At 62.8% G+C, this 55,115-nt stretch carries 52 protein-coding genes, 1 tRNA gene and 5 pseudogenes (1 of these 58 running past the window's edge); 41 read left to right on the top strand and 17 right to left on the bottom strand.

From position 1 onward, the window contains the following. From ACFSOZ_RS16250 to ACFSOZ_RS16235, 4 genes are all read left to right on the top strand, one after another. Positions 1–151 carry the 3' portion of a hypothetical protein gene (locus ACFSOZ_RS16250; RefSeq protein ID WP_379099947.1) on the top strand. The gene continues 146 nt to the left of window position 1, outside the view, so only the last 151 of its 297 coding nucleotides appear in the window; the start codon falls outside the window, past its left edge; the stop codon is at positions 149–151. 222 nt (positions 152–373) lie between these two features. Continuing rightward, positions 374–1,132 carry a hypothetical protein gene (locus ACFSOZ_RS16245; protein WP_379099944.1) on the top strand — a complete coding sequence of 253 codons (759 nt, stop codon included), beginning with the start codon at positions 374–376 and terminating at the stop codon, positions 1,130–1,132. Between the two features lie 217 nt (positions 1,133–1,349). After that, a complete protein-coding gene (locus ACFSOZ_RS16240) occupies positions 1,350–1,976 on the top strand; it encodes an ATP-dependent DNA ligase (protein WP_379099942.1) in 627 nt (208 codons plus the stop codon). A 1,117-nt stretch (positions 1,977–3,093) separates the two neighbouring features. After that, complete coding sequence (locus ACFSOZ_RS16235) at positions 3,094–3,288, top strand: hypothetical protein (protein ID WP_379099939.1); 195 nt, start codon at positions 3,094–3,096, stop codon at positions 3,286–3,288. A 110-nt stretch (positions 3,289–3,398) separates the two neighbouring features. Here the strand turns inward: ACFSOZ_RS16235 and ACFSOZ_RS16230 are convergent, their stop codons facing one another. From ACFSOZ_RS16230 to ACFSOZ_RS16220, 3 genes are read right to left on the bottom strand one after another with little or no spacing between them, the layout of a single operon-like run. Further along, positions 3,399–3,656, bottom strand: a complete 258-nt coding sequence (locus tag ACFSOZ_RS16230) for a hypothetical protein (protein ID WP_379099936.1) — start codon at positions 3,654–3,656, stop codon at positions 3,399–3,401. Positions 3,657–3,680: 24 nt separating this feature from the next. Continuing rightward, positions 3,681–3,902, bottom strand: a complete 222-nt coding sequence (locus tag ACFSOZ_RS16225) for a DUF768 domain-containing protein (protein WP_379099933.1) — start codon at positions 3,900–3,902, stop codon at positions 3,681–3,683. Positions 3,903–3,926: 24 nt separating this feature from the next. Beyond that, positions 3,927–4,370, bottom strand: coding sequence for a hypothetical protein (locus ACFSOZ_RS16220; protein ID WP_379099930.1), 444 nt, complete (start codon positions 4,368–4,370; stop codon positions 3,927–3,929). A gap of 282 nt (positions 4,371–4,652) precedes the next feature. Between ACFSOZ_RS16220 and ACFSOZ_RS16215 the strand changes: the two genes are divergently transcribed. Further along, positions 4,653–4,952 carry a hypothetical protein gene (locus tag ACFSOZ_RS16215; RefSeq protein WP_379099927.1) on the top strand — a complete coding sequence of 100 codons (300 nt, stop codon included), beginning with the start codon at positions 4,653–4,655 and terminating at the stop codon, positions 4,950–4,952. Positions 4,953–5,141: 189 nt separating this feature from the next. Then, a complete protein-coding gene (locus ACFSOZ_RS16210) occupies positions 5,142–6,485 on the top strand; it encodes a chloride channel protein (protein ID WP_379099924.1) in 1,344 nt (447 codons plus the stop codon). A gap of 400 nt (positions 6,486–6,885) precedes the next feature. On the opposite strand, the gene ACFSOZ_RS16205 is transcribed toward ACFSOZ_RS16210, so the two are convergent. The 4 genes from ACFSOZ_RS16205 to ACFSOZ_RS16190 form a co-directional block, all read right to left on the bottom strand. Then, entirely contained in the window at positions 6,886–7,275 is a 390-nt protein-coding gene (locus ACFSOZ_RS16205; protein ID WP_379099921.1) for a hypothetical protein, read from the bottom strand. Positions 7,276–7,439: 164 nt separating this feature from the next. Then, a complete protein-coding gene (locus ACFSOZ_RS16200; RefSeq protein WP_379099919.1) occupies positions 7,440–8,090 on the bottom strand; it encodes a hypothetical protein in 651 nt (216 codons plus the stop codon). Further along, on the bottom strand, positions 8,087–8,404 hold the full coding sequence (locus ACFSOZ_RS16195) for a hypothetical protein (protein ID WP_379099916.1): 318 nt from the start codon (positions 8,402–8,404) through the stop codon (positions 8,087–8,089). Before ACFSOZ_RS16195 ends, ACFSOZ_RS16200 begins: the two co-directional genes overlap by 4 nt. Positions 8,405–8,507: 103 nt before the next feature. Beyond that, a tRNA-Ser gene (locus tag ACFSOZ_RS16190) sits at positions 8,508–8,597 on the bottom strand. Positions 8,598–9,000: 403 nt separating this feature from the next. Here ACFSOZ_RS16190 and ACFSOZ_RS16185 point away from each other — a divergent pair. The 3 genes from ACFSOZ_RS16185 (at position 9,001) to ACFSOZ_RS16175 (ending at position 10,743) form a co-directional block, all read left to right on the top strand. Continuing rightward, positions 9,001–9,669, top strand: coding sequence for a 50S ribosomal protein L21 (locus tag ACFSOZ_RS16185; protein WP_379099913.1), 669 nt, complete (start codon positions 9,001–9,003; stop codon positions 9,667–9,669). A gap of 97 nt (positions 9,670–9,766) precedes the next feature. Continuing rightward, entirely contained in the window at positions 9,767–10,036 is a 270-nt protein-coding gene (rpmA, locus tag ACFSOZ_RS16180; protein ID WP_015315190.1) for a 50S ribosomal protein L27, read from the top strand. A 119-nt stretch (positions 10,037–10,155) separates the two neighbouring features. Beyond that, a complete protein-coding gene (locus ACFSOZ_RS16175) occupies positions 10,156–10,743 on the top strand; it encodes a GNAT family N-acetyltransferase (RefSeq protein WP_111548382.1) in 588 nt (195 codons plus the stop codon). A gap of 189 nt (positions 10,744–10,932) precedes the next feature. Here ACFSOZ_RS16175 and ACFSOZ_RS16170 read toward each other — a convergent pair whose 3' ends face one another. Then, positions 10,933–11,802 carry an endonuclease/exonuclease/phosphatase family protein gene (locus ACFSOZ_RS16170; RefSeq protein WP_379099910.1) on the bottom strand — a complete coding sequence of 290 codons (870 nt, stop codon included), beginning with the start codon at positions 11,800–11,802 and terminating at the stop codon, positions 10,933–10,935. Positions 11,803–11,933: 131 nt separating this feature from the next. Between ACFSOZ_RS16170 and obgE the strand changes: the two genes are divergently transcribed. From obgE to ACFSOZ_RS16145, 5 genes are all read left to right on the top strand, one after another. Further along, a complete protein-coding gene (obgE, locus tag ACFSOZ_RS16165) occupies positions 11,934–12,965 on the top strand; it encodes a GTPase ObgE (protein WP_379099907.1) in 1,032 nt (343 codons plus the stop codon). A gap of 4 nt (positions 12,966–12,969) precedes the next feature. Continuing rightward, on the top strand, positions 12,970–14,181 hold the full coding sequence (proB, locus tag ACFSOZ_RS16160; protein WP_379099905.1) for a glutamate 5-kinase: 1,212 nt from the start codon (positions 12,970–12,972) through the stop codon (positions 14,179–14,181). A gap of 3 nt (positions 14,182–14,184) precedes the next feature. Beyond that, positions 14,185–15,471 (top strand): glutamate-5-semialdehyde dehydrogenase, encoded by a 1,287-nt coding sequence (locus ACFSOZ_RS16155; RefSeq protein WP_379099902.1) that lies wholly within the window; start codon positions 14,185–14,187, stop codon positions 15,469–15,471. Between the two features lie 163 nt (positions 15,472–15,634). Then, positions 15,635–16,222, top strand: coding sequence for a nicotinate-nucleotide adenylyltransferase (locus tag ACFSOZ_RS16150; RefSeq protein WP_379099899.1), 588 nt, complete (start codon positions 15,635–15,637; stop codon positions 16,220–16,222). A 68-nt stretch (positions 16,223–16,290) separates the two neighbouring features. Beyond that, positions 16,291–17,562, top strand: coding sequence for an MFS transporter (locus ACFSOZ_RS16145; protein ID WP_379099896.1), 1,272 nt, complete (start codon positions 16,291–16,293; stop codon positions 17,560–17,562). Positions 17,563–17,669: 107 nt separating this feature from the next. Here ACFSOZ_RS16145 and ACFSOZ_RS16140 read toward each other — a convergent pair whose 3' ends face one another. After that, positions 17,670–18,521: a mechanosensitive ion channel family protein gene (locus ACFSOZ_RS16140; protein WP_379099893.1), complete on the bottom strand. Its 852-nt coding sequence runs from the start codon at positions 18,519–18,521 to the stop codon at positions 17,670–17,672. Positions 18,522–18,762: 241 nt separating this feature from the next. On the opposite strand from ACFSOZ_RS16140, the gene rsfS reads away from it, so the two are divergent. The 10 genes from rsfS (at position 18,763) to ACFSOZ_RS16090 (ending at position 28,369) form a co-directional block, all read left to right on the top strand. Beyond that, positions 18,763–19,140 (top strand): ribosome silencing factor, encoded by a 378-nt coding sequence (gene rsfS / locus ACFSOZ_RS16135; protein ID WP_023678068.1) that lies wholly within the window; start codon positions 18,763–18,765, stop codon positions 19,138–19,140. A gap of 85 nt (positions 19,141–19,225) precedes the next feature. Next, positions 19,226–19,708, top strand: a complete 483-nt coding sequence (gene rlmH / locus ACFSOZ_RS16130) for a 23S rRNA (pseudouridine(1915)-N(3))-methyltransferase RlmH (RefSeq protein ID WP_379099890.1) — start codon at positions 19,226–19,228, stop codon at positions 19,706–19,708. A 125-nt stretch (positions 19,709–19,833) separates the two neighbouring features. Next, positions 19,834–21,165 (top strand): murein hydrolase activator EnvC family protein, encoded by a 1,332-nt coding sequence (locus ACFSOZ_RS16125; RefSeq protein ID WP_379099887.1) that lies wholly within the window; start codon positions 19,834–19,836, stop codon positions 21,163–21,165. A gap of 1 nt (position 21,166) precedes the next feature. Then, complete coding sequence (locus ACFSOZ_RS16120; protein WP_379099884.1) at positions 21,167–22,498, top strand: S41 family peptidase; 1,332 nt, start codon at positions 21,167–21,169, stop codon at positions 22,496–22,498. Positions 22,499–22,691: 193 nt separating this feature from the next. Continuing rightward, the gene (locus ACFSOZ_RS16115) at positions 22,692–23,870 is read left to right on the top strand and encodes a divergent polysaccharide deacetylase family protein (RefSeq protein WP_379099881.1); all 1,179 of its coding nucleotides are present in this window, start codon (positions 22,692–22,694) and stop codon (positions 23,868–23,870) included. 30 nt (positions 23,871–23,900) lie between these two features. Next, positions 23,901–24,422 (top strand): RNA pyrophosphohydrolase, encoded by a 522-nt coding sequence (locus tag ACFSOZ_RS16110; protein ID WP_379099878.1) that lies wholly within the window; start codon positions 23,901–23,903, stop codon positions 24,420–24,422. A gap of 174 nt (positions 24,423–24,596) precedes the next feature. Continuing rightward, positions 24,597–25,736 carry an alanine racemase gene (alr, locus tag ACFSOZ_RS16105; protein ID WP_379099875.1) on the top strand — a complete coding sequence of 380 codons (1,140 nt, stop codon included), beginning with the start codon at positions 24,597–24,599 and terminating at the stop codon, positions 25,734–25,736. 274 nt (positions 25,737–26,010) lie between these two features. Next, positions 26,011–26,433: a nucleoside diphosphate kinase regulator gene (gene rnk, locus ACFSOZ_RS16100; RefSeq protein WP_379099872.1), complete on the top strand. Its 423-nt coding sequence runs from the start codon at positions 26,011–26,013 to the stop codon at positions 26,431–26,433. A gap of 35 nt (positions 26,434–26,468) precedes the next feature. Continuing rightward, positions 26,469–26,990 (top strand): GreA/GreB family elongation factor, encoded by a 522-nt coding sequence (locus ACFSOZ_RS16095; protein WP_379099869.1) that lies wholly within the window; start codon positions 26,469–26,471, stop codon positions 26,988–26,990. Between the two features lie 122 nt (positions 26,991–27,112). Continuing rightward, on the top strand, positions 27,113–28,369 hold the full coding sequence (locus ACFSOZ_RS16090) for a D-amino acid dehydrogenase (protein ID WP_379099866.1): 1,257 nt from the start codon (positions 27,113–27,115) through the stop codon (positions 28,367–28,369). 4 nt (positions 28,370–28,373) lie between these two features. Here ACFSOZ_RS16090 and ACFSOZ_RS16085 read toward each other — a convergent pair whose 3' ends face one another. From ACFSOZ_RS16085 to ACFSOZ_RS16075, 3 genes are all read right to left on the bottom strand, one after another. Beyond that, a complete protein-coding gene (locus ACFSOZ_RS16085; protein WP_379099863.1) occupies positions 28,374–30,539 on the bottom strand; it encodes a phospholipase D-like domain-containing protein in 2,166 nt (721 codons plus the stop codon). Next, positions 30,536–30,979: a hypothetical protein gene (locus ACFSOZ_RS16080; protein ID WP_379099860.1), complete on the bottom strand. Its 444-nt coding sequence runs from the start codon at positions 30,977–30,979 to the stop codon at positions 30,536–30,538. Before ACFSOZ_RS16080 ends, ACFSOZ_RS16085 begins: the two co-directional genes overlap by 4 nt. 123 nt (positions 30,980–31,102) lie before the next feature. Then, the gene (locus tag ACFSOZ_RS16075) at positions 31,103–31,984 is read right to left on the bottom strand and encodes a LysR family transcriptional regulator (protein WP_379099858.1); all 882 of its coding nucleotides are present in this window, start codon (positions 31,982–31,984) and stop codon (positions 31,103–31,105) included. 373 nt (positions 31,985–32,357) lie between these two features. Here ACFSOZ_RS16075 and ACFSOZ_RS16070 point away from each other — a divergent pair, with 373 nt between their 5' ends. Beyond that, the gene (locus ACFSOZ_RS16070) at positions 32,358–33,854 is read left to right on the top strand and encodes a CoA-acylating methylmalonate-semialdehyde dehydrogenase (RefSeq protein WP_379099855.1); all 1,497 of its coding nucleotides are present in this window, start codon (positions 32,358–32,360) and stop codon (positions 33,852–33,854) included. 59 nt (positions 33,855–33,913) lie between these two features. Here the strand turns inward: ACFSOZ_RS16070 and ACFSOZ_RS16065 are convergent, their stop codons facing one another. Continuing rightward, the gene (locus ACFSOZ_RS16065) at positions 33,914–34,714 is read right to left on the bottom strand and encodes an SDR family oxidoreductase (RefSeq protein WP_379099853.1); all 801 of its coding nucleotides are present in this window, start codon (positions 34,712–34,714) and stop codon (positions 33,914–33,916) included. After that, positions 34,711–35,040 carry a nuclear transport factor 2 family protein gene (locus ACFSOZ_RS16060; protein WP_379099850.1) on the bottom strand — a complete coding sequence of 110 codons (330 nt, stop codon included), beginning with the start codon at positions 35,038–35,040 and terminating at the stop codon, positions 34,711–34,713. Before ACFSOZ_RS16060 ends, ACFSOZ_RS16065 begins: the two co-directional genes overlap by 4 nt. Positions 35,041–35,123: 83 nt before the next feature. Between ACFSOZ_RS16060 and ACFSOZ_RS16055 the strand changes: the two genes are divergently transcribed. Beyond that, the gene (locus ACFSOZ_RS16055) at positions 35,124–35,501 is read left to right on the top strand and encodes a winged helix-turn-helix transcriptional regulator (RefSeq protein ID WP_379099847.1); all 378 of its coding nucleotides are present in this window, start codon (positions 35,124–35,126) and stop codon (positions 35,499–35,501) included. Between the two features lie 230 nt (positions 35,502–35,731). After that, the gene (locus ACFSOZ_RS16050) at positions 35,732–36,049 is read left to right on the top strand and encodes a hypothetical protein (protein ID WP_379099844.1); all 318 of its coding nucleotides are present in this window, start codon (positions 35,732–35,734) and stop codon (positions 36,047–36,049) included. An 8-nt stretch (positions 36,050–36,057) separates the two neighbouring features. On the opposite strand, the gene ACFSOZ_RS16045 is transcribed toward ACFSOZ_RS16050, so the two are convergent. Beyond that, positions 36,058–36,708, bottom strand: a complete 651-nt coding sequence (locus tag ACFSOZ_RS16045) for a GntR family transcriptional regulator (RefSeq protein ID WP_379100009.1) — start codon at positions 36,706–36,708, stop codon at positions 36,058–36,060. Positions 36,709–36,819: 111 nt separating this feature from the next. Here ACFSOZ_RS16045 and ACFSOZ_RS16040 point away from each other — a divergent pair, with 111 nt between their 5' ends. The 3 genes from ACFSOZ_RS16040 to ACFSOZ_RS16030 are packed head-to-tail and all read left to right on the top strand — an operon-like array spanning position 36,820 to position 40,107. Next, complete coding sequence (locus ACFSOZ_RS16040; RefSeq protein ID WP_379099841.1) at positions 36,820–37,713, top strand: dihydrodipicolinate synthase family protein; 894 nt, start codon at positions 36,820–36,822, stop codon at positions 37,711–37,713. A 44-nt stretch (positions 37,714–37,757) separates the two neighbouring features. Continuing rightward, the gene (locus ACFSOZ_RS16035) at positions 37,758–39,089 is read left to right on the top strand and encodes an NAD(P)/FAD-dependent oxidoreductase (protein WP_379099838.1); all 1,332 of its coding nucleotides are present in this window, start codon (positions 37,758–37,760) and stop codon (positions 39,087–39,089) included. A gap of 16 nt (positions 39,090–39,105) precedes the next feature. Next, complete coding sequence (locus tag ACFSOZ_RS16030; RefSeq protein WP_379099835.1) at positions 39,106–40,107, top strand: 4-hydroxyproline epimerase; 1,002 nt, start codon at positions 39,106–39,108, stop codon at positions 40,105–40,107. Between the two features lie 3 nt (positions 40,108–40,110). Here the strand turns inward: ACFSOZ_RS16030 and ACFSOZ_RS16025 are convergent, their stop codons facing one another. Next, positions 40,111–41,004, bottom strand: coding sequence for a LysR substrate-binding domain-containing protein (locus ACFSOZ_RS16025; protein ID WP_379099832.1), 894 nt, complete (start codon positions 41,002–41,004; stop codon positions 40,111–40,113). A gap of 145 nt (positions 41,005–41,149) precedes the next feature. On the opposite strand from ACFSOZ_RS16025, the gene ACFSOZ_RS16020 reads away from it, so the two are divergent. From ACFSOZ_RS16020 to ACFSOZ_RS15970, 11 genes and pseudogenes are all read left to right on the top strand, one after another. Then, positions 41,150–41,536, top strand: coding sequence for an ectoine synthase (locus ACFSOZ_RS16020; RefSeq protein WP_379099829.1), 387 nt, complete (start codon positions 41,150–41,152; stop codon positions 41,534–41,536). Positions 41,537–41,541: 5 nt separating this feature from the next. Beyond that, positions 41,542–41,649: pseudogene (locus tag ACFSOZ_RS16015) on the top strand (4-hydroxyproline epimerase); the annotation flags it as partial. 334 nt (positions 41,650–41,983) lie between these two features. Beyond that, entirely contained in the window at positions 41,984–42,886 is a 903-nt protein-coding gene (locus ACFSOZ_RS16010) for a branched-chain amino acid ABC transporter permease (protein ID WP_379099826.1), read from the top strand. 4 nt (positions 42,887–42,890) lie between these two features. Continuing rightward, on the top strand, positions 42,891–44,486 hold the full coding sequence (livM, locus tag ACFSOZ_RS16005) for a high-affinity branched-chain amino acid ABC transporter permease LivM (protein ID WP_379099823.1): 1,596 nt from the start codon (positions 42,891–42,893) through the stop codon (positions 44,484–44,486). Then, positions 44,486–46,090: an ATP-binding cassette domain-containing protein gene (locus ACFSOZ_RS16000; RefSeq protein WP_379099820.1), complete on the top strand. Its 1,605-nt coding sequence runs from the start codon at positions 44,486–44,488 to the stop codon at positions 46,088–46,090. The genes livM and ACFSOZ_RS16000 overlap by 1 nt, the downstream gene beginning before the upstream one ends. Then, positions 46,090–46,818, top strand: a complete 729-nt coding sequence (locus ACFSOZ_RS15995) for an ABC transporter ATP-binding protein (protein WP_379099818.1) — start codon at positions 46,090–46,092, stop codon at positions 46,816–46,818. Before ACFSOZ_RS16000 ends, ACFSOZ_RS15995 begins: the two co-directional genes overlap by 1 nt. A 17-nt stretch (positions 46,819–46,835) precedes the next feature. After that, positions 46,836–47,183, top strand: a complete 348-nt coding sequence (locus tag ACFSOZ_RS15990; RefSeq protein WP_379099815.1) for a DUF6867 family protein — start codon at positions 46,836–46,838, stop codon at positions 47,181–47,183. 137 nt (positions 47,184–47,320) lie between these two features. Then, positions 47,321–48,439, top strand: a complete 1,119-nt coding sequence (locus ACFSOZ_RS15985; protein ID WP_379099812.1) for a branched-chain amino acid ABC transporter substrate-binding protein — start codon at positions 47,321–47,323, stop codon at positions 48,437–48,439. Between the two features lie 297 nt (positions 48,440–48,736). Next, positions 48,737–51,631: pseudogene (pyc, locus tag ACFSOZ_RS15980) on the top strand (pyruvate carboxylase); the annotation flags it as partial. Further along, positions 51,600–52,341: pseudogene (locus ACFSOZ_RS15975) on the top strand (isocitrate/isopropylmalate family dehydrogenase); the annotation flags it as partial. The pseudogenes pyc and ACFSOZ_RS15975, both read left to right, overlap by 32 nt. 16 nt (positions 52,342–52,357) lie before the next feature. Beyond that, positions 52,358–53,818: pseudogene (locus tag ACFSOZ_RS15970) on the top strand (NAD-dependent succinate-semialdehyde dehydrogenase). Positions 53,819–54,409: 591 nt separating this feature from the next. Here the strand turns inward: ACFSOZ_RS15970 and ACFSOZ_RS15965 are convergent. Beyond that, positions 54,410–55,115 (bottom strand): annotated as a pseudogene (locus tag ACFSOZ_RS15965) (NAD(P)/FAD-dependent oxidoreductase); the annotation flags it as partial.

Below are 55,115 nucleotides of genomic sequence, written 5' to 3'. Positions count from 1 at the left end.
CGACCTCGCCTACGTCTCCGCATGCACAAGTTCGCTCGCGAGCAACAAGTGGCGCGACCGGGCATATTTTGGCAGTGCGCTTGAGCCAGGCCGCCCGCCCGGCGCGCTCGACAGGGTGCCTCGTGACGTCCCGCTGGAGCGCGGCCGCTGATGCCGCTCCTCGCCTTCACAGTGGCCGCTGCAACCGTGCTGGCGCTCGCCTGGTGGCCGCTGTGACGGCCGCGCCCTCGCCGCTCAACAACCGACACGTTGTCGATGCGATTTCAAACCGCTGGACAGGAACCCACACATGACCTTTCCATTTCCATCTGTGTCACCACGAACGTCGGCGCCCGCGTCGATATGGTCCCCCTCGTCACTCGGGGCTGCTCTGTTGGGCTGGTATAAGGCCGACGAGATAACCGGATCTAACAGTGATCCGCAATCGAGCTGGGTCGATGCATCGGGTAATGCCAATGACATGACACAGAGTACGAGCGTCAATAAACCAACGCTCCTTACGTCAACCCTCAATGGCAAAAACGTTGTTTCGTTCGACGTGCCGTCCGTCCCCCAGTATTTCAATGTGCCGAACCTTTTCTCAGGCAAGACGGCCGGCTCGATTTACATGGTGATAAAAAAGGCAGCCGATCCGGCTGGCGCTGACCCGTGGAGCGGCATGCATAGGTTCGGCTCGTCCACGGGACTTGGTTCTGCCGGGCACATGCCCTACACAGACGGCGTCATTTATCAGGAGTTTGGCACCACCGTCCGCAAGACCGTTGGCAACCCAACGCCGTCGCTGGCTTCGTGGCGAATTATCAGTATGCATAGCGCGTCAGCCGATTGGGCCTTTTACCTCGATGGCGGCGTCTACACAGGCGGGGTGGGGGCACCATTTTTCTCGACTGGGACCAATACCGTTGGGTTCGAGACATCTCCCAAATTTGGCACTTCCGTAAAAGACCCTACAGGAACGCCCTCATTAGTGGGCATGGTGGCATTGGTCGGCGAATTGCTCCTGATCGGCGGCAAGCTTTCCACCGCCAATCAGCAGAATGTCGAAGGTTATCTGGCCGCAACTGCTCGATGGGCGCTTCAGGGCAATCTCGACGCAGCCCACCCGTACAAATCCAGCCCGCCGCCACCATGAGCATCAACCGGCGACGGCGCGCTGCTGTTGCACTGAGGAATGAGGCGGCCCGGCTACCGGGGGCATCGGGGGGACGGCAGCCGAGCCATGCCGGAGTTCCTCCCGGCGGCTGTGATCATGTCCTATATTAGCGGGAGCGCAAATACGCCTTTGGTGCTTGAATTTCCGGAACCATTTTAGCGCATGCTAATTGAATCGCGTTCCTGGAGTGTCGTGCATGCGTAAAACCGCCAGCCCTGACCGGCTGAAGTTCATCTCGCCGCAGTTGCCGCGCCTGGTCGAGACGCCTCCTGAAAGCGACGACTGGATTCATGAGATCAAATACGACGGCTATCGAACACAGGTCATCATCGATTGGGATGGCGCTCGCGCTTATACGAAGACCGGCATTGACTGGACGTCGCGCTACTGGCCGATCGTGACGGCTGCAGAAGCCCTTGGCGCGCGATCAGCCATCATTGACGGCGAGGTGATCGCACCGACGCCAAACGGCGCCCCTGACTTCCATGCGCTGCGATCGGCCATGGCATGGAATGCAGAACGGCTGGCCTTCGTCGCCTTCGACCTCCTCCATCTCGACGGGAAGGACCTTCGGGCGCTGCCTAGCGTGGAACGTCGCGCCATGCTCTGGGATCTGGTCAAGCCGGCTGATGGCATCATCCAGTTCAGCCAGCGTATAGCCGCTGGATGCCGCCAACCGTCCCAAACCGAACTTCTGGACTCTTCATCGCGACGGACGCATTCTGCCCTTGGGAGCTTGGGGACGTGGACAAATCTCGATGCAACAATCGCTCTGATCAAGTGGCGGAAAGCGCACTGGTGCTCGTCGCTTGGATCGCCCTGATGGATAGATCCGAGAAAATCATGCTCGTCCTCAGGCGGCGGGACTGGAGAGAGTGACAGATTTCAGGAAATTCAGATGCATTGCCTGCCACGGCGGCGGGAAGGTATTTTGCTGCGATAGGTGGACGGCCTCCGGCGGCACGTGCTGTCCTGCCGGCACTCAACGGCGAGGATGTATTGGGAGGACCGCGACCTGCACACAGTGCAAGGGGACCGGGATAAGGAAGTTGGAACGCGTGGAATAGGATTCAGCAGCCCCGCCAGCGCGCATTTCCGCCGCAGGTAACGCTAGTGCGGTGCACCGCCTGCAAAGCAGATCGATAGCCGTTTGTCGTCATCCACCGGGGGTGGGCCAGATGCGTCTCCCATGCCCTGAAACAATCCGCGCTTCCCGCACAATGGAAGCTCTGTCATGTCCGACAAGCGATACAATTTCCCGTATCTGTGCTTCTGAGGCCCCGGTTTCCCGGGCCAGCGCCGCTACAGCTTCCCCGTTCAGACCGGGTCGTCCTGGCTCTATCGCCATTTTCTCCTGCGCCTCCGTTCGGGGCAGGAGTGCGATCTTCGCTCCCAAGCGTCAGCGCCCTTAAAAGTTGCCAACGATGGACTGGTTGTACGCTTTCATACGGTCGTTAGCCAGCGAGAAGGCTACCCGCGCCATGTGCGACGTGCACCCTAATTCCGGGTGATCCACGCCAGCAATTCAGGATCGACTTCTTCATCGTCGCCCGTGAAGTCGCGGATCAACAGTTCCGCGCTTGCCCGCCACTCGTGTTGGGGTAGAGCCCTTTCGCGCACCAATGTTCTGAAGGCACCTCGCAGGATATCGCAGTCAAACGCAGATATCCCGCCCTTTGGAGGCTCTTGGTCCATAGCCTCACCCGATGGTTGGGCGAGAGCGTAGCGAACCCTCAACCGTCCGCCTGCCTCTATTGGACGCGGACGACAGCTGAAATCATACGCTTGCGAATGGCGGTCTGCGAGTCCAATTGTTCGCTGGGTTTTACGCGGCTCTGGCGCCGCTCTACGGGCCGCTCGATCAATTCGCTGTCGCGCATATGAGCAACTCTTGACGTCCAGGTGCGCTGCTCCAGAATCCTATCTGACGAGGAAATCATATGGCTCCGACTACAGCGTTGATCTGGTATCTGGTGATCGCCGGTCCGCAGGGGGGAATGGCCCTGCTGCCAAGCAGCTTCGATACACGTGAACAATGCGCTGCCGCCATCGCCGAATATCAGAAGCAGCCAACACCGGCGGGGTGGTCGATCCAATGCGTCCCTAGCGCCTCATTTCTCAGCGATGCGCAGTAAACCTTTCCGCTTCCCAGTGAGGCCCCGCATCATCCTACGGATCGCCTTCATCGCCCTGTCGCTCTATCTGGTCGGCATCGCGGTCTATATAACCTTCTGAAGCTGCTCGGTTATGCGCCCTTTGCCTTGCCATAGGCGTTGGGGCTAGTGTCGGGCGTGTAGATCAGGCCGACCTGCTTGCTGCCGCACTTGGCGCATTTCAGCTTCGGGATGAGGTCGTCGGCCATCGCCGGCGTGTCAGGCCCGAAGCGATCGCGAATCTTCACTAGGTCGAGCTTCTGGCTGTGATTGCAGCGCGCCTGGTGGCAATGCGCCGTCACCGCCATCTTCGCGTCGATCAGAGATTGAAACGTCCAGCCCTTGCCCATCGATCCGATATAGCGCGGCGTCGGTCAGTCCGCCAAGCCGGCGTCATGATGAACGATTGCATCCAGGATCGAATTGTAGATGCTAACGGTCTCTTCCTCGATCTCGGTGCTACCGATGCCGATCGCCTTCGCGTCGGCAAATAGCTTCTGGGTCAACTCAGCGACTGAGATGATGTCGGCGCCGACTATCTCGGGGACGTTGTTGGAAATCCACTTATGCAGGAAGTTAACGCCGCGTGTGCTCATCGAGCCAAAAGCTGGCGCGCGACATTAGGTTCCCTCGTCAACAATCCCCTTGACCGACGCATGCCGGAGTTTTGCCTCGCCTCGCAGATGCTTGACGCGCGCCCTGATGCCGGGCTTCAGCCATTCCACACCGGTCATCGCCTTTGGAACGTCTGCTGGAGCTTCCCGAGAGGCCTGTACGCGCTTCCATAGGCGCTCCCGTATATCGTTCGGTAGTGTGATGAAGGCCGATCCTGCATACTTACCGTCCTGCCCCATCAAGGCCATGGCTGGCTTGCCTGGCTCGCGTTTGACGCCAAGCAGGTCCAGTTCGCTGAACTCGTAGCATTTGATTTTCAGCCAGGCGTCGGACTCGCCGCTGCGGTAGGGCGCGCCATGGCGCTTTGAGACCATCCCCTCTAGGCCGAGCTTTTCGACGCCTTTGAAGAACTCAGCACCACCGCCCTCCACGTGCGCCAACACAGCCAATTGAATTGTGATCCCAGCGATGGCTGCTAGGTTTTGCGGCCATGAATAGGACTGAAGTAATTATCCTCATGATCGCGCTGGCCGTGCTGATCGCGTTCATCCTTACCGTCTGGCTTTTGGATGCGCCCGACTGGTCCGGGCACCTTTGATTTATTGTCTCAGATTTTTAGGCCCTCAAAAGGAGCGAAGGCGATCACATCTTCGTGTCGGTGTAACGGAGCGCGATGCCCGGCGAACCCCCGAATGGGGCAACTGTGCCCCTGCAAAATGGGAGTATTCCGAATGCATTCGATGAAGCTTGTTGTTGTCGCCAGCATCGCCGCCCTTTTCGCCTCGCAGGCATTCGCCGAGGACACGATGGGCACGATGTCCATGATGAAGGGTGGGCAAGTGACGGCGATCATGCCCGACGGCCATATGGGCACCATGATGCCGGACGCCAAAATGGGCGCCGAAATGATGAAAATGGCCAAGCCGATCAAGCATTGCATGATGATGATGACCGACGCCAAGGGCAGAACCTATATGATCGATACGTCGACTAAGAAGGCCCAGGCCGAGTGCGAAAAAATGGCGATGTAGAAGCCCCCAGGGCTTCGCCGACGCTTTCATCCCGCCGGCACGGTCGCTGGCGGGATGCCCCATCCATCCTTCGCCGTCAGAGTTCTGTCGAAGCACTCGTCGCTGATCTCGCCTGCCATGGCCCTGACCTGGCAGGGTTGATCGGCTCCATGGGTGTGCTAGGCCGGGTCGATCACGAAGGGATCCGACATGGCAGGCTTTTCGCGAAAATATCCGATGGTGCGGCGCTCGCAGGCAATGTGGGTTTCGCGGCGCGTCTGGCAGCCTCGTATCGTGTTTTGGGCCGGCGCCATCTCGATCGGTCTGATCAGCGTGCTGTTCGCAGTTCTGGCCGACCGGGCGCAGGCGCTCTTCCACATTGCGATTGGCCATCAGGGCGGCTGGCGCTTCTACCTGCCGCTGGTGATGACACCGCTCGGCTTTGTTCTCTGCGCCTGGCTTGCGGATTCCTTCTTTCCAGGCTCGCAAGGCAGCGGCATTCCGCAGGCGATCGCCGCACGACATTTGCGCGACGACGAGGACCGCGGCCATATCCTGTCGCTGCGGCTGGTGGTTGGCAAGATCGCGCTCACCGTCGTCGGACTTGCCTGCGGGGCCTCGATCGGCCGTGAGGGGCCGACAGTTCAGGTCGGCGCCTCGCTGATGCTGCAGGCCGCGCGCTGGGGCGGCATGGCGCAGGCGCGCGGGCTGATCCTGGCCGGCTCAGCGGCCGGTATCGCCGCCGCCTTCAACACACCGCTTGCCGGCATCGTCTTTGCCATCGAGGAAATGGGGCGCGCCTATGAATCGCGCACTAACGGGCTGGTGCTGACGGCGGTGATCCTCGCCGGGCTCGCCTCGTTGGGATTGCTCGGCAACTACACCTATTTCGGCGTGGCCAGGGAAACAGTCGCCTTCGCCAGCGACTGGCCGCTGGTGCTTGCCTGCGGGGTCATCGGTGGCGGAGTCGGCGCGCTGTTTTCGCTGCTGGCGCTGAAGATAATGCGCCGCATCCGGCGCTGGAACGCGCAGCAGCCGCTCTGGCGCACTCTGGCCGTGGCAGGGATTTGCGGGCTGGCTGTGGCCGCGATCGGCATCGCCTCGGGCGGCCTCACCTTCGGCACCGGCTACGCCCAGGCTCGCGGCGCCATTGAAGGCACGCCGCTGCCGGTGTTCTTTTTTGCCGAGAAATTCGCGGCCGGGCTGCTGTCGATGGTATCGGGCATTCCGGGCGGTATCTTCGCGCCGTCGCTGGCGGTGGGCGCGGGCCTTGGCAGCACGGTTGGCCTCATTATTGGTGCCAGCTCTGGCACAGCAGCGCTGCTCGGTATGGCAGGTTATTTTGCCGGCGTCGTGCAGGCGCCCATGACCGCCTTCGTCATCATCCTCGAAATGACCGGCAACCACGACAATGTCATTGCGCTGATGTGCGCGGCGATGCTGGGCTATGGGACAGCGCGATTGATTTCGCGCGAGCCGCTTTATCATGCACTCTCGCGAGTGTTTATCGCAGAGGCGATCAGGCGGAGACGAACCAGAAGTGTCGAGCGCTAGGCCCTGTGTAACGCCCATGTGAATTTGCATTGCCGGGCAACTGACCTACCTAAGCTATATGACCCGCTCTTCAATGATTTACGCGGTGATGGTTGGTGGCGGTCCTAGTGGTCATCTTCCCGGCTTTCCGGTTTCTGGAGCCAAAGGGATAGGGCGTTCTGATATGGTATGGCGCTCGACACTGTATCTGTTGACATTAATTGTCACGCTGGCGGCCATTCACTTGTCGTTCTCGGTCAGTTTGTACCTCATGGGGCCAGATTGGTACGCCCACCTATGACGCGCCCCGCAAGGGCGCGCTTGACGATTTCAGCGGGCCAGAAGGGCGGCGCCAGGACGCGCCAGGCGCTTCGGCGGCGTAGGAGGGCGGCGGCGGGAAGCGCGCGCTGGCGGGGCAATCTCAGCAGTGCTTGGTAACTATCCAGCCGCCCACATAGCCGAATGCCACTGACACGATTCCGGACATCACTGCGATCATCGCTCGACTTCGGTATTCCATCTGCGCTTCTGGGGCACCGGTCGGCTCGTCTCGTTGCCAATTCGCGGCAAACTTCGCCGCAAGCCAAGCCAAAATGACTGTGTGGGGATCTGGAAACTGAGATGCGAGTAAGGCGAATGTCAGCGTGCGCTCGAATGTCCCGGTAATCCACGGCGGCAATCGTTTCGCACTCGACCGCGCCTTTAGCCCAGACCTATCGGTCAGGTAGCCGTGGAACCAATTGGTGACAAAATGACCAGCGCCGAGCGCCACCAGCAAACCGGCGAGCGCGAGCAGGACAACTTCCAGCACTGTCGAATCATGACACGAGATCATTGTTCCCCCACGCGCCAATCTTCGTGCAGCAGAGACGCGCACGCAAGCCGGCTACCGTTCGGGAGTGCTTGACGATTTAAGCAGAAAAGAAAAAACCCGGCCACTTTCGCAGCCGGGCTATCGTTTCGCTTGCGGAATGATTAGATGCGCCAGAGCGCCATGATCATCGCCTCTCGGGACGGACCAACCGGCTCTTGCGAAGCCACCATGGCATGGAAGCGCCGATCGCATTCCGGTTTGTCGATCGGGGTTACGCGGAGGCTTGCGCTGTAGGCGTTGGTCGCTCGAACGTTCTCCCGATGTGCGGCCTGCCAAGCCTTGATCTTCTCGACCGCATCCGACGGGATGGCGGTGAGGTCAGTAGAGGGCACAGGCGTCTCGAACACGGCAGGCAGCGCCACGGCAGCAAGGCCCATCGGGATCTTGCGCAGGAGGTGTCGTCTGGAGAGAGTATTCATATTCCACTCCTCACAAGCACTTCCTGCGATTCCAGATCGTCGGGCCACATTAACGGTTTCGCCGTAGTCGCCTGGGCATAACCCCTCCAGATCGACGCCGTCCTCCAGATCGCAATTGTCGAGCTCTAGATCATCAACGCATCCGAGCGATGGCTCATCGTCGGCAGTTTCCTCCAGGTCGCAATCGACCTCCATCATGTCGAGTGCAGTGATCAGGGCCATGGCGCGGTCTAGGAGGTCGTTCAGGCGGGTCTCGATCGATTGCCGCCATGTGCGAGGGTCGACACCCTGCGGGCAGCCGTAGGGCTTCACGATGGGCGTGTGGGCGTTCATGACAAGCCCCTATCGTGGTTCTTATAATAGATGCCGCGGCCAGTTGAGGCCGGCCAGACATGCGCCTCCCACAAGGCACGGGGATGGTCCGAGTGGCTGATATCGGCCATCCAGTCATCCATCGCGATGGCAAGTTCCTCAGCAAGTCGGTTGACCCTCTGCACGGGCATTTCACGCGGCTCGGGACGGGCCTCGACCGGCGGCGGCGCTGCTGAAGCAATGGCAGGAACGGACGCGACTGCGCCGATAAGTAAGGCGCGGCGGGAGAATCTGCCGATGATCTGGCTTTTAGGCTGATCAAAAAAACGATGCATAATACGGTCTCCTTCGGGTGCATTTTCCTTGGGAAACGCATTGGGAAGGAGGCAATGGGCGTCGACAACTATCCTACAAAATCAATCTGTTAGGAAAGAAATCTGGCGGAGAGGGAGGGATTCGAACCCCCGATGGGCTTGCACCCATGCCGCATTTCGAGTGCGGTGCATTCGACCACTCTGCCACCTCTCCGCGGTCATGGTCGGCCGTTGCCGGCGCGGCGCACTAGATAACGGCTGAACGGGCAGGTTACAAGGCCAATCCGCGAGTTATTTGGCTTGCCTGACAAGCGGCGGATTCGCATTGGTGTTTACGGCCAAGCCCGCACAGATTCCCGGCCAGCCGCGCATCCACGTCTCCAGACGACGGTAGTGCCATGCGATCATGTCGACACAGGCCGGGTGCTTGCCCGCCGATAACAGTCTCGGCACCGGCTTCGCCTTGACTCGCACTCAACCTTCGGTTAGGGACAGCGCGCAATCGGCGTGGAGGGTTCTTCCGCGCCGCTTGTTTTTTGAACCCGCAGACTGACAAAAAGACGGCCGAACCGCCAGAGGCGGTTCATCAAGGCCGACCGAACAGCGAAAGGCAAAAAATGTTCGCAGTCATTAAAACGGGTGGCAAGCAGTATCGCGTTGCCGCCAACGATCTCCTGAAGATCGAAAAAGTCGAAGCCAATGTCGGCGATATGGTCGAGATCGGCCACGTTCTCGCGCATGGCGAGGGCGAGAATGTCACGTTCGGCGCGCCGTTCGTCGATGGCGCGGTGGTCACCGCCGAAGTCGTCGAACAGGGCAAGAACCGCACCGTCATCGCTTTCAAGAAGCGCCGCCGGCAGAATTCGCGCCGCAAGATCGGCCATCGCCAGCTTTTGACCACCGTGCGGATCTCCGAGATCCTGCTGGGTGGTGCCAAGCCGACGAAGACGGCAGCGGTCAAGGCACCGAAGAAGGAAGCCAAGGCAGAGGCCGTGACTGAAGCGAAGGCGGAAGCCGCGCCGAAGAAGGAGCCCAAGGCCAAGGCGGCCGAGACCGCGGCAGCGCCGCTGTTCAAGGCGCCGAAGGGCGAGCCGGACGACCTGACCGTGATCAAGGGCATCGGCCCGGTCGCAGCCAAGGACCTCGCCGCGCAGGGCATCATCACCTTCGCGCAGCTCGCCAAGCTGACCGACAAGGATGTCGCCAAGATCGACGAGCACATGCCCTTCAGCGCCGACCAGATCAAGGACTGGCGTGAGCAGGCCAAGGAATTGGCGGCGAAGTAATTTTCTGGCGATCAGGTCGCCGGATCGGACTTGAAACGGAACGCGAACGCGTTCATAAGGCCTTTTAGGCGCCTTGCGGCGCAACGGAGTTAGTTAGATGGCACACAAGAAAGCTGGCGGCTCGTCGCGCAACGGTCGCGACTCGCATTCCAAGCGTCTGGGCGTGAAGAAGTTCGGCGGCGAAGCCGTCATCCCGGGCAACATCATCATTCGTCAACGCGGCACCACGTGGCATCCCGGCGTCAATGTCGGCATGGGCACGGACCATACCCTTTTTGCGCTCGAGACCGGCGCCGTGACGTTCAACAAAAAAGCCAACGGCCGAACCTACGTATCGGTCAACCCGATTACCAAAGCCGCGGAGTAGCCGGTTCCGCACTAGAACACCGGCGCCCATCTCGGGAACCGGTGTCTGGCAAAGCCAGGAAAAGGATCAGGGGAGATGGGTTTCCATCTCCCCTTTTTCTTGGCCTGGAGGACTTTCAAATGGTTGCCGAAGCGGAAGACACCGACGACGAAAGTTACGCGATAGACTGCCCGGTCCTGGTCACCGAGCGGCTGGTGATGCGAGCGCCCCGCGAAGACGACATTCCGCAACTGGTCGAGCTTGCCGACAACCGTCATGTCGCCGAAATGCTGGCCCGCATGCCGCACCCCTATGGCGAGGCCGAGGGACGCGCCTTCCTTGCCATGGCGAAGTCGCGCCGGGCCGGCATTGTCTATGCCTTGACGCTGGCCGGTACCGACACCTTCGTCGGCTGCGCCGGTCTCAACACCACCGATCGCGGGCTGGAACTCGGCTACTGGATCGGCGAGCCTTACTGGAAGAAGGGCTATGCGACGGAAGCCGCCCACGCGCTGGTCGACCTCGCCTTCCAGAAGACGTCGATCCAGGTGCTGCATGCCTCGACGCGGGTCATCAATCCGGCCTCGCGCCGTGTGATCCACAAATGCGGGTTCCAGTATGCCGGCCAGGGCATGCTGAACTCGATCGTCGCCGGCCAGGTGCCGGTCGAGCGCTACCGGCTCGACAGGAAGACCTGGACCAGCCTGCGTAACTGGGTGCACTTCTAGGCATGCCGATATTCAGGTGAGGCCGACCTGCGAATGGCGGCTTCCTGCGCTTCCGGTGCTCACGTACTTTAGTACGCTCCGCTCCGGTTCTCGGAAGCCACCATTCTCGGCTCGGCCTGACCTGAATCTCGACACACCTTGGCGCTGGCTCGAACAAGTGAAAAGTCGGTTGCGGAGCAAAGATGAAGGTCAGCCCAGTTCGACCCATACCGGCAGGTGGTCCGAACCGACGGCCTGCCGGTCGACCCACAGACGCTGCAGGGATTTGGCAAGCGAAGCGCTGGTGAAGACATAGTCGATGCGCTTGTGGCGGCTGGCATTGGCGGGCTGTTTGGGGTCGACCCAGCTGACCAGGTCGTCGCCGGTCACGTTGAGGCGCAAGGCGGCATCGACGGCAAAGTCGGCGGTCAGCGGCATGCCGAATTCATGGTCCGGCCGGCCGGCGAGTTCGACATATTCGGGCGATCCGGCCAGCATGTTGAAGTCGCCCATGCCGACAAAGGCTTCGGGATGCGGCAATTCCGGCAGGCCGATCTCGGCGACGCCGGACAAGGCGCCGCCTTCGAGCGCATAGTTCAGCATACGCTGGCGCAGGAACTGGATCTGGCTGGCGCGTTCGACCGGGCTGCGGTGATCGAGATGGATGGAATAGAAGCGGATGAAACCCAGCGGCGTCTCGATCAGCGCTTCCAGCGCGCCGCGCTGGAAGTTCATCATTTCGAAGCTGCGGCTGCGCGGCAAAAGCAGGTTGCGAGACAGATGAATGGGGGTCTTCGACAGCACCATATTGCCGAGCTGGAAGGTCGTGGTGATGGCGCGGCCATTCTCGATGCGCGAGCCGATATTGGCTTCGAAATTGCTGCCATAGACGGCGAAATAGTCGGGCAGCGCCTCGCCGATCTCGGCGACCATGTCGCGGCCGCCATTCCTGGGGTTGTTGCGGGTCACCTCCTGCAGCGCGATCACGTCGGCGCCGCGCACGGCGTCGGTGATGCGTCCGACATTGTACTGTCCATCAAGGCCGATGCCGTACTGGATGTTGTAGGTTACAAGCTTCATTCCGGCATCTCCGGCCGATCCTCGCGGCCATTGTCACAAAACGGCCTCGCCCTTCGCCGCGCCTTGGTTTAGAGCAAAGCCGAAGGTTTAGAGCAATGCCGCAAAGCCACTAGCAGAAACTGCACAAGCCCATGAAATTTCTCGATCAAGCCAAAGTCTACATACGCTCCGGCGACGGCGGTGCCGGTTCGGTGTCGTTCCGGCGTGAAAAGTTCATCGAGTTCGGCGGACCGGACGGCGGCGATGGCGGCCGCGGCGGCGACGTCTGGCTGGAAGCGGTCAACGGGCTGAACACGCTGATCGACTATCGCTACCAGCAGCATTTCAAGGCCAAGACCGGTGTCCATGGCATGGGCCGCAACATGACCGGCGCCAAGGGGGCCGACGTCACGCTGAAGGTGCCGGCGGGAACGCAGGTGTTTGAAGAGGACAACGAAACGCTGATCTGCGACCTGACCGTGGTCGGTCAGCGCTTTCTGCTCGCCAAGGGCGGCAATGGCGGTTTCGGCAACCAGCATTTCAAGACCTCGACCAACCAGGCGCCGCGCCGGGCCAACCCCGGCCTGCCGGGCGAAGAGCTCAACATCTGGCTGCGGCTGAAGCTGATCGCCGATGCCGGGCTGGTCGGGTTGCCCAATGCCGGCAAGTCGACATTCCTGGCCGCCGTTACCGCGGCCAAGCCGAAGATCGCCGATTATCCGTTCACGACGCTGCATCCCGGTCTCGGCGTTGCCCGCATCGATGCGCGTGAATTCGTCATCGCCGACATTCCCGGCCTGATCGAAGGCGCGCATGAGGGCGTCGGCATCGGCGACCGTTTTCTCGGCCATGTCGAGCGCACGCGCGTGTTGCTGCATCTCGTTTCGGCGCAGGAGGAAAACCCGGGCAAGGCCTACAAGACAGTGCGCGCCGAACTCGACGCCTATGGCAATGGCCTGACCGACAAGGTCGAGATCGTGGCGCTTTCCCAGGTCGACACGCTCGACGCCGATGCGCGCAAGAAGAAGGTCGCCTCGCTGAAGCGAGCCGCCGGGCGAGCACCGATGCTTTTGTCGGCGGTCACCGGCGAAGGCGTCGAAGCGGTGCTGCGGGCGCTGATGGCGGTGGTGGCCGAGGCGCGTGCGAAGATATCGGCCCCGATCGAGACGCGCTGGGACAGATAGGGCCATGCAGTCGCTGAAGACATACCGGCGCATCACCGTGAAGATCGGCTCGGCGCTGCTCGTCGACCGCACGACCGGCCTGAAGCGCGACTGGCTGGCCTCGCTGGCCGACGACATTGCTGTGCTCGCCCAGGGTGGTGCTGAAATCCTCGTCGTGTCGTCCGGCGCCATCGCGCTTGGCCGCACCATCCTTGAACTGGGCAAGCGGGCCTTGAAGCTCGAGGAGAGCCAGGCGGCGGCCGCCGTCGGACAGATCGCGCTGGCCGGCGCCTGGTCGGATGCGCTCGGCAAGGGGGCGCTCAAGTCGGGCCAGATCCTGCTGACGCTCGGCGACACCGAGGAGCGCCGCCGCTATCTCAACGCGCGGGCGACGATCTCGACACTGCTCAAGATGAAGGCGGTGCCGGTCATCAACGAGAACGACACGGTGGCGACCTCCGAAATCCGCTATGGCGACAATGACCGGCTGGCCGCCCGCGTCGCCACCATGATGGGCGCCGACCTGCTGGTTCTGCTTTCCGACATCGACGGGCTCTACACCGCACCGCCGGCGCGTGACCCCGGCGCAAAGTTTATTCCGGTGGTCGACCGCATCACGCCCGACATCGAGGCGATGGCGGGAGCGGCCGCGTCCGAACTGTCGCGCGGCGGCATGCGGACAAAGCTCGATGCGGGCAAGATCGCGACCGCCGCCGGCACCGCAATGATCATCACGTCGGGCACTCGGCTGTCGCCGCTGATGGCGATCGAACGCGGCGAACGCGCCACCTTCTTCCGGCCGAGCAGCAATCCGGTCAAGGGCTACAAGACCTGGATCGCCGGCCAGCTCGAGCCTGCCGGCCGGCTGACGGTCGATGCCGGCGCCATCGGTGCCTTGCTGTCGGGCAAGTCGCTGCTGCCGGCCGGCGTCAAACTGGTCAGCGGCAATTTCTCGCGCGGCGATACGGTGGCGATCCTGTCGCCCGAGGGCCGCGAGATCGCGCGCGGGCTGGTTGCCTATGATGCCGCCGATGCCGTAAGGATCGCTGGCCTGAAGACGGCCGAGATCGAAACCGTGCTCGGCTACGAGGCGCGTTCGGCGATGATCCACCGCGACGACCTTGTGGTGAGTCACTCGGGTGACCAAGTACGGGCCGGTGACCAAGTACATGCCGGTGACGAAGTGCCGGCCGGCAACCAAGTACGGGCTGGTGACGAAGTATCGAGCGGAGGATGAGCCATGCTGAAGCTGCATGAAAAATCCGGGGACGACACCGTGGCGATGATGGCCGATATCGGCCGCCGCGCCCGCGCAGCTGCCCGCCCGCTGGCCATCGCCACGACCGCCGCCAAGAACGCCGCACTTGTCGCCATGGCCGAGGCGATTGTCGCCCGGGAACAGGACATTCTCGACGCCAACGCCATCGATGTCTCGAATGGCCAGGAATCAGGGCTTTCGGCTTCGTTCATGGACCGGTTGAAGCTCAACCCGGCGCGCATCCGCGCCATGGCCGATGGCATCAAGGAAATCGCCGAATTGCGCGATCCGGTCGGCGACGTCATCGCCGCATGGGACCGGCCGAATGGCCTGCATATCGAGCGCGTGCGCACGCCGCTCGGCGTCGTCGGCGTCATCTATGAGAGCCGGCCGAACGTCACCGCGGATGCCGGCGCGCTCTGCCTCAAGGCCGGCAATCCGGTGATCCTGCGCGGCGGTTCGGATTCGCTCAATTCTTCGGCGACGATCCATGCCTGTCTGGTCGAGGGATTGAAGGCCGCCGGCCTGCCGGAAGACGCCATCCAGCTGGTTCCGACCGCCGACCGCGCCGCCGTTGGCGAGATGCTGAAGGGGCTTGGCGGCACGCTCGACGTCATCATTCCGCGCGGCGGAAAAAGCCTTGTCGGGCGGGTGCAGAGCGAGGCACGGGTGCCGGTTTTTGCCCATCTCGAAGGCATCTGCCATCTCTACATCGACCGCTCGGCCAAGCTCGACATGGCGGTGCGGATCGCCGTCAACGCCAAGATGCGGCGCACCGGCGTCTGTGGTGCCGCAGAGACGCTGCTGGTCGATCGTGCGGTTGCCTCGACGCATCTGGTGCCCATCCTCGATGCACTTCGCGCGGCCGGCTGCGAGATCCATGCCGATGCCGAGGTGCTGAAGGCATTTTCCAACGCGAAGCCTGCCACGGATCTCGACTGGGTGACGGAATATCTCGATGCCATCATCGCGGTGAAGCTGGTCGACGGTGTCGGTGGTGCGATCGAGCACATCGAGACGTTCTCCTCGCATCATACCGAGGCGATCGTCGCCGAGGATGCGCGATCGATCGAAAAATTCTTCAACGAGATCGATTCGGCGATCCTGCTGCACAACGCCTCGACGCAGTTCGCCGATGGCGGCGAATTCGGCATGGGCGCCGAGATCGGCATAGCCACCGGCAAGATGCATGCGCGCGGGCCGGTAGGGGTCGAGCAATTGACCTCGTTCAAATACCGCGTGCGCGGGTCGGGACAGGTGAGGCCTTGAACACTTGTCTTACCCTCCCCCGTGTGGGGAGGGTGGCGAGCATAGCGAGCCGGGTGGGGGAATAACGCTGAACTCTGCAACGCCCCCACCCCGCTCCGCAGCGCGGATCGACCCTCCCCACAAGGGGGAGGGCAAGGACCACATTTCCTCCCCCTATCTCAAAATGCCGCATGCCGAGAAGGGGCTGGCGGTCGGCCTGTTCGGCGGTTCGTTCAATCCGCCGCATGCCGGCCACGCCCTGGTCGCCGAGATTGCACTCAGACGCCTGGCGCTCGACCAGCTGTGGTGGATGGTGACGCCTGGCAATCCGCTGAAGAGCTCGCGCGAACTGGCGCCGCTGGCCGAGCGACTGCAACTGTCGGAACAGATCGCCAAGAACCCGAAGATCAAGGTCACCGCCTTCGAGGCGGCGCATCATGTCCGCTACACCGCCGACACGCTGGCGCTGGTCAAGGCGCGCAATCCCGGCGTCGACTTCGTCTGGATCATGGGCGCCGATAGCTTGCGCGATTTCCATCGCTGGCAGCGCTGGCGCGAGATCGTCATGACCTTCCCGATCGCCGTCATCGACCGTCCGGGCGCGACACTGTCGTTCCTGTCGTCGGTCGTCGCCAAGACCTTCGACTATGCCCGCGTCGACGAGGGGGATGCGCCAAGGCTCGCCCGCATGAAGGCGCCGGCCTGGACCTTCATCCACGGTCCGCGCTCGTCGCTGTCGTCGAGCGCGATCCGCAGACTGGCGAAGGGTTGAGCCGGCTCGCCCGACCATGTCGCTTTTATCGCTCCCTTTGCCCTTTTCATGGGCAATTCTGAGCAGGCATGTCGATTCCCAGGAAAAACCGTACCGAAGCCGGGCAGGGCGATGAGTCCACGCCGCTGATCGCGATTGCCAGCGTCATCGCTTCGATGGCGCTGATCGCCGTCGGCAATGGGCTGATGTTTGCCTATATCCCGGTCCGGCTCGGCGCCGAGGGCTTCGATCCGACCTGGGCTGGGCTGATCATCACCGGACTTTCGGCCGGCGGCCTCGCCGGCTGTATCCTGACCGGACCGCTGGTGCGAAGGGTTGGCCATGCCCGCGCCTTCATGGTGCTGTCGGCGCTGATCGCGCTGGCCAACGCCGCGGTCGGTGCCGGCCCGCATCCGCTGATTTGGATCGCGGCCCGCGCGCTCTACGGCTTTGCCATATGCGGCCTGTTCATCGTCGCGCAGAGCTGGCTGAACGACGCGGTTGCCAATGCCATCCGCGGCAGGGTGATGGCGTTCTTCTACGTGGCCTATGTCGCCGGGCTCGGTGTCGGCTATGCGACGCTGGCTCTCGTCGACATCAGAACCGCGGACGCGCCGCTGATCGGCATCGCCTTCACTGCGTTGTCGATCCTGCCCGTGGGGTTGACCAGGCTTGCCCAGCCGCCGGCACCACAAGCGGCCTCGGTGGCGCTCGGCCGGGCCTGGCGGATTTCACCGGTCGGCGTTGCCGGCATGCTTGCGGTCGGTGGCCTGTCGATGTCGATCGCCGGCTTCGCGCCGATCCATGCCACGGCCAAGGGCTACAGCCAGGCAGACGTCGCATTACTGCTTTCGGCGATGCCGGTCGGCACGCTGATCCTGCAGATCCCGCTCGGCTGGATTTCCGACCGCACCGACCGCCGCTATGTGCTGATTGCTGCAGCCGCGCTCGCCGCGGCGGCAGGGATGTTTGCGCTCGGTTTCGACGGCGGTGCGCTGGCGGCGCTGGTGGTGATTTACATCGTCTGGGATGGCGCCTCGGAATCGATCTATTCGCTGGCCAGCGCGCATGCCGCCGACCGCGCCGGCAAGGACGACATGGTGGCGCTGTCCAGTTCGCTGTTGTTTGCCTGGTCGCTTTCGGGCTTCATCGTGCCAGGCATCGTCACCGCGCTGTCGGCCGTCTTTGGGACGCAGGCCTTCATCTATGTGGCGATCGTCATCGCCTGCGCCTTCTGTCTGTTCGTGCTCTTGCGCGTGGTGACGACGCAGGCGGTTCCCGCCGCCGAAACCGGCAGTTTCGCGCCGATGACGGCGCAGGCGCCCTTGCCCGTAGAACTGGCCTTCGCACCGGACGAGTAGGATCGGCACCGGGGCAATTGATTAGAGCCTGTTCCATCTCGATGGGATCGGGATGGGCTCTGTCTCTCTGTTTGGGCATGATCTTCTTCCAAAACCGGTATCCACGCTTATTGCCGGCGGGCTTCCGGCGCCGGCGCTTCGGGTGGCGGCTGTGGGATCGATATGCCTTCTGCGTCGAATTCCTGCTTGGCGCGCTTGGTGAGGTCGGCCTGGGTGGCGAAGAAATCCGCCGACGATGTCCAGAAGCGCAGTGAAATCGAGACGGTACTTTCGCCAAGGGTCGCCACGAAAGCGATCGGCGCCGGGTCGCGCTTGACCCGGCGCTCGGCGACGGCAATGGCAAGCAGCGTCTTCTGGGCGCGGTCGATGTCGTTCCAGGAGCCGATCGAGAGCGTGATGTCGCCACGGCGCACGCCGTTGCGCGAAAAATTGCGCACCGGCTGGTTCCACAGCGTCGAATTGGGCGCCAGGATGTAGACGCCGTCGGCGGCCCTGAGCCTGGTTGCGAAGAGGCCGATCTCCTCGATCGAGCCGACAATCGAACCGACCTCGACGGATTCGCCGATGCGGAACGGCCGCAGCGCCAGAAGCATGATGCCGGCGGCGATATTCTGCAGCGTGCCTTGCAGCGCCAGGCCAATGGCGAGACCGATGGCGCCGATCGCGGCGATGATCGACGCCGTCTGCACGCCAAACTGGCCGAGCACCATGATCGTGACGAGGATCAGGATGGCATAGCGGACGATCTTGGAGAAGAAATGCCGCAACGTCGCGTCGAAACCGTGGATATGGCCGAGGCCGGCGAAAATCGAGCGTTCGGCAAGTCCGGCGACGATATAGCCGCCAACCAAAAGGATGACGGCACCGATGGCCGAGAAGGCGTAGGAAACGATCAGCGTGCTGAGCTGCGCGAGGCCGGCCTGGACGGTCAGAAGGGCGTTTTGAGGGTCGATCGGCATGGGGAAAATCCGGTTGGTCGGTGAGCCGATAACCCATGCGGACGGCCATGGTTCCGATCTTTCGCGCAAGCGGCGGAACCGGGGGACCGACAATACGTTCGTGCGCGACAGGGCGCCGTCTTGAAACTGCAACGGAACTCTGCCTATCTATGAGGTGTCACCTGTTTTTGTGGGTGATTTGGTTGTTCTTGCTGCGAAAGGAAATACACTGAGAACAGCACTGCGGAAGAAGGCCGATATCATGCCTTCGCCGGCCGGGATCAGCGTAAACGACGCCGTGTCTCGCGCCATCAAGACAGTCCTTGCCAGTCTGGAAGACTCCAAGGCCGAAAACATCGTCTCAATCGACATTCAGGGGAAATCGAGCCTCGGCGACTACATGGTCGTCGCGTCGGGCCGATCGCACCGTCATGTCTCGGCTGTCGCCGATCACCTGCTCAAGGCGCTCAAGGATGCCGGTCTCGGCACGGCGCGCGTCGAGGGGCTGGCAGGCGCCGACTGGGTCCTGATCGATTCGGGCGACATCATCGTCCATGTCTTCCGTCCCGAAGTCCGCGACTTCTACAATCTCGAAAAGATGTGGCAGGCGCCGGATCTCGAGGAAGAGACCCTCCACTAAGCCGTCTTTGTTTTGATGCATGTCATCGTCCCGAAACCGGTTCCCACTTTTGGGTGACATGCATTAGCGGCTTATAGGGGCGAGGATGAAGATATCAGTTCATGCCGTGGGCCGGATGAAAGCCGGCCCCGAGAAGCAGCTCGCCGACCGCTATTTCGAGCGCTTTGCCAAGAGCGGCCCGGCGGTGGGGCTCGAATTTGCCGGTGTGGCCGAAATCGTCGAGGGGCGCGCCCAGACCGCCAACGAGCGCCGGCGCGAGGAAGGCCAGAAGCTGCAGGGGCAGCTGCAGCCCGGCACCGCGCTATTCCTGCTCGACGAACGCGGCAAGAGTTTTTCGTCCGAAGACTTCGCAGGGCGCATCGGCCAGCTGCGCGATGGCGGCCGCAAGGCGCTGGTCATTGCCATCGGCGGTGCCGACGGACACGATCAGCCGCTGCGCGATCAAGCTGAACTGGTGATGTCATTCGGATTGCTGACCTGGCCGCACCAACTGGTGCGCGTGATGCTGGGGGAGCAGTTGTACCGGGCCGCGACCATCCTGTCCGGCCATCCCTATCATCGTTCGTAAACCGGTGAATTGGCGCGACACACACGGATTTCCGCCCCAATGCGTCGCCAGACTACGCCAATTGACGGGGCCTCCGAACATGGTTGATTGTTCGTTAACGAAGCCACGCATAGAGTCGGGCTTCAATGTCTGAAGACTGGAAATCAAGGAAGAGCTCATGGCGCGCGCGCTGCGGCATCGCGGCGGCGGTGGTCGTGCTGTCGCTGCACACGGCGCGAGCCGAGAACACGCTCGACCTTGCCCCCGATCCGGACCAGAGCCGCGCCGAATACGAACAGGTCTCGAAGGAGATCACCCTGTCGTCCGAGCGCCTGGCCAAGCTTTCGGCAGACATAGCGACGATCAAGAAGGATCATGCCTCGATCACTGCCGCGCTGATCCAGTCGGCAATGACCGAGCAGAAGCTCGGCCAGGACATCGAGGATATCGGCGCCAGGCTGGAAGGGCTGAAGGGCCAGGAGCAGAAAATCCGCACCTCGCTGATGGCACGACGCGACGTGCTGGCGGAGGTGCTGGGCGCCCTGCAGCGCATGGGGCTCAACCCGCCGCCGGCGATCCTGGTCAAGCCGGAGGACGCGCTGTCGTCGGTGCGCAGCGCCATCCTGCTCGGCGCCGTGGTGCCGGAACTGCGCCAGCAGACCGATATTTTGCTGACCGATCTCAAGGAACAGTCGCGGGTCACGGCCTCGATTGAGGCCGAGCGGGCGCGGCTGACGGCGGCGGTTGGCGACCAGACGGCGGAAAAAAAGCGGCTCGGCATGCTGCTGGAGGCCAAGCAGAAGCTTGAAACCGACACGCAAACGGAAATCGCGGCCGAAAAGCAGCGATCCGAGGCGCTGGCCGCCAAGGCCGGCAGTCTGAAGGAATTGATCGCGTCGCTCGAAGCCGACAAGAGCCGCAAGGCGGCGGATGCGGCCAAGGCCGCCGAGCAGAAGACGGCGGATGGCGACAAGACAGCGGCGCCGGCCGATCTGGCGTCGCTACCCGTGCCGGAAGGCAATCAACTTACGGCGACGGCACCGTTTTCGGCCCTGCAGGGACAGATCGCGCTGCCGGTCACGGGCCGCATCAAACGGCGATTCGGTGCCGAGGACGGTAACGGCGCGGTGATGCTTGGCGACATGGTTGCGACACAATCGGGAGCCATCGTCACCGCGCCGGCGGATGGGAATGTGCTTTATGCGGGGCCGTTTCGCTCCTATGGTCAACTCTTGATCCTGAACGCAGGCGACGGCTATCATGTCGTTTTGGCGGGGATGAGCAGAATCAGCGTCGCGACTGGCCAGTCAGTGCTCGCAGGAGAGCCGGTCGGCGCGATGGGAGAGGCCCGGGTGGCGAGCACCTCGGTTTCGAAGAATGGAAATGCCACACCGGAACTCTATGTCGAGTTCCGCAAGGATGGAAAACCCGTAGATCCGGCCCCATGGTGGGCGGACCGTTTTTCTGGAAGGACGTGAAATGATGCGGAAACTGTCGCTTCTGTTTGCCGGTGCGCTGATGGGCGCGTCCGCCATGAGCCTTGTTTATGGCACACCCGGCTCGGCGGCGAACGCTGCAGGGTCGGAGACCTACAAGCAACTGGCCATCTTCGGCGATATCTTCGAGCGGGTACGGGCACAGTATGTGACGCCGCCCGACGACAAGTCGCTGGTCGAGAACGCCATCAACGGCATGCTTGCATCGCTTGATCCGCACTCCTCCTACATGAACGCCGAGCAGGCGCAGGACATGCGCGTGCAGACGAAGGGTGAGTTCGGCGGCCTCGGCATCGAGGTCACCATGGAGAACGACCTGGTCAAGGTGATCACGCCGATTGACGACACGCCGGCCGCCAAGGCAGGTGTGCTGGCCGGTGACTACATCGCCAAGATCGATGGCGAGGAGGTCCGCGGCCTGACCCTCAACGACGCCGTCGAGAAGATGCGCGGCCTGGTCAACACGCCGATCAAGCTCACCATCCTGCGCCAGGGCGCCGACAAGCCGATCGAACTGACGGTCGTGCGCGACATCATCAAGGTCAAGGCGGTCAAGTTCCGGGTCGAGAACGATATCGGCTACATGAAGATCACCTCCTTCACCGAAAAGACCTATGACGACCTCGAGAGCGCCATCGACACCATCAAGAAGCAGGTGCCGAACGACAAGCTCAAGGGCTATGTGCTCGATCTGCGCCTCAATCCGGGCGGCCTGCTCGACCAGGCGGTGAGCGTCTCCGATGCCTTCCTCAACCGCGGCGAGATCGTCTCGACACGCGGCCGCGATCCGAAGGACGTCACCCGCTTCGATGCCAAGCCCAAGCAGGTCGACGACATCAACGGCAAGCCGATGATCGTTCTCGTCAATGGTGGCTCGGCCAGTGCGTCGGAAATCGTCGCCGGCGCGCTGCAGGACCTGCGCCGCGTCACGGTGGTCGGCACGCAGTCCTTCGGCAAGGGATCGGTGCAGACCATCATTCCGCTCGGCGAGAATGGTGCGCTCAGGCTGACGACCGCGCTCTACTACACGCCGTCCGGCAAATCGATCCAGGGCAAGGGCATCACGCCCGACATCAAGGTCGACCAGCCGCTGCCGCCGGAATTGCAGGGCAGGGACCTGACGCGCGGCGAATCCGACCTCAAGGGCCATATCAAGGGCGCCGACGAGAGCTCGACCGGTTCGGGCTCGGCGGCCTATGTGCCGCCGGATCCGAAGGACGATCTGCAGCTCATCTATGCCGAGCAGCTGCTGCGCGGCCAGAAGACCGATCCGGCTTTCCCGCCCAATCCGGAAAAGGCCGTGCTCAACCAGTAAGGGTTGTGGCCGACAACAGGCTGGCCGCCTGATGGAAGCAATGCGATGCTGCCGGGACCGAAAGGTTCCGGCAGTTTGATTCGGGGCAGGCGAAGCCCTGAGATGTGGCGCCAGGGGTGCGCCAGGATTGATGAATTCGCGCATGTCTTTTCGAAGGGTTTCGTCTTCGGAGCCATTCGCCCGGGGATGCAGCTTGGCTGACATAGGCAAGGACATCGAACGCCCGCTTGGACAAACCGTCCGGCTGCCGCGCGCCGCCGGCAAGGTGAGCCCCGGTGCGATCGCGGCAACCGTGGTCGTGCTGGCGGTGGTCGGCGTCTCGGGTGCGATCGCGCTGAGGGAAAAGCCGTTCCGCAAGCCGCAAGAGGTCGCCGTGTCGACGCCGAAAGTGACGGCGGCGGCCGAGCCCGCCGCTGCGCCGGCCGCATTGGCCCCGGTGGCGGCAGCCAAGCCGGAGGCGCCGGCAAAGACAGGCGGGCCGCAGATCATCCATGTGCAGACGGAAGAGGGTGATGGCCCGCCCAAGGCGATCGTCATCCGCGACCCCTCGACCCTCGGCCAGAATTTGAAGATCGCCCATATTCCTGACAAGGCGCTGATCGAAGCCAGCGAAACCGGGCCTCTGCCGGTGCGCGCGGCCGATGGCCGGCGGCCGTTCGACGTTTATGCGCGGCCCTGGTCGGGCGCGCGCGGTGCGCGGGTGGCGATCGTCATTGGCGGACTATCGGTTTCGCAGACCGGCACCCAGGCGGCGATCGCCAAGCTGCCGGCGGAGGTGACGCTGGCCTTCGCGCCGCAAGGCAACAGCATCGGCCGCTGGATGCAGGCGGCGCGGCAGAGCGGCCACGAGATCGTCATGCAGGTGCCGCTCGAACCGTTCGACTACCCGAAGATCAACCCCGGCCGCAACACGCTGACGGTGGCGGCGAGCGCGGACGAGAATTTGAAAAACCTGCGCTGGGCGCTGTCGCGGACGACGAACTACACCGGTGTCATGAACTACATGGGCGCGCGTTTCTCCACCGACGCGGCGGCGATGGAGCCGTTCATGGCCGAGCTCGGCAAACGCGGGCTGGCCTACATCGATGACGGCTCGTCGGCGCGCAGCCTGGCGCCGGACCTCGCTTTGAAGGACGGTGTGCCCTTCGTCTCCGGCGACACGGCGATCGATGCCGTACAGGATCGCGGCGCCATCCTGAAAAAACTCGACGGGCTGGAAGCCACCGCGCGCGCCAAAGGCTTTGCCGTCGGCATCGGCTCGGCCTTCGACGTGACGGTCGACACGGTGTCGTCCTGGGTGACTGAAGCCAAAAAGCGCGGCATTGAGATCGTGCCGATTTCGGCGGTGGCCATCGATCCGCAAAAAGGCTAGCCATCGGAAAACGGCTTGGAAGATTGACTGATGGCAAAGACAAAAACGATCGACCGCGAAACGCTGCCCTATCGTCCCTGTGTCGGGCTGCTGATCCTCAATGCCGATGGCCTGGTCTGGGTCGGGCACCGCATCGCCGAACCGGACAGCGAATTCGCCGGCACGACGCAGCTCTGGCAGATGCCGCAAGGCGGCATCGACAAGGGCGAGGAGCCGTTGCAGGCGGCCGCGCGCGAGCTCTACGAAGAGACCGGCATGCGTGGCGTTTCGCTGCTTGCCGAAGCGCCGGACTGGATCAACTATGATCTGCCGGACCACCTCGTCGGCATCGCTTTCAAGGGCAGGTATCGCGGCCAGACGCAGAAATGGTTCGCCTTCCGCTTCCATGGCGATATCAGCGAGATCCAGATCAATCCGCCGCCAGGCGGCCACACCGCCGAATTCGACAAATGGGCATGGCGGCCGATGCCGGACTTGCCCAACCTGGTCGTACCGTTCAAGCGCCATGTCTATGAAGACGTGGTGGCGGCGTTCCGGCATCTGGTGCAATAGCCTCGACGTGAAACGACCGCAGTTGCCGTGCCGGCTCGGCGGTCCTATTGATGTCTAAAGCGCGTCGCGTGGATTCAAACGACGCGCTTTAGGTCTTTGTTTTTTGCATGTCGTCATCCCAAAACCGGGGTCACTTTTGGGCGACATGCATTATCCGCCGCAAGAAGGGTCGCCATGAACGACGCCCCCAAGAGGTCGCTGCCCAAGGACGTCGCTGCCACAAGCGAAGCGGTGGCCGGCGCCATCCTCACCATCGACCTTGGCGCGATCCGTGAAAACTACCGGCGGCTGAAAGAACAACTGGGTGGCGTTCGCTGCGCCGGCGTGGTCAAGGCCGACGGCTACGGGCTTGGCGCGAGCCAGGTGGCCGCCGCGTTGCTGCGCGAAGGCTGCGAAATCTTCTTCGTCGCGCTTCTGGGCGAAGGCATCGCCCTGCGCCGCTCGCTTGGGCCGGATGTTTCCATTTTCGTGCTGAACGGTATTCCGCCCGGTGCCGAGCCGGACGCCGTGGCGGCAAACCTTTGCGCCGTCGTCAACAGCCCGGAACAGCTGGCGGCCTGGCGTGCGGCGGCCCGCCGCGCCGGCCGAAAACTGCCGGCGGCGATCCAGGTCGACAGCGGCATGTCGCGGCTCGGCATGGCGCCCCAGGATGTCGAGCGCATCGCTGCCGACCCGCGCGCCTTTGACGGCATCGACATCCGTTTCGTGATGAGCCATCTGGCCTGCGCCGACGAGCCGGATCATCCGGCCAATGAGCAGCAGCGACTTGCCTTCGAGCGGTTGCGCAAGATGTTGCCGGAGGCACCGGCCTCGTTCACCAATTCGTCCGGCATCTTTCTTGGCCAGCGCTTTCACTACGATCTGGCCCGCCCCGGTGCGGCGCTCTACGGCATCAATCCAACACCGGCCAAGCCGAATCCGATGCTGCCGGTGGTGCGGCTGCAGGCCAAGGTCGTCCAGGCACGCATGCTGGAGGCCGGCGTTGGTGTCGGCTACGGCCACATTTTTCGCACCACGGCCCCTCTCACCGCTGCGACAATTTCGCTCGGCTATGCCGATGGCTGGCATCGCCGCGCGGCGTCCGCGGCCTGGTTCGAGGGCGTGCGGTTGCCCTTCCTTGGGCGGGTGTCGATGGATTCGATCATTCTCGACATTTCCGCCTTGCCACCCGGCCGGCTGGGCGAGGGCGATCTGGTCGAGCTGCTCGGCCCCCCGCAAAGCGTCGATGACGCGGCCGGCCATGCCGGCACCATCGGCTACGAAATCCTGACCAGCCTCGGTCCTCGCTTTCATCGGCGCTACGTCGATGGTTGAGCGGTTTGGCCGCGCTTGACAAGCGGACGCCTGTCGGCAAGGTTTCGTACATGAGCAACCTCGCCCATATCAGAACCTTGTTCAGGGTCTGCCCGATCGCGGGATCGTAGCCCCGGCGCGGCCGCCTTTTTGGCGTCCGTCCGAACCGGGGCATCCGTACATCCAACATCGCCATCAAGTCTGACAGCCCTCGCGGCTGCCGGCTTTTCATCAAGCTGCCGTCCGTACGGCGGCAAGCGCGCATCAATTCAATGCGCCAAGTCATGAGGTTGCCATGCAACACGCAACAGGATTGCGTCCACAGAGCCAGCTCATGGTCAGCGATACTGACCATGACAGACTGACAGGCCTGGCGAGAGCGTCGCTCGACCGTACACCTGAGACCGCTAAAGAGCTGCTTTCGGAAATGGACCGGGCTGTCGTAACGGAAGCGGCGGCGATGCCGGCCGACGTGGTGCGAATGGGTTCGACAGTGACAATCCGTGGCGAAGGCGGGAACACCCAGCGCATCACGCTGGTCTATCCCGGCGATGCCAACATCACCGAAAACAGGATCTCGGTGCTGACGCCCATGGGAACGGCGCTCATCGGCGCGACCATGGGGCAGGCGGTGTGCTGGAGCAGCCGTGGCGGCCGGGAACTGTCGGTGACCGTCGAAGCCGTCGACACGCCCGCCTCCGGCCAGCAGGGGCGCTGATCGTGGAGGCGGTGATGAAAAGCACGAATTGTCGCTTGACGACGAAGGACTTTGCCGTCCTCGAAATCATGCTGGAGCGTCGGCGGGCATTCGCGGATCCGATGGTGGACATGCTTGAACACAAGCTTTCAAACGCTGATCTCGTTCCGATCGATTTGGTCGAACCCGATGTCGTGACGCTGAACAGCAGAGTGGTGTTTTGCATCGGCGCAGGCCCTGCCGAGACGCGAACCCTGGTGCGAAACGAAGTGAGCGGACCGGTCGGCTCCAGCCTGTCGATCGCAACGAGGCGTGGGCTTTGCATGCTTGGCATGGCGCAAGGCCAGGCGGCCATGATCGAACAGGCCGACGGCAGGCGAGAGTCGATCCTGATCAAGGCCGTGCTTTATCAGCCTGAGGCAGCGCGGCGCGCGGTCAAGGACAAATCCCAAGCCGAGGTGAGGCGACCGCATGGGCTCACCCTGGTCTACAGCGCTGCGGCCGACAGGCGGCCTCTTGGCGAGGAGGCTGGAATGCGGCAGACAGAGGACGACGACCCCGGTCCCTCGGCGGCGTGAACGGGCCACAGCGCATGGCCCGAAAATCGGAATCGATTTTCGGAAAGGATCATGCGCAAATCGGAAATGCGGCCGCGTCTACGGGTGTCCTGAAGGACGCGCGGCGCGGCAAGGAGTGAACGATGAAAATCATGGTGCTGGGCGGTGGCGTCATCGGGGTGACCACGGCGTATTATCTCGCCGAGGCCGGCCACGAGGTGACGGTGGTCGATCGCCAGAAAGGCCCGGCACTGGAAACCAGCTTTGCCAATGCCGGCGAGATCTCGCCCGGCTATGCCTCGCCCTGGGCGGGGCCCGGCATTCCGCTGAAGGCGATCAAATGGCTGCTGATGAAGCATGGCCCGCTGGTCGTGCGGCCGGCCTTCGACCCGCATATGTGGACGTGGCTGATCAAGATGCTGCGCAACTGCACGGCCGAGCGTTATGCGATCAACAAGGCGCGCATGGTGCCGCTGGCCGAGTACAGCCGCGACACGCTGAAGGCGCTGCGCGAAGCGACAGGCATCGCCTATGACGAGCGTAGCCAGGGCACGCTGCAGCTGTTTCGCACACAAAAGCAGCTCGACGGCACCGGTGGCGATGTCGAGGTGCTGAAGAAGTATGGCGTGCCCTACGAGATCCTCGACCAGGACGGTTGCATCGCGGCGGAACCGGGCCTAGCCGGCGTGCGCGAAAAATTCGTCGGCGGCCTCAGGCTGCCGCGCGACGAGACCGGCGACTGCAAGATGTTCACCGACAGGCTGGCCGAGCTGTGCGTGGCCCGTGGCGTGAAATTTGAATATGATCTGACCGTATGGCGCGTACTGCGCAGCCGCAACCGCATCGCCAATCTCAGCACCAGCAAGGGCTGGATGACCGCCGATGCCTATGTGATGGCGATGGGCAGTTACTCGGCGGCGTTTATGCGCCGGGTGAAGCGGCCGATCCCCGTCTATCCGGTCAAGGGCTATTCGATCACCGTGCCGATCCAGGATGCCGCCGTGGCACCGGTGTCGACAGTGATGGACGAGACCTACAAGGTGGCGATCACCCGGCTCGGGAACCGCATCCGGGTCGGCGGCACGGCCGAGATTTCCGGCTTCGACCTCAGGCTGCACGAATCGCGGCGCCGCACGCTGGAACACTCGGTCGGCGATCTCTTTCCGGGCGCCGGCGCCATGCGGGACGCGACGTTCTGGTGCGGGCTGCGGCCGATGACGCCGGATGGTCCGCCGCTGATCGGCCGTACCGAGCTTTCCAATCTCTATCTCAACACCGGCCACGGCACGCTCGGCTGGACCATGGCCTGCGGCTCGGCCAAGGTGCTGGCCGACATCATCTCGAGCCGGGTGCCGGACATCGACGTCCGCGACCTCGCGCAGGAGCGTTACCTGCGGTAGGGGATTAGAACGCCTGCCTGACCCAGTCTTCGTCGAACAGCAGCCGGTAGGCCCACGGGATCGTCACATTGGTGGCGACCGGGTTGGAGTGAGCGAGATAGTCGTCATAGATCGCCTTCATCCTGGTGTAGAAGGCCGGGTCCAGCACCATCATGCCATTCTCCGAGTCGTGGAAGAAGCTGCGGTTGTTGAGATTGACCGAGGAGATGGCGACTAGCCTTTCGTCGATCATCATGATCTTGGAATGCAGCACGACATCGGGCGCCTTGAACTCGCGAATGTGGATGCGGTCGCCATATTTCTCGACGAACAGCTTGTTGAGTGCGGTGAGGAACTTGCCGCCGATATCGCCCTTGAGATCGATGCGGCCGACAATGTCGATCTTGACGCCGCGAGCGAGCGCCCGGTCGAAAGCGTGGCTAAGCTTCGGCGTCAGGTTGAGGTAGGGATTGACGATCTGGATATGGTGCTGGGCGGCGTCGACCAGTTCGACAAAGTAATCCTCCAAGGCATGGCCATCCGCGTAGGGCACGGAGATGAAGTGCCGCGCCGTGCCTGACGGGCGGTGGCCGTCGGACCGGACCGGAATGGAGAAGGGGCGCGCGATGTTGGTGTCGGCGTCGCGCAGCCACACTGTCGAAAGATGCGCGGCGAGCGTCTCGACCGTGGTCCGGTCGGCGAACTCGATGTCGAAGTCGCTCCAGTTCGAATAGTAGTTCAGCGAGAACCCATCGGTCTTGCCGTATTGCTCCAGGTCGGGATGGCGCGAAAGATCGATCGGCTGGTGGAACAGGAAGCCGTCATGGATGTTGCGGCCGCCGATGATGACGCGTGAGCGTCCGGGCTCATCAGCCAGCGTCGCCAGCATCTTGATGTGGTGGGTCTTGTGCAATTGTGAGATCTGCTCGTCGATCGGCGCGCCCTGATCCGCCCGCCAGCGGTACTCCTGCAGCTCGACATTTGGGAATTCGGCCGCCAGCCGGTGCAGCAGCGCATCGTCCTTGTCGCGCTCCAGCACGTCGGTGACCATGATGCGCACCTTGGTGCCGAGCGCGGCATGGTGGCGGATCAGGCGTTCGATGATGCGGCCGGAAAAATCCGCCTTGAACTCGAGCGAGGACAGATAGATCAGCTTCAGCTTAGGCGCCTTTGAGAAGTCGAGAGGCAGCTCCGGATCGCCCTTGTCGATGGCGCTGTCGGACAGCGGTGCTCCCATCAGGGCCTCGACCTTGGCGTTGAAGCCGTCGCGCGACTTGCGCAGCAGGCGCGGTTCTCCGATCGGCAAGGCGCAGGTCTGCGACAGCCAGCGGCTGGCGTAGAAGGCGCGGCTGAGGGGATCGAGGCCCTTCGGGTCGGGCGTCGGACAACGCTCGTAGCGGCTGTCGAAGGCGGCGAGCGCCGGATCGGCGGTCTCTTCGCGCCGGATGGTGAGCGGCGCGCCGGCCGGCACAAGGCTGGAGCGGATCCTGGCAGTGCAGCGGTTCAGGCTGTCGCTGGGGAACAGGCTGACCGTGTCGTCCTCGCCAGACAGGCGAAAGCGGAATGCCGTGCCCGCGGTGATGGTTCGCGAACCGGCGCCGTTGCGGAGCGCCAACGCGCCGTCGCATGAGGCCTCGATGTCGACCGGTTGCTTGCCCGCCTGGCGCAGCATGATCTCGACGCTGCGCGCCTGCAGGCCGGAGAAATCGAATGTCTTGGGCGCCGAAGGCCGTGCCGCCGCATCGATGTAGAGCGTCTGCCGCGACACCCGCCAGCGTCCGTCGAAATGGCCAACGCCGCTGCCGCCGCCGACCGGCGGCAGATGCGTTTCGGCAACCGGCCCGGCCAGGTGCTGCAGCGTCCGGTAGGTCGCCTGGAAATCGCTGTTGCGGATTTCATGGCGGTCATGACCGAAAGGGCCGGTGCCGTTGGCCCGGTCCATGGCGCCGAGCAGGTGGTGGGCGAGCAGCGCCAGGAACCGCTTTTCGTAGTCGCTTGTGCCGGCGTCGCCAAAAAATTGAGCGGCGGCGACCCGCGGCCCAGGTGTCGTGGCCGACAGCGAGGGTCGAGCGCAGGCCTCTTGGCCCTGCAGCAGGTCGCAGGCATTGCGGCCAGGCGAGCCGGCACAGCCGGCAAGGACAACGAGCGCCAGCCCGAACAGGGCCACGATGATGGATGCGCGGCCGTTCACTCGGTCGCCCCGGCCTTCAGGGCGCTCAGTTGTGCCGGGTCGCGCGGCGGCATGAAGCCTTGCGGGAACACCTTGCAGACGGGGATGGCGAAAGTGGCGATCAGCAGCTCCGCCTCGCCACGCATCTTGCGGGGTGCTGTCTTGTCGTCGCGTATCGCTTTCGCCGAGGCGACGAGGGCACCATCGCAGTCGCAATGATTGTGGCGGGCGATGTAGCAAGCGTCATGCGTCTGGCAGGCCGCGTCGAGACGGGAGACCGGGCGCGCCGACAGATCGCCGGTGCGGGTGCCGGGGCCGCAGTAATTGCCGAAGACGAAAGGCGAAGGGCGCGCCATGGCGTAGCGGATCGGTCTGGGCAGTTCGGCTTCCGGCACCCTGGTCCATGGATTGGCGCAAGCGGAAAGGCAAAGCAGCGGCAGGATGGCAAGAACGGCTCGCATTTTTATCCGCGCCAGCTTTCCGAAAGATTTCCACCCCGCGGCAGGAATTCCACCGTGAGATCGCCAGAATTGCACGCCCGGTGCCACAGTCATCGATTTTGTGGCGAGGAAAAGGCGGCATGTCTAAACGAACAGGCTTCTCTCCCGCTCCACCGCCTTGGTGATGAAGCTGGCGACGATCTGGACGCGGCGCAGCGGCCGGACCGATTCGTGGTAGACCAACCAGTAGGCACGGCGGATGGGCGCGACCACGTCGACGGACACCAGTTCCGGTATCGAGCGGGCGACGAAGGTGTGCAGGATGCCGATGCCGGCGCCCGACCGCACCGCTTCGGCCTGGCCGAGCGCCGAGGAGATGGCGAAGCTGGTGCGCCAGTCCGGGCTGAATTCGGCGGCATAGTCGAGCGAGGGGCTGACGATGAGGTCCGGCACATAGCCGATGAGGGTGTGCTGGCCGAGCTCGGCGGCTGTTTTGGGCAAGCCATTCGCTTGCGCATAGGCGCGCGAGGCAAACAGGCCGAGCGAGTAGTCGACCAGCTTGCCCGCCACCAGCCGGCCTTCGGTCGGCCGCTCGACGGTGATGGCGATGTCCGCCTCGCGGCGCGACAGCGAGAAGGAGCGCGGCACCGGCACCAACTGGATGGTCAGTTCGCGGTGCAGCGTGGTTAGCGCGCCGAGACGCTTGGCCAAGAAAGCGACGCCAAACCCGTCCGGCGCGCCGATGCGCACCGTGCCGGAGACATCGTCGCCTTCGCCGGCAACGGTCGAGCGCGCGGCGATCATGTCGCCCTCTATGCGCTCGGCGATATCGAGAAAGCGCTCGCCCGCCGGAGTCAGTTCGCTGCCGGTGGTCAGCCGGCGAAACAGTTTTGTCCGCAGTGCATCCTCGAGCGCGGCGATGCGGCGCGAGACGGTGGCGTGGTTGAGTTCCAGCCGCTTGGCCGCGCCAAGGATCTGGCCGGCCCGCGCCACCGCCAGGAAAATGCGGACGTCATCCCAGTTCATGGGGGCGGTCCGCATGGCTAAGGTCAATGTCGTGTTCCTTCGCGCCCCCCTCCGTCCTGGCGGACATCTCCCCCTCTACGGGGGAGATCGGCAGTTGTACGGGCGGCTCTCGCCTAACGGCCTCGACGATTGGCGAAAGCACAGATGACAGCCCAATCTCCCCCCTAGAGGGGTAGATGTCCGGCAGGACGGAGGGGGGCGCGAGTGAACTCAACCTGTCATCCTTGAAGCGGCAGACTGCCTCATTTGCGGGAATTGATGCTCTTCCGTCAACCGCTATCTATTTCACGCACAACGGTTGCGTTCTGGCTCGCGTTGCCATCCGCTAGCCAAAGGGGGACAATGCACCATCACAAACCCAGGGAGAGAAATCATGATCGACTACGGTCATTTCATCGGCGGCAAGCATGTCGCCGGGACCAGCGGCCGCAAGCAGGATGTCATGCAGCCGATGGACGGCACCGTGCGTGGCACGGTGGCGCTCGCTTCGCAGGCGGAACTGCGCGCAGCCGTCGAGAATGCCAAGGCAGCCCAGCCCAAATGGGCGGCAACCAATCCGCAGCGCCGCGTGCGCGTGCTGATGAAATTCCTCGAACTCGTCGCCCGCGACTATGACCAACTGGCCGACATCCTGGCGCGCGAGCACGGCAAGACGATCGCCGACGCCAAGGGCGACATCCAGCGCGGCCTCGAAGTGGTCGAGGTCTGCATCGGCGCGCCACATATGATGAAGGGCGAATTCACCGATGGCGCCGGCCCCGGCATTGACGTCTATTCGATGCGCCAGCCGCTCGGCGTCGTCGCCGGCATCACGCCGTTCAACTTCCCGGCAATGATCCCGCTGTGGAAGATCGCGCCGGCCATCGCCTGCGGCAACGCCTTCATCCTGAAGCCGTCGGAGCGCGATCCGGGCGTGCCGATGCGCATTGCCGAACTGTTCATCGAGGCCGGCCTGCCGGCTGGCATCCTCAACGTCGTCAATGGCGACAAGGGCGTGGTCGACGCGATCCTCGACGATCCCGACATCAAGGCCATCGGCTTTGTCGGCTCGACGCCGATCGCCCACTACATCTATTCGCGCGGCACCGCCGCCGGCAAGCGCGTGCAGTGCTTCGGCGGCGCCAAGAACCACATGATCATCATGCCCGACGCCGACATGGACCAGACCGTCGACGCGCTGATCGGCGCCGGCTACGGCTCGGCCGGCGAGCGCTGCATGGCGATCTCGGTTGCCGTCCCGGTCGGCGAGGATACCGCCAGCCGGCTCATGGAAAAGCTGGTTCCGCGCGTCGAAAGCCTGAAGGTCGGACCTTCGACCGACTCTTCGGCCGATTTCGGCCCGCTGGTGACGGCGCAGGCCCTGGAGCGGGTCAAGGGTTACGTCGACACCGGCGTCAAGGAAGGCGCCAAGCTGGTCGTCGACGGCCGTGGCTTCTCCATGCAGGGCTACGAGGATGGCTACTACATGGGCGGCTGCCTGTTCGACAACGTCACATCAGACATGCGCATCTACAAGGAAGAGATCTTTGGTCCGGTGCTCTCGGTGGTGCGGGCGCCGACCTATGAGAGCGCGATCAAGCTCGCCAACGATCACGAGATGGGCAATGGCGTCGCCATCTTCACCCGTGACGGTGACGCGGCGCGCGACTTCGCCTCGCGGGTCCAGGTTGGCATGGTCGGCGTCAACGTGCCGATCCCGGTGCCGATCGCCTACTACACCTTCGGTGGCTGGAAGGCGTCGTCCTTCGGCGACCTCAACCAGCACGGCCCGGACGCGTTCCGCTTCTACACCAAGACCAAGACGGTCACCTCGCGCTGGCCGTCGGGCATCAAGGATGGTGCGGAGTTCGTCATCCCGACGATGAACTGAAATCCGACAGCTATTTCACGGAAAAGGGCGCGGCTTGGCCGCGCCCTTTTTGCGTTGGATCACACGGTCGGAATGGTACCGCCGTCGATGACGTATTCGGCGCCATGGATGGCGGAAGCGCGGTCCGAAACAAGGAATGCCACCAACTCGGCAACTTCTTGCGGCCAAGCCGGCCGACCGATCGGGATGCCGCCAAGCGCATCCATGATGCCCTGGCGTGCGGTTTCCTCATCCGAACCGGAATGGGCTGCCAGCCTCTTCACCATCGCCTCAGATGCGGTGGTGTGGATCCAGCCCGGCGCAACGGTGTTGACCCGAATGCCTTTGGGGCCGAGCTCCTTGGACAACGCCTTGCTGTAGGTTGCAAGGGCTGCCTTCGCCGCTGCATAGGCGATGGTGGATTCGTGCAGCGGCAACCGGCGCTGGATCGACGATATGTGGACGATCACGCCGGCACCCTGTTCGACCATATGCGGGACAAGCAGGCGGTCGAGCCGCACCGCCGCGAGCAGGTTGAGGCTCAGCTCGTCCTGCCAGGCCTGATCGGTCAGTCCGGCAAATCCTCCACCGGGGCTCTTCGACCCGCCGACGCTGTGAACGATGATATCGACGCCACCGAGCCTGTCCATGGTGGATGCCGCCACTTTTTCTGCGCCGGCCAGAGTGCTGATGTCAGCTTGCACGAACAGCTTCGGCGATGATGGTTCGGTCGCCGAGCGGGCGGTTGTGACAACCATCGCGCCCGCCGCCGTAAGCCGGCGCACAATGGCTTCGCCGGCACCCTTGGTGCCTCCGGTGACCAGAACGCGCTTGCCGGCAAATTCCTGATTGTCGACCGGGAATTTCCCAGGGATGGTCACGCACCGATCTCCAGCCGCGTGATCCGGTCGTCGGCCAGCGTGAAGTTGTAGTGGAGCGTCGCCGGGCTGCCCGGGAAATTGCCTGAGACGAGGCCGGCAATCCGCCATGCATCGCCATTGGCGGTCGCGTCCGCGACCTCAACCGTCACCCGATATTTGGTTGTCGTTGCCTCCATCCATCCGCGGATGGCGGCCGAACCCCGACGGGTTTCGCCTTCGTCCTTGACCGTGGCATCCGACGCGAAGGGAATGAGCATGGCGTCGATGTCGTGCCTGTTCTTGGCGGCAAAATAGTCGGTCAGCGGCTGCGGAAGTTTTACGGTCATGGTTCGTCTCCGGTTCCAGTTCCTGCCGTTGACGCGAAGGTCTGCGGTCTTGTCCGGGTCCTAAAATGAGATATGCTGAGAAAATGACAAGAACCGACGAAAAAGTAAGGTACTTACCTGAAAGTAAGGTCGAAGTATTGACGCCATTGTCGGCGGCGAGCGGCGTCGAGAATGTGCTGCGTATCCTCGAAGGCCGCTGGAAGCTGGTGATCCTGTTTCACCTGTTCGGCGGCAAGGTGCTGCGCTTCTCCGATCTCGAACGGGCGATCCCGGCGATCTCGCAGAAGATGCTGATCCAGCAGCTGAGGCAGATGGAGGGCGACGGGATCGTGCGCCGCATCGTGCATCATCAGGTGCCGCCGAAAGTCGAATACTGCCTGACCGATTGGGGGCAGGCGCTATGCCCGGCTCTTGACGCCCTGCTGAAATGGGCGGCGCTTCGCGAACCCGTGGAGGGCTGACGACAGATCGTCGCCGGGCAGCGCGCCGCAGGGCCGAAATGGCGCTTGTTTTCGGATCGGGACCTCACCATATCGAATCCAGGGAATGTGACAGAATTCCCAGACGACAGACCGGAAACCAGAAGGAGTGACGTGATGAAGACGTCGGACCCGGCCTGGAACGCTCCGGCATATTGAGGCTGCCCCATGTGCCTCCCTTTGCCGGAACGTGAAGGCGAAGGAGGTGCCAAATGGCACACAATTATTTGTTTCGATGGATCAGGATAGCCGCGATCGGCGCCGCGCTGGCGCTGTCGACGCTATCCGCACAAGCGCAATTCGTCTGCGGCGGCCACGGCGATCTTGTCGCGGGACTGGCGCAGGCCTTCCAACAAAGGCAAATCGGCTACGGCGTGGTCGGACAAGCCGCCATTGTCGAGATCTATGTTTCGGCAAGTGGGACATGGACCATGCTGGTAACCGACGTGCAGGGCCAAAGCTGCATCATCGCGACCGGTGAGGGCTGGGAGAATACCCTCGCGGTGACCGCGACGGCGCAAGGGATCTGACCGCCCGATCAGCGGGTCGCGGCCACCTCGGCGTGGCCACGCAGCAGCGTCATCAGCCGTTTGGCATCCTTGGCCGCGGCCTCCTCGTCGCCGTCGAGGATCGAGCGGATCAGCGCGACGTGGTGCTCGGCCGATTCCGCCAGGCCGGTGTCGGCCTTGTAGCGGAACCAGAAGCGGCGGCTGTGGGTCTGCAAAGGGGCTGCCAGGCGGGCGGCGAACGGGTTGTCGGCGGCCAGCGCCAGCGCTTCGTCGAGCGCCTTGTCGGCCTGGATGAAGGCAAGCACGTTGCCTGCGATCACCGCCTTCTGCATGGCAAGGGCTGCTTCGTGAAACATGTCGGCGGCGTCGCGGGTGACGAAGCGGGCGGCCGAACGGGCGAGCACCACCTCGACGCCGCGGCGCGCGTCAAGCACGCGCAGCCAGTCGCCGGGATGCAGCGGAGCGATCGCGATGCCGGCGCGCGGCCGCACGTCGAGCAGCCCTTCCCAGGCCAGCCGCTGGATCGCCTCACGCACCGGTGTGCGGCCGAGCGCCAGCCTTTCGATCAGGGCGCCCTCGGTGACAAAACTCGCCGGCGCCAGTTCGAGCGTGACGATCATGTGCTCGAGCACGCGGTAGGCTTTGGCCGCCGCGGGCTCGAATGCCGTAGTTGATTCCATGGATATCAAAGGCGGTCTCCTGATATATTCAGGATATATCATAGGAGAATCCTCATTGACAGGCGGTTTCTTAACAGATATACCGCTGATATATCAGATGGAGCGATGACCATGTGGACCGGAGTTTTCCCCGCCGTTACGACCAAATTCACTGCTGACGACCGCCTCGACCATGCCGAGATGGAGCGCTGCTTTGGCCTGCAGATGGAGGCCGGCTGCGACGGCATCATCGTCTGCGGATCGCTCGGCGAAGGGCCGATGCTGTCGCCGGACGAGAAGATCGAGGTGCTGAAGACCGCGCAGAAAGTCGCCGGCAAGAAGCCGGTGCTGCTGACGGTCAATGAGGCCGGCACCCGCGAGGCCGCCAGCATTGCCCGCCGCGCCGCCAAGGAAGGCGCCAATGGCCTGATGGTGGTGCCGAGCCCGATCTATCACACCAATGCGGAAGAGACGGTCGCGGCCCTGCGCGCCGTGGCCGAGGCCGGCGACCTGCCGGTCATGATCTACTCCAACCGGCTTGCCTACCGCGTCGACGTCACCGTTGACCAGATGGAGGAGTTGGCGTCGGACAAGCGCTTCATCGCCATCAAGGAATCCTCCGACGACATCCGCCGCTCGACCGAGATCATCAATCGCCTGGGCAGCCGCTACGACCTGTTCACCGGCGTCGACAATCTGGCCTTCGAGGCGCTGTCGGTCGGCGCCATCGGCTGGGTCGCCGGACTGGTCACCGCGTTTCCGCGCGAGACCGTCGCCATCTACCAGCTGATGAAGCAGGGCCGCCGCGAAGAGGCGCTCGCCATCTACCGCTGGTTCCGGCCGCTGCTCGATCTCGACGTTTCGACCTATCTGGTGCAGAACATCAAGCTTGCCGAAGTGTTCGCCATTCAAACCAACGATCGCGTGCGAATGCCGCGCCAGCCGCTGTCGGGCGAGCGCCGCAAGGCAGTCGAGAAGATCGTCAAGGACGCGCTGGCGGTTCGGCCGACGCTGCCGCAGTTCTGAGGCTTTCTTCTCCCCGGTTCGCGGGAGAAGATGGCGGCAGCCAGATGAGGGACAGCGCCCACGTGCAGGGATATTCCAAGTCAACAGAAGCGGGCCGCCGTCCCGCCCCTCGGACACCTTCTCCCCGTGAACGAGGAGAAGGCGAAGACATCGCCATCATCGGTGGCGGCATCATCGGCATCTGCGCCGCCGCCCGTCTTGCCGAGGCGGGGCGCAACGTCACGGTCTTCGATCGCACCGGCATCTGCGAGGAAACGAGCTCCGGCAACGCCGCCGCCCTTGCCTTTTCAGAGGTGCTGCCGATGGCCCACAAGGGCATGATCCGGCAGCTGCCGAAATGGCTGGCCGACCCGCTCGGCCCGCTCAGCATCCCACCCGCCTATCTGCCCAAGCTTCTGCCCTGGCTGGTCCGCTTCTGGCGCGCCGGGTGGAGCGATCGCTACGAGGCAAGTCTCACCGCGCAAGCCGGCATGATGAAGCTCGCCGAAGCCGAATGGATGGCGCTGCTCGATCGTTCCGGCACCCGAGGGATGCTGCGCGAGGACGGCTCGCTCGAACTCTACGAGAGCGAGGCCGAGTTCCGCGCCTCGCTGCCCGGCTGGGCGGCACGCGAGCGTTTCGGCATCGGTTTCCGCCATGTCGAGGGCGAGGAGCTGACTACCTTGCAGCCGGGCCTGTCGCCGCGCTTCGTCAAAGGCACGTTCGTGCCGGGATGGAAGACGGTCGCCGATCCAAAACTGCTCGGTAAGGCGGTGTGGGCCTACGCGCAGACCAAGGGCGCGCGCTTTGAAATGGCTCGGATCGAGCACGTCGCGGCGGATCCGGATGGCGCGACACTGACACTGGCCGACGGCACGACAAGGCAGGCCAGGCATCTCGTCATTGCCGCCGGCGCGTGGTCTCATCTCCTGGCGAGGCAGCTCGGCGATCGCATTCCGCTGGAGACCGAGCGCGGCTACAACACGACGCTGCCGAAGGCTGCCTTCGACGTGAAGCGGCAGCTGATCTTCTCCGGCCATGGCTTCGTCATCACGCCGCTCGAAACAGGCCTGCGCGTCGGCGGCGCGGTCGAACTCGGCGGCATCGAGCGGCCGCCCAATTATGCGCGATCGAAGGCGCTGCTGCAGAAGGCACAAAGATTCCTGCCGGGGCTCGATCCGACCGGTGGGCGCGAATGGATGGGGTTCCGACCCTCGTTGCCGGATTCAGTGCCGGTCATTGGCTGCGCGCCGGGAGGCCGGTCGGTGGTCTATGCCTTCGGCCATGGCCATCTCGGCCTGACCCAGGCGGCGGCCACCGGGCGATTGATCCGCGACCTCGTCCTGGGGCAGGCTCCGCCGATCGATCTGGCCCCCTTCAGTCCAAAACGGTTTTGATTTTTCGAGGAGCGTCATGGCCAAGAAATCCTTCTTCTGCATTGACGGCCACACCTGCGGCAATCCGGTGCGGCTGGTCGCGGGCGGCGGCCCGCTGCTGCAGGGGTCGACGATGATGGAACGGCGCGCGCACTTCCTTGCCGAATATGACTGGATCCGCACCGGGCTGATGTTCGAGCCGCGCGGCCACGACGTGATGTCCGGCTCGATCCTCTATCCGCCGACGCGCGACGATTGCGACATCGCCATCCTGTTCATCGAAACCTCGGGCTGCCTGCCGATGTGCGGCCACGGCACCATCGGCACGGTGACGATGGCGATCGAGCACGGGCTGATCAAGCCGAAGACGCCGGGCGTGCTCAGGCTCGATACGCCGGCCGGCCTCGTCATCGCCGAATACAAGCAGGTCGGCGACTATGTCGAGGAGGTGCGCATCACCAATGTGCCGTCCTTCCTTCATGCCGAGGGCTTGACCGTCACATGCCCGGAGCTCGGCGAGATCACCGTCGACGTCGCCTATGGGGGCAACTTCTACGCCATCGTCGAGCCACAGAAGAACTATCGCGACATGGCCGATTATTCGGCCGGCGACTTCATCGCCTGGAGCCCGGTGGTGCGGCAGCGGCTGAACGAAAAATATTCCTTCGTGCATCCGGAGAACCCGGGCATCAACCGGCTGTCGCATATGCTGTGGACCGGTGCGCCGACGGTGGATGGCGCGGACGCCCGCAATGCCGTCTTCTACGGCGACAAGGCGATCGACCGCTCACCGTGCGGCACCGGCACCTCGGCGCGCATGGCGCAGCTTCATGCCAAGGGCAAGCTCAAGGTCGGCGACAGCTTCGTGCATGAATCGATCATCGGTTCGCTGTTCAAGGGCAAGGTCGAAAAGGACGTCACCGTGGCGGGCAAGCCGGCGATCATTCCCTCGATCGGCGGCTGGGCGCGGATGACCGGATTGAACACCATCTTCATCGACGACCGCGATCCGTTCGCGCATGGTTTTGTCGTCAAGTGATATCTACCGATCATCCGCCGTGGAATCGACCGAGACCTCGTGGCGAAACCATTCGGCGAAGGTAAGCGCGGCGGGCGCGGCATCCACCGACATCGTCAGGAAGTAGCCCTTGTCGCGGTTGGTTGCGACCTGTGACAAAACAATCAGATCGCCCCGCTTCAGTTCGTCCCGAAAAACATCGACGGGACAAAGCGCCACGCCGTGGCCGGCGATAACCGCCGTTGCCAGAATGTTGAAGTCGGCGAAGACGGGTCCGTTGCCGACGTCGAAATTGGGTAGTCCGGCCTCGGAAAACCACTCGCGCCAGCCCTGGCGGTTCTCGTCATGCAGCAGGTCCGCGCCTGCTATACCCGCGGGTGTTCGCAGATGGCCCTTGCCGGCGAAGTAATAGGGGCTGCACACCGGCCGGTTCAGGCGTGAAAACAGCTTGAGACTGGTGACGCCGGGCGTCGGATCCGCCCCAAGCGTGATCAGCACGTCGTTCTCGCCATCGCCGAGCCTTTCCTCGGCCCGGGCATAAGCCACCCGCATGCCGATATCGGGATGGCGGGCGGTGAAGTCCGGCAGGCGGGGCACGAGCCAACGGCTGGCAATGGAAGGTATGCAGCCCACGGATAGGGTCGCCACCGCTGCATTGCGCCGAATGCGCCGGCATGTGGCGCCGAGTTCGGCAAGTGCCCCGCTCGCCGAGGCCTGGAGGATAACCCCGGCATCCGTCAGCCGTACCTTGCGCGCATTACGGTGGAAAAGCGGCACGCCCAACCATTCCTCCAGTCGCCTTATCTGGTGACTGATGGCCGGGTGAGTGACGTGCAGCTCCTCGCCGGCAGCGGAGAAACTGAGATGACGCGCAGCGGCCTCGAAAGCCCGGACGGCGTTCAGCGGGACATATTCCATATGTAAAATTTACTAACATATCGGGTGAGAAGCAATCATTTGAAGACGCTCCTATCTTGCGGCATTTCTGCAGTCGGATTTCGGGTCTGTTCCCGGTCCATCACCGGAGACTCCGGGCTTTTGACGGTACGCAGGGAAAGCGATCATGTTCACCAGACAATTGGCTGATGTAGAAAAATCTGACTTCTTCGTGGATTGGGGCAATGGCACCAGCCACCGCCTGCTGACCCAAAAGGACGGCATGGGGTTCACCGTCTGCCATACCGTTGTGCGTGCAGGCAGCGAATCACGCCTCCACTACCGGCGGCATTTCGAGGCCTGCTACTGCATCGCCGGCACTGGTGAGGTCGAAGACATGTCCGGTGAGGTGCATCGTATCGAGCCAGGCACGATCTATGTGCTCGATGAACATGACGACCACTATCTGCGTGCCGATGCTGCCGGCGACATGATCCTGGTCAGCGTATTCAATCCTCCCCTTGATGGCACCGAGCGGCATGTCCTGAGCGAGAATGGCGGATCCGCCTACTGAGGCCTGGTGAGCCATCGCTCCCCTCGATCGGCGGTTCGGCGCGGATGACCGGATTGAACGCCATCTTCCTCGACGGCCGCGATCCGTTCGCGCAGGTTTTTGTGGTCGGGTAATGGGAAACCTGACCCTGCGGAAAGCGACAGAACGAAAAACGGGTCTTGTCAGCAACGCAACGATTCCTCTTATCACCTAATTTTGACGGTGATTTCTTCGAAACGGGGCGCATGATGTGGTCGAATCGTCAAAGACATTGCGTTATGCCAATGATAGGGTCCGCGATAGTCCAGGGGCCGGATGGGAGAAAACGGGCAATCCGACGGCGTGTCGGCAAAACGCGCATGACGATTGAAAAATGACGTTGCAATCCGGGCTCGAAACTTTACGACTAGGGGAAATACGAAAAGGAATGCGTCTGCATGGGCGACGTTCCAGGGGAGCCATGTACACATGCAGTACTTTGTCCAGCAGCTTATCAATGGGCTGACGCTGGGATCGATCTATGGGCTGATCGCGATCGGCTACACGATGGTCTACGGCATCATCGGCATGATCAACTTCGCCCATGGCGACATCTTCATGGTAGGCGCCTTCACGGCGCTGATCGTTTTCCTCGTCCTCGGCGCGCTGTTCTATTCGGTGCCCGTCGTCGTCGCGCTGCTGGTCATGATGATCGTGGCGATGCTGCTTACCAGCCTCTACAACTGGACGATCGAGAAGGTGGCCTACCGGCCGCTGCGCGGTTCGTTCCGGCTGGCGCCGCTGATCACCGCGATCGGCATGTCGATCGCGCTGTCGAACTTCGTCCAGGTGACCCAGGGGCCGCGCAACAAGCCGATCCCGCCGATGGTCAGCCAGGTCTACAACATCAACGGCATCAGCGTATCGCTGAAGCAGATCATCATCGTCGCCGTCACGGCAGCGCTCCTGGCGCTGTTCTGGTATCTGGTCAACAGGACATCGCTGGGTCGGGCGCAAAGAGCGTGCGAGCAGGACCGCAAGATGGCGGCGCTGCTCGGCATCGACGTTGATCGCACGATCTCGATCACCTTCATCATGGGTGCGGCGCTCGCCGCCGTCGCCGGCACTCTGTTCCTGATGTATTACGGCGTCATCGCCTTCTCCGACGGCTTCACGCCGGGTGTGAAAGCGTTCACCGCTGCGGTGCTCGGCGGCATCGGATCACTGCCGGGCGCAGTCCTCGGTGGGCTGATGATCGGCTTCATCGAAAGCATGTGGTCGGCCTATTTCTCGATCGACTACAAGGACGTCGCGGCGTTCTCGATCCTGGCGATCGTGCTGATCTTCCTGCCTTCCGGCATTTTGGGCCGGCCAGAAGTCGAAAAGGTCTGAGATCATGGCCGTCACCGTATCTCCGGAGCGCGACGTCGTCGCCACCCCCGTGCAGCGCGCGTTGCGCGAGGCCTTCTACGCAGGCGCCATCTCGCTTGGCCTGTTCGTGCTGTTCATTGGCCTGAAGACCGGCCAGAACATCTCCAATGAACTGGTCGTGACGACGCGCTGGGGCCTGCTCGCCGCCGTGGTGATCGCCACAGCCGTCGGACGCTTCCTCTATGTCGCCTATGGCCAGCCGTTCATGGCCAACCAGAAGATCGCCGACGTCGCCACCGGCCTGTTGCCGGGCAGCGTGGCATCACGCTTCTTCCAGTTGCCGGCGTTCATCGGGGCCGTTGTCGCGGCGGTGCTGCTGTTCGTGTTCAACAATTCTCTCGCCGGATGGGTGGGAGCAGAACCGGCCGGCTATCTGCAATTCCTGCGTGCTCTGGCGATCATCTATGTGCTGGCTTGCGTGATCTACTACTTCCGCGCCTTCATCCATGCCAACTTCACCAAATTGGGCATCACAGCGCTGGTGCTGTACCCGATCCTCGTGGTCGCGGTGCTGTCGCTGAACGCCTGGTCGATTGCCGGAGGGCTGCAGGGTTCGCTGAAATGGGTCGATAATTTCGGCATCCAGATCCTGATCTATGTGATGCTGGCCTGGGGCCTGAACATCGTCGTCGGCCTCGCCGGCCTACTCGACCTCGGATACGTCGCCTTCTATGCACTTGGCGCCTATTCGTATGCGCTTCTCGCCACGCATTTCGGCCTGTCGTTCTGGATCCTGTTGCCGGCCGCGGGCGCCATGGCCGCCCTCTGGGGCGTGCTGCTCGGCTTCCCCGTGCTGCGCCTGCGTGGCGACTATCTGGCGATCGTGACGCTGGCCTTCGGCGAGATCATCCGCCTGGTGCTGATCAACTGGCGCGAGGTCACCAACGGATCGGCCGGCATTTCCGGCATTCCCAAGGTCAGCTTCTTCGGCCTGATGTCGTTCAACGTGTCAGACCCGAACTACATCGCCAAGGTGCTGGGCATCGCCCAGTCGGGCGCGTACTACAAGATTTTCCTCTACTATCTGATCCTGGGCCTGTGCCTGCTCACCGCCTTCGTCACCATCAGGCTGCGCCGCCTGCCGGTCGGCCGCGCCTGGGAAGCCTTGCGTGAGGACGAGATCGCCTGCCGGTCCCTGGGCATCAACACGACGACGACCAAGCTCACGGCTTTTGCCACAGGCGCCATGTTCGGCGGCTTCGCCGGCTCTTTCTTCGCCGCGCGTCAAGGCTTTGTCAGCCCGGAATCCTTCGTCTTCCTGGAATCGGCGATCATCCTGGCGATCGTCGTTCTCGGCGGCATGGGCTCGCTTGTCGGCATAGCGGTCGCCGCACTGGTGATGATCGGCGGCACCGAGGCGCTGCGCGAACTCGACTTCCTCAAGCAGATATTCGGGCCGGACTTCACCCCTGAACTCTACCGCATGCTTCTGTTCGGCATGGCCATGGTCATCGTCATGCTGTGGAAGCCGCGCGGCTTCGTCGGCAGTCGCGAACCGACCGCCTTCCTCAAGGAGCGAAGGGCTGTCTCCAGTTCCTTCACCAAGGAGGGCCACGGCTGATGAATGCGAGCACACCCATGAACGAGGCCATCCTGCAGGTCGATCACCTGTCGATGAAGTTCGGCGGCCTGGTCGCCATCGGCGACCTGTCCTTCACCGCCAAGCGCGGCGAGATCACCGCGCTGATCGGACCCAACGGTGCCGGCAAGACCACCGTGTTCAACTGCATCACCGGCTTCTACAAGCCGTCGGAAGGTATGATCACGCTCAACCGGAACGATGGCTCGAGCTATTTGCTCGAACGCCTGCCCAACCACGAGATCCCGGCGCGCGCCAAGGTGGCGCGCACCTTCCAGAACATACGCCTGTTCTCGGGCATGACGCTGCTGGAGAACCTTCTGGTTGCCCAGCACAACAAGCTGATGAAGGCCTCGGGCTATACGGTGCTTGGCCTGTTCGGCTTCCCGAGCTATCGCAAGGCCTCGGCCGAATCGATCGACCTCGCCAGGCACTGGCTGGAGAAGGCCAATCTTGTCGATCGTGCCGACGATCCGGCCGGTGACTTGCCCTATGGCGCGCAGCGCCGCCTCGAGATCGCCCGCGCCATGTGCACGGGTCCGGAGCTTCTGTGCCTGGACGAGCCGGCGGCCGGTCTCAATCCAAAGGAATCGGCGTCGCTCAACGAACTGCTGATCGACATCAAGAACACCACGGGCACCTCGATCCTGTTGATCGAGCATGACATGTCGGTGGTCATGCAGATATCAGACCATGTCGTGGTGCTGGAATATGGCCGCAAGATCTCGGACGGCAGTCCGCATTCGGTGCGTACCGATCCGCGCGTCATCGCCGCCTATCTCGGCGTGGACGACGAGGAAGTCGAGGCGGTCCTCACCGAAGTCGGCGACGAAGACGTCATCGAACAGCTCGATACGGGGCCTGATGCCGCGCACGGTCCGGGGACATCGTCATCGTATCTCGCCGGGCCGGTGACCGACACGGTCGGCCACAGTTCGGGCGAGCGGGTCACGGTGGCGAAGGGCGCGTCAAAGGCCGATCAGGTCGACGCAAGATCGCTCGCCGCGGCAAACAAGACGGCCTCGCAGGCGGCGGTGCCGGCTGCGAAGCCCGCTCCTGCTGCGAAGGCAAAGCCTGCTGCGAAAGCGGCGCCAAAGGTGGCAACCGGAACGGCGGTGAAGTCGACCGTGGCGCCCGCACCGGCAAAGCCGGCAGCCAAGGCTCCGGTGGCGAAGGCTCCGGCGGTGAAGGTTGGGGAAATCTCCAACAGGCTGGCGGCGCCTCGCGGCGGCAAGGCCGACAATCTGACCCGTATCAAAGGCATCGGCACGGTCAACGAGAAGAAGCTCAACGAGCACGGCATCTTCCATTTCGACCAGATCGGCGCTTGGAAAAAATCAGATGTCGAGGCTGCCGAAGCCTATCTTGCCTTCGATGGGCGCATCGCTCGTGAGGAATGGGTCAAGCAGGCCAAGCTGCTCGGCAAGGGCAAGGACACGGAATTCTCGCGCCGCGTCGATGCGGGCAAGGTGGCGACCAGCCATGCGTCCGGAAAGACTGCAAATGCAGCTTCCGGAAAGACCACGGCTTCCGGAAAGACTGCCGCCGCCAAGCCTGTGGCGGGCAAGCGCGGAGGGGGCAAGTGATGGCCGGGACAACGCTGCTCGATATCAAGGGCGTGCAGACTTACTACGGTAACATCCGGGCGTTGAACGGCGTCGATGTCACCGTCAACCAGGGTGAGATCGTGGCCCTGATCGGCGCCAACGGCGCCGGCAAGTCGACGCTAATGATGACCATCTTCGGCGCGCCTCGCGCCCGCGCCGGCACCATCACCTTCGCCGGCACCGACATCACCCAGATGCCGACGCATGAGATCGCTCGCATGCGCATCGCCCAATCGCCCGAGGGCCGGCGCATCTTCCCGCGCATGACGGTGATGGAAAACCTGCAAATGGGCGCCAGCCTCGACAACCTCAAGCACTATGACGAGGACGTCGAGAAGGTGTTCACGCTGTTCCCGCGGCTCAAGGAGCGTATCGCCCAGCGCGGCGGCACGCTGTCGGGTGGCGAGCAGCAGATGCTGTCGATCGGACGTGCGCTGATGGCGCGGCCAAAGCTGCTTTTGCTCGACGAACCGTCGCTGGGTCTGGCGCCGCTGGTCGTCAAGCAGATCTTCGACGCCATCCGCGAGCTGAACCGCACCCAGGGGCTGACCGTGTTCCTGGTCGAGCAGAACGCCTTCGGCGCGCTCAAGCTCGCCACGCGCGGCTATGTCATGGTCAACGGCAACGTGACGATGAGCGGCACCGGCAAGGAACTGCTCGCCAATCCGGAAGTGCGCGCCGCCTATCTCGAAGGCGGACACCACTGAGCTCAGGAGACTTCACCATGCAGGGTATTCTCTACGAGGAGCCGTCGATCTGGCAGTTCTTCTTCGTCACCTGTCTGCTCGGCGGTTGGGCGGCCTGGATGACGGGCAAGGCCAGCGCCCAAACATGGCGCAGCTTCATCCAGCTGTTCGCCTATATGCTGGGCCTCGGCATCGGCATCCGCTTCATCCATCACGCGCTGTTCGGCGGCACGATGTTCTCGCTGCACTACTACGTCGTCGACACCATCGTGCTGATGATCCTCGGCTTCGTCGGCTATCAATACACGCGCACCAACCAGATGGTGACGCAGTATAATTGGCTCTATGAAAGAGCTTCAATCTTGAGCTGGAAACCGAAAGGTTGACGTTCACCATTAACGCCGCTTCGGGGATGAATCGGCGTGACAAGTGCCTGAAAATCGGCAAACTATGCTTTCTGCGATAAGGGTGGGCATCGCATGAAAGCTTCATCCACGCCCACTCCGTAAATGGGAGCGTTTAAATGAAAAAGTCACTTTTGTCCGCCGTCGCCCTGACCGCGCTGGTCGCGTTCGGCGGCAACGCGTGGGCTGATGTACTGATCGGCGTTGCCGGTCCGATCACTGGTCCGAACGCAGCCTTCGGCGCACAGCTTCAGAAGGGTGCGGAAGCGGCGGTCGCCGACATCAATGCCAAGGGCGGCATCAACGGCGAGCAGATCAAGCTCGAGGTTGGTGACGACGTCTCCGATCCGAAGCAGGGCATCTCGGTCGCCAACAAGTTCGTCGGCGACGGCGTCAAGTTCGTGGTCGGCCACTTCAACTCAGGCGTCTCGATCCCGGCATCGGAAGTCTATGCGGAAAACAACATCGTCGAGATCACCCCGGCGGCCACCAACCCGCAGTTCACCGAGCGTGGCCTGTGGAACGTGTTCCGCACCTGCGGACGCGACGACCAGCAGGGTAGCATTGCCGGCGCTTATCTCGCCGCGAACTTCAAGGACGCCAAGATCGCCGTCGTTCACGACAAGACCACCTACGGCCAGGGTCTTGCCGACGAAACCAAGAAGGCAATGAACGCCAAGGGCCTGACGGAAGTCATGTATGAAGGTATCAACGTCGGCGACAAGGACTTCTCGGCGCTGATCGCCAAGATGAAGGAAGCCGGCGTCTCCATCATCTATTGGGGCGGCCTCCACACCGAAGCCGGCCTGATCATCCGCCAGGCGGCTGACCAGGGCCTCAAGGCGACGCTGATCTCCGGTGACGGCATCGTGTCGAACGAGCTGGCTTCGATCGCGGGCGACGCGGTTGCGGGCACGCTCAACACGTTCGGCCCGGATCCGCGCCTGATCCCCGCGAACAAGGAACTCGTCGAGAAGTTCCGTGCGCAGGGCTTCGAGCCGGAAGCCTACACGCTCTACGCCTACGCCGCCGTGCAGGCGCTTACGGAAGCAGCGACGGCCGCCAAGTCGAACGACCCGCAGGCAGTTGCCAAGGCACTGCATGAAAACGGCCCGTTCAAGACCGTGCTCGGCGACCTGTCCTATGACGCCAAGGGCGATCCGACGCTGCCCGGCTACGTCATGTACGAATGGAAGAAGGGCGACGACGGCAAGTACACCTACATCCAGAAGATGTAAGCCTGTCGGCCTCTAGACCTACGGATGCCCGGCGCCTCGCGCCGGGCATTTTTCTTTTGGGCGCTCCCCTTTCAGATGAGTCCGGAAAGCCGCTACAGCCCGGCCTTTAGCCGGAAAAGGATCGTGCCGTGAACGGCAGCTTCGGCGCTTTCTTGCGCGTTCGACCGAATGCGACCAGGTTTGGCGCAAAGATTCCATTTCAATCGGTTTAATCCAGCGTCAATTTTGTTTGCGCTGCAGCATTTTCGCGCTAATCATGGCGTCTGTTTCCTCCCCGACACTGTCCGGAGTTCGTCCTTGGCCATCACGAAGATCCTCGTCGCCAACCGATCCGAAATCGCCATTCGCGTTTTTCGCGCGGCCAACGAACTCGGCCTCAAAACCGTGGCGATCTGGGCCGAGGAAGACAAGTATTCGTTGCACCGCTTCAAGGCCGACGAGAGCTACCAGGTCGGACGCGGGCCGCACCTGACCCGCGACATGGGTCCGATCGAAAGCTACCTGTCGATCGAGGAGGTGATCCGCGTCGCCAGACTTTCGGGCGCCGATGCCATCCATCCCGGTTACGGGCTTTTGTCGGAAAGCCCCGAATTCGCCGAAGCCTGTGCCGTCGCCGGCATCACCTTCATCGGGCCGAAGCCGGACACGATGCGCCGGCTCGGCAACAAGGTTGCCGCCCGCAATCTGGCGATCGAGGTCGGCGTGCCGGTGATCCCCGCCACCGATCCGCTGCCGGACGACATGGAAGCGGTCAAGAAACTGGCCAAGGAGATCGGCTATCCGGTGATGCTGAAGGCATCGTGGGGTGGCGGCGGGCGCGGCATGCGCGCCATCCGCTCCGAGGCCGATCTTGCCCGCGAGGTCATGGAAGGCAAGCGCGAGGCGAAAGCCGCCTTCGGCAAGGACGAGGTCTATCTTGAAAAGCTGATCGAGCGAGCCCGCCACGTCGAGGTGCAGGTGCTGGGCGACACGCATGGCAATGCGGTGCATCTGTTCGAGCGTGACTGCTCGATCCAGCGCCGCAACCAGAAGGTCGTCGAGCGGGCGCCCGCGCCATATCTCCAGATGTCGCAGCGCGAGGAGCTTTGCGGCTACGCGCTGAAGATCGCGCGCGAGACCAGCTATATCGGTGCCGGCACGGTCGAGTTCCTGCAGGATGCCGATACGGCCAAGTTCTATTTCATCGAGGTCAATCCGCGCATCCAGGTCGAGCACACGGTCACCGAGCAGGTGACCGGCATCGACATCGTCAAGGCGCAGATCCACATCCTCGACGGCTTTGCCATCGGCACGCCGGAATCGGGCGTGCCGGCGCAGCAAGACATCCGGCTGAACGGCCATGCACTCCAGTGCCGCATCACCACCGAAGATCCCGAGCACAATTTCATCCCGGACTACGGCCGCATCACCGCTTATCGTGGAGCCACCGGATTCGGCATCCGCCTCGACGGCGGCACCGCCTATTCCGGCGCGGTCATCACCCGCTTCTACGATCCGCTGCTTGAGAAGGTGACGGCATGGGCGCCGACGCCGGCCGAGACCATTGCCCGCATGAACCGGGCATTGCGCGAGTTCCGTATCCGCGGCGTCGCCACCAATTTGACCTTTCTCGAAGCGATCATCAACCACCCGAGCTTCGCTGACAATTCCTATACGACCAAATTCATCGACACGACGCCGGAACTGTTCCAGCAGGTGAAGCGCCAGGACCGCGCCACCAAGCTCATCAACTATCTTGCCGACGTGTCGGTCAACGGCCATCCCGAGACGCGCAGCCGGCCGGAGCCGAAGGCCGACGCGGCCGCCCCCATCGTGCCCTACCTCAACGGCAACGTGCCGGGCGGCAGCAAGCAGAAGCTGGACGCGCTCGGACCGGAGAAATTCGCCGCCTGGATGCGCGAGCAGAAGGAAGTGCTGGTCACCGATACGACGATGCGCGACGGCCATCAGTCGCTGCTGGCGACGCGTGTGCGCACGCATGACATTGCCGGCATCGCCGGCACCTATGCGCGCGCCCTGCCGCAGCTTCTGTCGCTCGAATGCTGGGGCGGCGCCACCTTCGACGTTGCCATGCGCTTCCTCACCGAGGATCCATGGGAGCGGCTGTCGCTGGTGCGCGAGGCGGCGCCCAATCTGTTGCTGCAGATGCTGCTGCGCGGTGCCAACGGCGTCGGCTATACCAACTATCCCGACAATGTCGTGCAGCATTTCGTCAAGCAGGCGGCAAGCGGCGGCGTCGACCTGTTCCGCGTGTTCGACTGCCTGAACTGGGTCGAGAACATGCGCGTCGCGATGGACGCGGTCGGCGCCGAGGGCAAGCTGATCGAAGCGGCGATGTGCTACACCGGCGACATACTCGACCCGGCGCGAGCCAAATACGATCTCAAATACTATGTCGGCCTGGCCGGCGAATTGCAGGCGGCCGGCGCCCACATCATCGCGGTCAAGGACATGGCGGGCCTGTTGAAGCCTTCCGCCGCACGCGTTCTGTTCAAGGCGCTGCGCGAGGCGACCGACCTTCCGATCCATTTTCACACCCACGACACGTCAGGCCTGTCGGCGGCGACGGTGCTGGCGGCGGTGGAGAGCGGTGTCGATGCCATCGACGCGGCGATGGATGCCTTTTCCGGCAACACATCGCAGCCTTGCCTTGGTTCGATCGTCGAGGCGTTGAAAGGCACCGAGCGCGACCCGGGCCTCGACCCGCAATGGATACGCAAGATCTCCTTCTACTGGGAAGCGGTGCGCAACCAGTACGCCGCCTTCGAAAGCGACCTCAAGGGACCGGCCTCGGAAGTCTACCTGCACGAAATGCCTGGCGGACAGTTCACCAATCTCAAGGAGCAGGCGCGCTCGCTCGGGCTCGAGACACGCTGGCACGAGGTGGCGCAGACCTACCACGACGTCAACCTGATGTTCGGCGACATCGTCAAGGTGACGCCGTCGTCCAAGGTCGTCGGCGACATGGCATTGATGATGGTCAGCCAGGATCTGACGGTTGCCGATGTCGAAAACCCGGCCAGGGATATCGCCTTTCCGGACTCGGTCGTCTCGATGCTGCGCGGCGATCTCGGCCAGTCGCCCGGCGGTTGGCCGGCAGCGCTGCAGAAGAAGGCGCTGAAGGGCGACAGTCCGATCACGGTGCGGCCTGGTTCGCTGCTCAAGCATCCGGCCGCACCGGTTGCTGCCCGGGGTCGAGGGGCCGCTGAAGGCCGCCAGTTTCGACATACTTTGCATCCGTGAAAACACCGAGGGCGAATATTCCGGCGCCGGCGGCCGCGTGCACCAGGGCACCAGCGATGAAGTCGCGGTCGAGACCTCGATCTTCACCCGCAACGGCGTCGAGCGGATCCTGCGCTTTGGCTTCGAACAGGCGCGGTTGAGGAAACGAAAACTCGCTTCGGTCACCAAGTCGAACGCACAGAAATACTCGATGGTGTTCTGGGACGAAGTAACGGCGCGCCTCGCCCCTGAATATCCCGACGTCCAGGTCACCAGCTACCATATCGATGCCATGGCCGCGCGGATGGTGATGGCGCCCGACAGTCCTCGATGTCGTTGTCGCGTCCAACCTGTTCGGCGACATCCTCACCGATCTGGGTGCGGCGATCCAGGGCGGCCTCGGCTTCGCCGCCTCCGCCAACATCAACCCGGATCGCAGCGCGCCTTCGATGTTCGAACCGGTTCATGGCTCGGCCCCCGACATCGCCCATCTCGGCATCGCCAACCCGATCGCAGCGATCTGGTCTGGGGCGATGATGCTCGGCCATCTGGGCGAGCATGGCGCGGCGGCAAAGGTTATGGCGGCGATCGAAGCCGCGACCGCGCGCGGCATCGGCACGCGGCCGGGCCAGGACCGGACGGAGACGATCACCACGGCCGTGCTGGCCGCGCTTGCCTGAGCCGGGAGGGAACGACATGAAGGAATTGAAGGACAAGGGGCTCTTCCGGCAGCAATGCCTGATCGCCGGCGCGTGGCAAGACGCGGCCTCGGGCGCCAGCGTCGACGTGAGCGATCCCGCCACCCAGGCAGTGATCGGCTCGGTCCCCCGATGTCAGTGGGGCTGAAACCCGTTCGGCGATCAAGGCAGCGCAGGCGGCCTTCGGTCCCTGGCGTGCGAAGACCCATGCCGAACGCGCCGCGCTGTTGGAAGCATGGCACGGTCTTATGATCGAGCATGTGCAGGATCTCGCCCGCATCCTGACGCTGGAGCAAGGCAAGCCGCTGGCCGAGGCGGCAGGCGAAATCCGTTATGGCGCTTCCTTCGTCAAATGGTTTCGCGGAGGAAGCTCGACGGATCGGCGGCACCACCATTCCCTCGCCGACGCCGGATCGGCGCATCGTGGTGCTGAAGGAGCCGGTCGGCGTCTGCGCCATCATCACGCCATGGAACTTCCCCAATGCCATGATCACCCGCAAGGTTGCCCCTGCCCTGGCCGCGGGCTGCACCGTGGTGGTCAAGCCATCGGAGTTCACTCCGTTCTCGGCGCTGGCGCTCGGCGTCCTGGCGGAGCGCGCCGGGATTCCCGCTGGCGTCATCAACATCGTCACCGGCATGCCGGCGGACATCGGCACCGAACTGATGGCCAACGAAACAGTACGCAAGATCTCCTTCACCGGCTCGACCCGCGTCGGATCGCTGCTGATGCGCGGCGCAGCCGACAGCATCAAGCGCCTCAGCCTCGAACTCGGCGGCAACGCGCCCTTCATCGTCTTCGATGATGCCGATCTCGACCTCGCCATCGAGGGCGCCATCGTGTCGAAGTTCCGCAATGGCGGGCAGACCTGCGTCTGCTCAAACCGCATTCTCGTGCAGGCTGGCGTCTACGACGCCTTCGCAGACAAGCTCGCCGCGCGGGTTTCGGCGATGAAGGTGGGGCCAGGCACCGAACCCGGCGTCGAGATCGGACCGATGATCAACGCCGCGGCAATCGACAAGATCGACCGGCATGTCAGCGACCCGCACTGGCCAAAGGCGCCCGCGTGTTGTCGACGAGCCCCGCCATGCCTGAGGGCAAGCAATATGCGACACCGATGGTGCTTGGCGACGCGACGCCGGACATGCTTCTGGCCGGCGAGGAAACCTTTGGCCCGGTCGCGCCACTGTTTCGCTTCCAAACCGAGGCCGAGGCCATCACGCTTGCCAACGGCACTCCCTACGGTCTCGCCGCCTATTTCTACACCGAGAGCCTGAAGCGGTCATGGCGGGTGGCGGAAGCGCTGGAATCGGAATGGTGGGGCTGAACACCGGCGCGATTTCCACCGAGGTCGCACCCTTTGGCGGCGTCAAGCAGTCGGGCCTCGGGCGCGAAGGCGCGCAATGCGGCATCGAGGAATATCTGGAAATGAAGACCTTCCACATCGGCGGGCTGGCCTAGTAGGTCGGCTGCCTGCCCGCGGCCGCTACTGAAAGCGGTCGAGAGCCTTGTAGTAGAGCCCGACGATCGGCAGGAGAACAAGAAGAAAAGACAAAACAGACCAAAACAAGAAACAGAGACAAGAAAACCCAGAAGAAAAGACAAAAGAGACAAAAGATAGTGAAAAAAAAAAAAAAAAAAAACAAAAAAAAAAAACCAAAAAAACAAATGAAACAAAAAAAATAAAGACTAAAAAAACACAACAAAAAAAAAAAAAAAAAGAAAAAAAAAAAAAAAAAAAAAAAAAAAAAACAAAAAAAAACAAATAAAAAAAAAAAAAAAAAAAAAAAAAAAAAAAGGAAATAAAAACTAAAAAAAAAAGCGTAAAAAAATAAAAAACAAAAAAAAAACAAAAAAAACCAAACAGAAAAAAAACAAAAATAAAAAAAAAAAAAAAAAAAAAAAAAAAAAAAAAAAAAAACGAAAAAAAAAAGCAAAAAAAAACAAAAAAAACGCAACAAACAAAAAAAAAAAAAATAAAAAAAAAAAAAAAAAAAAAAAAAAACAAAAAAAAAAAAAAAATAAGAAAAAAAAAAAAAAGAAAAAAAAAACCCAGGGCTTGCCGAAGTGGCCGGGACCGCAGGCCAGGCAAGACCCGCCACCGGGTTGCGATCGGCCTTTCCCAGGATGGCGTCGGCCATGATGATCCCCATATGGGTGGACATCTGCGCGCCATGGCCGGAATAGCCCATGGCAAACCAGAGACCATCGGCGAAGCCGGCGCGCGGGAACCGGTCCTTTGTCAGGTCGACCAGCCCACCCCAGCAATAATCGATCTCGACCTTGGCCAGATGCGGGAAGATCTGCGCCAGGCTGGCGCGCAGGATCGCGCCGCTCTTCTCGTCCGACCTATGATCGGAAGTGGCTGAAAATCGCGCCCGCCCACCGAAGATCAGCCGGTTGTCCGGCGACAGGCGAAAGTAGTTGCCGATATTCATCGAAGTGACGAAGGTCCGGTTGCCCGGCACCGTTGCCGCGATCTCGGCCTGGGAAAGCGGCCTTGTGGCGATGATGAAACTGCCGACCGGCACGATGCGGCGACGGAAATAGCCAAAGGCACTGGTGGTATAGGCGCCCGTCGCCAACAGCACATTGTCGGCGCTGATGATGCCGGCGGGCGTCGTCAGTTCATGCCGGCCCGCAGCCGTGCGGTGCCCGGTGACCGGCGTGTTCTCGAAGATCGTTGCGCCATGCCGCACCGCGGCTCCAGCGATGCCCGAGACGAACCGCCCCATATGCATCATTGCACTCTTCTTCG

The organism is Mesorhizobium newzealandense (genome assembly GCF_042682145.1).
In the GTDB taxonomy this organism is placed as follows: Bacteria; Pseudomonadota; Alphaproteobacteria; order Rhizobiales; family Rhizobiaceae; genus Mesorhizobium; species Mesorhizobium newzealandense.
This window is presented reverse-complemented; position numbering and strand designations above follow the sequence as displayed.

Excerpts from the sequence above, each read along its gene's own strand:
- ACFSOZ_RS16070 (WP_379099855.1), top strand. The coding sequence starts at position 32,358 with ATGATCGACTACGGTCATTTCATCGGCGGCAAGCATGTCGCCGGGACC.
- ACFSOZ_RS16000 (WP_379099820.1), top strand. The coding sequence starts at position 44,486 with ATGAATGCGAGCACACCCATGAACGAGGCCATCCTGCAGGTCGATCAC.
- rnk (WP_379099872.1), top strand. The coding sequence starts at position 26,011 with ATGCAACACGCAACAGGATTGCGTCCACAGAGCCAGCTCATGGTCAGC.
- ACFSOZ_RS16040 (WP_379099841.1), top strand. The coding sequence starts at position 36,820 with ATGTGGACCGGAGTTTTCCCCGCCGTTACGACCAAATTCACTGCTGAC.
- ACFSOZ_RS16080 (WP_379099860.1), bottom strand. The coding sequence starts at position 30,979 with ATGCGAGCCGTTCTTGCCATCCTGCCGCTGCTTTGCCTTTCCGCTTGC.
- ACFSOZ_RS15990 (WP_379099815.1), top strand. The coding sequence starts at position 46,836 with ATGCAGGGTATTCTCTACGAGGAGCCGTCGATCTGGCAGTTCTTCTTC.
- ACFSOZ_RS16055 (WP_379099847.1), top strand. The coding sequence starts at position 35,124 with ATGACAAGAACCGACGAAAAAGTAAGGTACTTACCTGAAAGTAAGGTC.
- ACFSOZ_RS16110 (WP_379099878.1), top strand. The coding sequence starts at position 23,901 with ATGGCAAAGACAAAAACGATCGACCGCGAAACGCTGCCCTATCGTCCC.
- ACFSOZ_RS16170 (WP_379099910.1), bottom strand. The coding sequence starts at position 11,802 with ATGAAGCTTGTAACCTACAACATCCAGTACGGCATCGGCCTTGATGGA.
- ACFSOZ_RS16025 (WP_379099832.1), bottom strand. The coding sequence starts at position 41,004 with ATGGAATATGTCCCGCTGAACGCCGTCCGGGCTTTCGAGGCCGCTGCG.
- ACFSOZ_RS16030 (WP_379099835.1), top strand. The coding sequence starts at position 39,106 with ATGGCCAAGAAATCCTTCTTCTGCATTGACGGCCACACCTGCGGCAAT.
- obgE (WP_379099907.1), top strand. The coding sequence starts at position 11,934 with ATGAAATTTCTCGATCAAGCCAAAGTCTACATACGCTCCGGCGACGGC.
- proB (WP_379099905.1), top strand. The coding sequence starts at position 12,970 with ATGCAGTCGCTGAAGACATACCGGCGCATCACCGTGAAGATCGGCTCG.
- rpmA (WP_015315190.1), top strand. The coding sequence starts at position 9,767 with ATGGCACACAAGAAAGCTGGCGGCTCGTCGCGCAACGGTCGCGACTCG.
- ACFSOZ_RS16125 (WP_379099887.1), top strand. The coding sequence starts at position 19,834 with ATGTCTGAAGACTGGAAATCAAGGAAGAGCTCATGGCGCGCGCGCTGC.
- ACFSOZ_RS16240 (WP_379099942.1), top strand. The coding sequence starts at position 1,350 with ATGCGTAAAACCGCCAGCCCTGACCGGCTGAAGTTCATCTCGCCGCAG.
- rlmH (WP_379099890.1), top strand. The coding sequence starts at position 19,226 with ATGAAGATATCAGTTCATGCCGTGGGCCGGATGAAAGCCGGCCCCGAG.
- ACFSOZ_RS16140 (WP_379099893.1), bottom strand. The coding sequence starts at position 18,521 with ATGCCGATCGACCCTCAAAACGCCCTTCTGACCGTCCAGGCCGGCCTC.
- ACFSOZ_RS16175 (WP_111548382.1), top strand. The coding sequence starts at position 10,156 with ATGGTTGCCGAAGCGGAAGACACCGACGACGAAAGTTACGCGATAGAC.
- ACFSOZ_RS16035 (WP_379099838.1), top strand. The coding sequence starts at position 37,758 with ATGAGGGACAGCGCCCACGTGCAGGGATATTCCAAGTCAACAGAAGCG.
- ACFSOZ_RS16075 (WP_379099858.1), bottom strand. The coding sequence starts at position 31,984 with ATGAACTGGGATGACGTCCGCATTTTCCTGGCGGTGGCGCGGGCCGGC.
- ACFSOZ_RS16020 (WP_379099829.1), top strand. The coding sequence starts at position 41,150 with ATGTTCACCAGACAATTGGCTGATGTAGAAAAATCTGACTTCTTCGTG.
- ACFSOZ_RS16010 (WP_379099826.1), top strand. The coding sequence starts at position 41,984 with ATGCAGTACTTTGTCCAGCAGCTTATCAATGGGCTGACGCTGGGATCG.
- ACFSOZ_RS15995 (WP_379099818.1), top strand. The coding sequence starts at position 46,090 with ATGGCCGGGACAACGCTGCTCGATATCAAGGGCGTGCAGACTTACTAC.
- ACFSOZ_RS16150 (WP_379099899.1), top strand. The coding sequence starts at position 15,635 with ATGCCGCATGCCGAGAAGGGGCTGGCGGTCGGCCTGTTCGGCGGTTCG.
- ACFSOZ_RS16090 (WP_379099866.1), top strand. The coding sequence starts at position 27,113 with ATGAAAATCATGGTGCTGGGCGGTGGCGTCATCGGGGTGACCACGGCG.
- ACFSOZ_RS16185 (WP_379099913.1), top strand. The coding sequence starts at position 9,001 with ATGTTCGCAGTCATTAAAACGGGTGGCAAGCAGTATCGCGTTGCCGCC.
- ACFSOZ_RS16195 (WP_379099916.1), bottom strand. The coding sequence starts at position 8,404 with ATGCATCGTTTTTTTGATCAGCCTAAAAGCCAGATCATCGGCAGATTC.
- ACFSOZ_RS16225 (WP_379099933.1), bottom strand. The coding sequence starts at position 3,902 with ATGAGCACACGCGGCGTTAACTTCCTGCATAAGTGGATTTCCAACAAC.
- ACFSOZ_RS16210 (WP_379099924.1), top strand. The coding sequence starts at position 5,142 with ATGGCAGGCTTTTCGCGAAAATATCCGATGGTGCGGCGCTCGCAGGCA.
- ACFSOZ_RS16120 (WP_379099884.1), top strand. The coding sequence starts at position 21,167 with ATGATGCGGAAACTGTCGCTTCTGTTTGCCGGTGCGCTGATGGGCGCG.
- ACFSOZ_RS16145 (WP_379099896.1), top strand. The coding sequence starts at position 16,291 with ATGTCGATTCCCAGGAAAAACCGTACCGAAGCCGGGCAGGGCGATGAG.
- ACFSOZ_RS16200 (WP_379099919.1), bottom strand. The coding sequence starts at position 8,090 with ATGAACGCCCACACGCCCATCGTGAAGCCCTACGGCTGCCCGCAGGGT.
- alr (WP_379099875.1), top strand. The coding sequence starts at position 24,597 with ATGAACGACGCCCCCAAGAGGTCGCTGCCCAAGGACGTCGCTGCCACA.
- ACFSOZ_RS16155 (WP_379099902.1), top strand. The coding sequence starts at position 14,185 with ATGCTGAAGCTGCATGAAAAATCCGGGGACGACACCGTGGCGATGATG.
- ACFSOZ_RS16235 (WP_379099939.1), top strand. The coding sequence starts at position 3,094 with ATGGCTCCGACTACAGCGTTGATCTGGTATCTGGTGATCGCCGGTCCG.
- ACFSOZ_RS16230 (WP_379099936.1), bottom strand. The coding sequence starts at position 3,656 with ATGGGCAAGGGCTGGACGTTTCAATCTCTGATCGACGCGAAGATGGCG.
- ACFSOZ_RS16060 (WP_379099850.1), bottom strand. The coding sequence starts at position 35,040 with ATGACCGTAAAACTTCCGCAGCCGCTGACCGACTATTTTGCCGCCAAG.
- rsfS (WP_023678068.1), top strand. The coding sequence starts at position 18,763 with ATGCCTTCGCCGGCCGGGATCAGCGTAAACGACGCCGTGTCTCGCGCC.
- ACFSOZ_RS16215 (WP_379099927.1), top strand. The coding sequence starts at position 4,653 with ATGCATTCGATGAAGCTTGTTGTTGTCGCCAGCATCGCCGCCCTTTTC.
- ACFSOZ_RS16050 (WP_379099844.1), top strand. The coding sequence starts at position 35,732 with ATGGCACACAATTATTTGTTTCGATGGATCAGGATAGCCGCGATCGGC.
- livM (WP_379099823.1), top strand. The coding sequence starts at position 42,891 with ATGGCCGTCACCGTATCTCCGGAGCGCGACGTCGTCGCCACCCCCGTG.
- ACFSOZ_RS16045 (WP_379100009.1), bottom strand. The coding sequence starts at position 36,708 with ATGGAATCAACTACGGCATTCGAGCCCGCGGCGGCCAAAGCCTACCGC.
- ACFSOZ_RS15985 (WP_379099812.1), top strand. The coding sequence starts at position 47,321 with ATGAAAAAGTCACTTTTGTCCGCCGTCGCCCTGACCGCGCTGGTCGCG.